49 protein-coding genes, 2 tRNA genes and 3 pseudogenes (1 of these 54 cut by a window edge) are annotated in these 56,233 nt (G+C 72.3%); 27 read left to right on the top strand and 27 right to left on the bottom strand.

Going from position 1 to position 56,233, the window contains the following annotated elements; all coding sequences use genetic code 11:
- From ABZ261_RS25020 to ABZ261_RS25010, 3 genes are all read right to left on the bottom strand, one after another.
- A protein-coding gene (locus ABZ261_RS25020; protein ID WP_356862775.1) for a MerR family transcriptional regulator crosses the window boundary here: on the bottom strand, window positions 1-64 show its start. The gene continues 803 nt to the left of window position 1, outside the view; only the first 64 of its 867 coding nucleotides appear in the window; the start codon lies at window positions 62-64; its stop codon lies off the left edge, out of view.
- Window positions 65-133: 69 nt separating this feature from the next.
- Window positions 134-640, bottom strand: coding sequence for a glutathione peroxidase (locus tag ABZ261_RS25015; protein WP_356862773.1), 507 nt, complete (start codon window positions 638-640; stop codon window positions 134-136).
- Window positions 637-1,638, bottom strand: coding sequence for an ArsR family transcriptional regulator (locus tag ABZ261_RS25010; RefSeq protein ID WP_356862771.1), 1,002 nt, complete (start codon window positions 1,636-1,638; stop codon window positions 637-639). The genes ABZ261_RS25015 and ABZ261_RS25010 overlap by 4 nt, the downstream gene beginning before the upstream one ends.
- A gap of 74 nt (window positions 1,639-1,712) precedes the next feature.
- On the opposite strand from ABZ261_RS25010, the gene ABZ261_RS25005 reads away from it, so the two are divergent.
- From ABZ261_RS25005 to ABZ261_RS24975, 7 genes are all read left to right on the top strand, one after another.
- Window positions 1,713-2,945, top strand: a complete 1,233-nt coding sequence (locus tag ABZ261_RS25005; RefSeq protein WP_356862769.1) for an MFS transporter — start codon at window positions 1,713-1,715, stop codon at window positions 2,943-2,945.
- 245 nt (window positions 2,946-3,190) lie between these two features.
- Window positions 3,191-3,586, top strand: a complete 396-nt coding sequence (locus tag ABZ261_RS25000) for a hypothetical protein (protein ID WP_356862767.1) — start codon at window positions 3,191-3,193, stop codon at window positions 3,584-3,586.
- 296 nt (window positions 3,587-3,882) lie between these two features.
- Complete coding sequence (locus tag ABZ261_RS24995) at window positions 3,883-4,401, top strand: hypothetical protein (RefSeq protein WP_356862765.1); 519 nt, start codon at window positions 3,883-3,885, stop codon at window positions 4,399-4,401.
- A 165-nt stretch (window positions 4,402-4,566) separates the two neighbouring features.
- Complete coding sequence (locus ABZ261_RS24990) at window positions 4,567-5,409, top strand: DUF4097 family beta strand repeat-containing protein (RefSeq protein WP_356862763.1); 843 nt, start codon at window positions 4,567-4,569, stop codon at window positions 5,407-5,409.
- A 69-nt stretch (window positions 5,410-5,478) separates the two neighbouring features.
- The gene (locus ABZ261_RS24985; protein WP_356862761.1) at window positions 5,479-6,471 is read left to right on the top strand and encodes an ATP-binding cassette domain-containing protein; all 993 of its coding nucleotides are present in this window, start codon (window positions 5,479-5,481) and stop codon (window positions 6,469-6,471) included.
- Window positions 6,468-7,259 (top strand): ABC transporter permease, encoded by a 792-nt coding sequence (locus ABZ261_RS24980; RefSeq protein ID WP_356862759.1) that lies wholly within the window; start codon window positions 6,468-6,470, stop codon window positions 7,257-7,259. The genes ABZ261_RS24985 and ABZ261_RS24980 overlap by 4 nt, the downstream gene beginning before the upstream one ends.
- A gap of 438 nt (window positions 7,260-7,697) precedes the next feature.
- Window positions 7,698-8,564, top strand: coding sequence for an AraC family transcriptional regulator (locus ABZ261_RS24975; protein ID WP_356862757.1), 867 nt, complete (start codon window positions 7,698-7,700; stop codon window positions 8,562-8,564).
- 198 nt (window positions 8,565-8,762) lie between these two features.
- Here the strand turns inward: ABZ261_RS24975 and ABZ261_RS24970 are convergent, their stop codons facing one another.
- The gene (locus ABZ261_RS24970) at window positions 8,763-9,086 is read right to left on the bottom strand and encodes a hypothetical protein (RefSeq protein WP_356862755.1); all 324 of its coding nucleotides are present in this window, start codon (window positions 9,084-9,086) and stop codon (window positions 8,763-8,765) included.
- A 63-nt stretch (window positions 9,087-9,149) separates the two neighbouring features.
- Here ABZ261_RS24970 and ABZ261_RS24965 point away from each other — a divergent pair, with 63 nt between their 5' ends.
- Both ABZ261_RS24965 and ABZ261_RS24960 read left to right on the top strand, forming a co-directional pair.
- Window positions 9,150-10,688, top strand: coding sequence for a restriction endonuclease fold toxin-2 domain-containing protein (locus tag ABZ261_RS24965; protein WP_356862753.1), 1,539 nt, complete (start codon window positions 9,150-9,152; stop codon window positions 10,686-10,688).
- A 35-nt stretch (window positions 10,689-10,723) separates the two neighbouring features.
- The gene (locus tag ABZ261_RS24960) at window positions 10,724-11,170 is read left to right on the top strand and encodes a hypothetical protein (protein WP_356862751.1); all 447 of its coding nucleotides are present in this window, start codon (window positions 10,724-10,726) and stop codon (window positions 11,168-11,170) included.
- Window positions 11,171-11,916: 746 nt separating this feature from the next.
- Here ABZ261_RS24960 and ABZ261_RS24955 read toward each other — a convergent pair.
- Entirely contained in the window at window positions 11,917-13,791 is a 1,875-nt protein-coding gene (locus ABZ261_RS24955) for a CPBP family intramembrane glutamic endopeptidase (RefSeq protein WP_356862749.1), read from the bottom strand.
- Between the two features lie 547 nt (window positions 13,792-14,338).
- Between ABZ261_RS24955 and ABZ261_RS24950 the strand changes: the two genes are divergently transcribed.
- Both ABZ261_RS24950 and ABZ261_RS24945 read left to right on the top strand, forming a co-directional pair.
- Window positions 14,339-14,812, top strand: a complete 474-nt coding sequence (locus tag ABZ261_RS24950; protein WP_356862747.1) for a hypothetical protein — start codon at window positions 14,339-14,341, stop codon at window positions 14,810-14,812.
- A 123-nt stretch (window positions 14,813-14,935) separates the two neighbouring features.
- On the top strand, window positions 14,936-15,244 hold the full coding sequence (locus ABZ261_RS24945) for a hypothetical protein (RefSeq protein ID WP_356862745.1): 309 nt from the start codon (window positions 14,936-14,938) through the stop codon (window positions 15,242-15,244).
- Between the two features lie 536 nt (window positions 15,245-15,780).
- Here ABZ261_RS24945 and ABZ261_RS24940 read toward each other — a convergent pair.
- Window positions 15,781-16,005: a cold shock domain-containing protein gene (locus tag ABZ261_RS24940; protein WP_356862743.1), complete on the bottom strand. Its 225-nt coding sequence runs from the start codon at window positions 16,003-16,005 to the stop codon at window positions 15,781-15,783.
- 382 nt (window positions 16,006-16,387) lie between these two features.
- On the opposite strand from ABZ261_RS24940, the pseudogene ABZ261_RS24935 reads away from it, so the two are divergent.
- A pseudogene (locus ABZ261_RS24935) lies at window positions 16,388-17,170 on the top strand (site-specific integrase); the annotation flags it as partial.
- A gap of 71 nt (window positions 17,171-17,241) precedes the next feature.
- On the opposite strand, the gene ABZ261_RS24930 reads toward ABZ261_RS24935, so the two are convergent.
- Together ABZ261_RS24930 and ABZ261_RS24925 are read right to left on the bottom strand one after the other, a co-directional pair.
- Complete coding sequence (locus ABZ261_RS24930; protein ID WP_356862815.1) at window positions 17,242-17,757, bottom strand: hypothetical protein; 516 nt, start codon at window positions 17,755-17,757, stop codon at window positions 17,242-17,244.
- A 72-nt stretch (window positions 17,758-17,829) separates the two neighbouring features.
- Window positions 17,830-17,908, bottom strand: a tRNA-Arg gene (locus ABZ261_RS24925).
- A 627-nt stretch (window positions 17,909-18,535) separates the two neighbouring features.
- Between ABZ261_RS24925 and ABZ261_RS24920 the strand changes: the two genes are divergently transcribed.
- The gene (locus ABZ261_RS24920) at window positions 18,536-20,218 is read left to right on the top strand and encodes an AIPR family protein (RefSeq protein WP_356862742.1); all 1,683 of its coding nucleotides are present in this window, start codon (window positions 18,536-18,538) and stop codon (window positions 20,216-20,218) included.
- A gap of 232 nt (window positions 20,219-20,450) precedes the next feature.
- On the opposite strand, the pseudogene ABZ261_RS24915 reads toward ABZ261_RS24920, so the two are convergent.
- Both ABZ261_RS24915 and ABZ261_RS24910 read right to left on the bottom strand, forming a co-directional pair.
- A pseudogene (locus ABZ261_RS24915) lies at window positions 20,451-20,570 on the bottom strand (IS110 family transposase); the annotation flags it as partial.
- 16 nt (window positions 20,571-20,586) lie between these two features.
- A pseudogene (locus tag ABZ261_RS24910) lies at window positions 20,587-20,790 on the bottom strand (hypothetical protein); the annotation flags it as partial.
- Here ABZ261_RS24910 and ABZ261_RS24905 point away from each other — a divergent pair.
- A complete protein-coding gene (locus ABZ261_RS24905) occupies window positions 20,726-21,244 on the top strand; it encodes a tyrosine-type recombinase/integrase (protein ID WP_356862741.1) in 519 nt (172 codons plus the stop codon). The pseudogene ABZ261_RS24910 and the gene ABZ261_RS24905 sit on opposite strands and share 65 nt — an antisense overlap.
- 106 nt (window positions 21,245-21,350) lie before the next feature.
- On the opposite strand, the gene ABZ261_RS24900 is transcribed toward ABZ261_RS24905, so the two are convergent.
- The 5 genes from ABZ261_RS24900 to ABZ261_RS24880 form a co-directional block, all read right to left on the bottom strand.
- A tRNA-Arg gene (locus ABZ261_RS24900) sits at window positions 21,351-21,423 on the bottom strand.
- 105 nt (window positions 21,424-21,528) lie between these two features.
- Entirely contained in the window at window positions 21,529-23,295 is a 1,767-nt protein-coding gene (cydC, locus tag ABZ261_RS24895) for a thiol reductant ABC exporter subunit CydC (protein ID WP_356862739.1), read from the bottom strand.
- Window positions 23,292-25,019, bottom strand: a complete 1,728-nt coding sequence (gene cydD / locus ABZ261_RS24890) for a thiol reductant ABC exporter subunit CydD (protein ID WP_356862737.1) — start codon at window positions 25,017-25,019, stop codon at window positions 23,292-23,294. Before cydD ends, cydC begins: the two co-directional genes overlap by 4 nt.
- 132 nt (window positions 25,020-25,151) lie before the next feature.
- A complete protein-coding gene (cydB, locus tag ABZ261_RS24885) occupies window positions 25,152-26,177 on the bottom strand; it encodes a cytochrome d ubiquinol oxidase subunit II (RefSeq protein ID WP_356862735.1) in 1,026 nt (341 codons plus the stop codon).
- Between the two features lie 208 nt (window positions 26,178-26,385).
- Window positions 26,386-27,678: a cytochrome ubiquinol oxidase subunit I gene (locus ABZ261_RS24880; RefSeq protein WP_356862733.1), complete on the bottom strand. Its 1,293-nt coding sequence runs from the start codon at window positions 27,676-27,678 to the stop codon at window positions 26,386-26,388.
- Window positions 27,679-27,880: 202 nt separating this feature from the next.
- On the opposite strand from ABZ261_RS24880, the gene ABZ261_RS24875 reads away from it, so the two are divergent.
- Window positions 27,881-28,795, top strand: a complete 915-nt coding sequence (locus ABZ261_RS24875; RefSeq protein ID WP_356862813.1) for a LysR substrate-binding domain-containing protein — start codon at window positions 27,881-27,883, stop codon at window positions 28,793-28,795.
- Window positions 28,796-29,024: 229 nt separating this feature from the next.
- On the opposite strand, the gene ABZ261_RS24870 is transcribed toward ABZ261_RS24875, so the two are convergent.
- Window positions 29,025-30,302, bottom strand: a complete 1,278-nt coding sequence (locus tag ABZ261_RS24870) for a M6 family metalloprotease domain-containing protein (RefSeq protein WP_356862731.1) — start codon at window positions 30,300-30,302, stop codon at window positions 29,025-29,027.
- Between the two features lie 275 nt (window positions 30,303-30,577).
- Between ABZ261_RS24870 and ABZ261_RS24865 the strand changes: the two genes are divergently transcribed.
- Complete coding sequence (locus ABZ261_RS24865) at window positions 30,578-31,225, top strand: helix-turn-helix domain-containing protein (RefSeq protein ID WP_356862729.1); 648 nt, start codon at window positions 30,578-30,580, stop codon at window positions 31,223-31,225.
- Between the two features lie 151 nt (window positions 31,226-31,376).
- Window positions 31,377-32,915: an MFS transporter gene (locus ABZ261_RS24860; RefSeq protein WP_356862727.1), complete on the top strand. Its 1,539-nt coding sequence runs from the start codon at window positions 31,377-31,379 to the stop codon at window positions 32,913-32,915.
- Between the two features lie 368 nt (window positions 32,916-33,283).
- Here the strand turns inward: ABZ261_RS24860 and ABZ261_RS24855 are convergent, their stop codons facing one another.
- The gene (locus tag ABZ261_RS24855; RefSeq protein WP_356862725.1) at window positions 33,284-33,793 is read right to left on the bottom strand and encodes a MarR family transcriptional regulator; all 510 of its coding nucleotides are present in this window, start codon (window positions 33,791-33,793) and stop codon (window positions 33,284-33,286) included.
- Window positions 33,794-33,917: 124 nt separating this feature from the next.
- Between ABZ261_RS24855 and ABZ261_RS24850 the strand changes: the two genes are divergently transcribed.
- Complete coding sequence (locus ABZ261_RS24850) at window positions 33,918-34,703, top strand: class III extradiol ring-cleavage dioxygenase (protein WP_356862723.1); 786 nt, start codon at window positions 33,918-33,920, stop codon at window positions 34,701-34,703.
- Window positions 34,704-34,716: 13 nt separating this feature from the next.
- Here ABZ261_RS24850 and ABZ261_RS24845 read toward each other — a convergent pair whose 3' ends face one another.
- Window positions 34,717-35,238, bottom strand: coding sequence for an N-acetyltransferase family protein (locus ABZ261_RS24845; RefSeq protein WP_356862721.1), 522 nt, complete (start codon window positions 35,236-35,238; stop codon window positions 34,717-34,719).
- A 199-nt stretch (window positions 35,239-35,437) separates the two neighbouring features.
- Here ABZ261_RS24845 and ABZ261_RS24840 point away from each other — a divergent pair, with 199 nt between their 5' ends.
- The 6 genes from ABZ261_RS24840 (at window position 35,438) to ABZ261_RS24815 (ending at window position 42,893) form a co-directional block, all read left to right on the top strand.
- Complete coding sequence (locus ABZ261_RS24840; RefSeq protein ID WP_356862719.1) at window positions 35,438-36,436, top strand: sigma-70 family RNA polymerase sigma factor; 999 nt, start codon at window positions 35,438-35,440, stop codon at window positions 36,434-36,436.
- Between the two features lie 579 nt (window positions 36,437-37,015).
- The gene (locus tag ABZ261_RS24835) at window positions 37,016-37,726 is read left to right on the top strand and encodes a TetR family transcriptional regulator (RefSeq protein ID WP_356862811.1); all 711 of its coding nucleotides are present in this window, start codon (window positions 37,016-37,018) and stop codon (window positions 37,724-37,726) included.
- Window positions 37,727-38,104: 378 nt separating this feature from the next.
- Window positions 38,105-38,866, top strand: coding sequence for a DeoR/GlpR family DNA-binding transcription regulator (locus ABZ261_RS24830; protein ID WP_356862717.1), 762 nt, complete (start codon window positions 38,105-38,107; stop codon window positions 38,864-38,866).
- Window positions 38,863-39,810: a 1-phosphofructokinase gene (gene pfkB, locus ABZ261_RS24825; protein ID WP_356862715.1), complete on the top strand. Its 948-nt coding sequence runs from the start codon at window positions 38,863-38,865 to the stop codon at window positions 39,808-39,810. The genes ABZ261_RS24830 and pfkB overlap by 4 nt, the downstream gene beginning before the upstream one ends.
- A gap of 514 nt (window positions 39,811-40,324) precedes the next feature.
- On the top strand, window positions 40,325-42,523 hold the full coding sequence (locus ABZ261_RS24820) for a fructose-specific PTS transporter subunit EIIC (protein WP_356862713.1): 2,199 nt from the start codon (window positions 40,325-40,327) through the stop codon (window positions 42,521-42,523).
- 118 nt (window positions 42,524-42,641) lie between these two features.
- A complete protein-coding gene (locus tag ABZ261_RS24815) occupies window positions 42,642-42,893 on the top strand; it encodes a hypothetical protein (RefSeq protein WP_356862711.1) in 252 nt (83 codons plus the stop codon).
- 293 nt (window positions 42,894-43,186) lie between these two features.
- On the opposite strand, the gene ABZ261_RS24810 is transcribed toward ABZ261_RS24815, so the two are convergent.
- The 3 genes from ABZ261_RS24810 to ABZ261_RS24800 form a co-directional block, all read right to left on the bottom strand.
- On the bottom strand, window positions 43,187-43,933 hold the full coding sequence (locus ABZ261_RS24810) for a DUF6227 family protein (protein WP_356862709.1): 747 nt from the start codon (window positions 43,931-43,933) through the stop codon (window positions 43,187-43,189).
- Window positions 43,934-44,089: 156 nt separating this feature from the next.
- Complete coding sequence (locus tag ABZ261_RS24805; protein ID WP_356862707.1) at window positions 44,090-45,307, bottom strand: Ig-like domain-containing protein; 1,218 nt, start codon at window positions 45,305-45,307, stop codon at window positions 44,090-44,092.
- Between the two features lie 268 nt (window positions 45,308-45,575).
- Window positions 45,576-46,601: a P1 family peptidase gene (locus tag ABZ261_RS24800; protein WP_356862705.1), complete on the bottom strand. Its 1,026-nt coding sequence runs from the start codon at window positions 46,599-46,601 to the stop codon at window positions 45,576-45,578.
- Window positions 46,602-46,687: 86 nt separating this feature from the next.
- Between ABZ261_RS24800 and ABZ261_RS24795 the strand changes: the two genes are divergently transcribed.
- On the top strand, window positions 46,688-46,864 hold the full coding sequence (locus ABZ261_RS24795; RefSeq protein WP_356862704.1) for a hypothetical protein: 177 nt from the start codon (window positions 46,688-46,690) through the stop codon (window positions 46,862-46,864).
- A gap of 42 nt (window positions 46,865-46,906) precedes the next feature.
- On the opposite strand, the gene ABZ261_RS24790 is transcribed toward ABZ261_RS24795, so the two are convergent.
- The 5 genes from ABZ261_RS24790 to ABZ261_RS24770 form a co-directional block, all read right to left on the bottom strand.
- Window positions 46,907-47,437: a hypothetical protein gene (locus ABZ261_RS24790; RefSeq protein WP_356862809.1), complete on the bottom strand. Its 531-nt coding sequence runs from the start codon at window positions 47,435-47,437 to the stop codon at window positions 46,907-46,909.
- Between the two features lie 369 nt (window positions 47,438-47,806).
- On the bottom strand, window positions 47,807-48,640 hold the full coding sequence (locus tag ABZ261_RS24785) for an S-methyl-5'-thioadenosine phosphorylase (RefSeq protein ID WP_356862702.1): 834 nt from the start codon (window positions 48,638-48,640) through the stop codon (window positions 47,807-47,809).
- Window positions 48,641-48,737: 97 nt separating this feature from the next.
- Window positions 48,738-49,034, bottom strand: coding sequence for an FmdB family zinc ribbon protein (locus ABZ261_RS24780; RefSeq protein WP_356862700.1), 297 nt, complete (start codon window positions 49,032-49,034; stop codon window positions 48,738-48,740).
- Window positions 49,035-49,101: 67 nt separating this feature from the next.
- Window positions 49,102-50,394, bottom strand: a complete 1,293-nt coding sequence (locus ABZ261_RS24775) for an MFS transporter (protein WP_356862698.1) — start codon at window positions 50,392-50,394, stop codon at window positions 49,102-49,104.
- Window positions 50,395-50,614: 220 nt separating this feature from the next.
- Window positions 50,615-52,114, bottom strand: coding sequence for a potassium/proton antiporter (locus tag ABZ261_RS24770; protein WP_356862807.1), 1,500 nt, complete (start codon window positions 52,112-52,114; stop codon window positions 50,615-50,617).
- Window positions 52,115-52,358: 244 nt separating this feature from the next.
- Between ABZ261_RS24770 and ABZ261_RS24765 the strand changes: the two genes are divergently transcribed.
- A complete protein-coding gene (locus ABZ261_RS24765) occupies window positions 52,359-55,256 on the top strand; it encodes a penicillin acylase family protein (RefSeq protein WP_356862696.1) in 2,898 nt (965 codons plus the stop codon).
- Window positions 55,257-55,373: 117 nt separating this feature from the next.
- Here the strand turns inward: ABZ261_RS24765 and ABZ261_RS24760 are convergent, their stop codons facing one another.
- Complete coding sequence (locus ABZ261_RS24760; RefSeq protein ID WP_356862694.1) at window positions 55,374-56,018, bottom strand: 5-formyltetrahydrofolate cyclo-ligase; 645 nt, start codon at window positions 56,016-56,018, stop codon at window positions 55,374-55,376.
- 72 nt (window positions 56,019-56,090) lie between these two features.
- Here ABZ261_RS24760 and ABZ261_RS24755 point away from each other — a divergent pair.
- Window positions 56,091-56,233: sugar phosphate nucleotidyltransferase (locus ABZ261_RS24755; RefSeq protein WP_356862805.1), on the top strand; the 143-nt coding region annotated here is incomplete at its 3' end.

The following is a 56,233-nucleotide window of genomic DNA, read 5'->3' as shown; positions in this document are numbered from 1 at the left end:
GGGCCCGCGCGGCGAACGCACCGATGCTGAGCAGTTCCTCGTCCACGACGCCATCCTCCGTCACCGGGCGGTTCCCTTCCCGCCCGGTACGGAGGACGCTCACGCCTGCCCCTGGGGCAAGGTCAAGCCGTGCTCAGCCGAGCTGCGCCTCGATCGCGGCGACGACCTCGGCCGACTCCGGCTCGGTCTGCGGCGAGAACCGCGCGACCACCTGCCCGTCCCGGCCCACCAGGAACTTCTCGAAGTTCCAGCGGATGTCCCCGCGGTGCCCCTCGGCGTCGGCGAAGCCCACCAGCCGCTCGTACAGCGGGTGCCGGCCCGGGCCGTTCACCTCGACCTTCTCGGTCAGCGGGAACGTCACGCCGTACGTCGCCGAGCAGAACTCCGCGATCTCCTCGGCGGTGCCGGGCTCCTGCCCGAGAAACTGGTTGCAGGGCACGCCCAGCACGGTGAAGCCCCGCTCGGCGTACCGCTCCTGGAGCTTCTCCAGGCCCGTGTACTGCGGGGTCAGACCGCACTTGGAGGCCACGTTCACGATGAGCACGGCCTTGCCCGCGAACCGCGCCAGGTCCGCGGAGCCGCCCCGGAGGGCGCCGATCTCGACGTCCAGCACGGAGCCGTTGTGGTCAGTAGTCGTCATGGGCGGATGCTAGCCCGCCCGGCCGCGTCCCCCCGCCCGGCCTCCACCAGCACGTCGCCGGCCGCCGTCCGCGCGTACAGCACCGACCGCCCGGCCCGGCCCAGGCGCGCCACCAGCCCGGCCTCCCGCAGCACCTTCAGATGCCGCCCGACCGAGCCGAGCCCCTGGCCGGTCACCGCGGTCAGCTGGGTGGTGCTCAGAGGGGAGTCGAGCAGCACCAGCACCCCGGCGCGGGCCGGCCCCAGCAGCGCGCCCAGACTCGACGGCACGGCCCCGTCGCCGTCCCCGGCGAGCACACCGGCGCAGGGGTAGACCACGGCGTACCGCTCGTCCTCCTCCCAGGCCACCCAGCCGTGCCGCTGCGGGGTGACCGGCACGAGGACCATGTCGGCCCCAAAGATCTCGCGGGGCGGGTACTCGTGCAGATTCACCTGCAGCCGGTTCCCGCCCAGCCAGCGGGTGCGGCCCGGCCGCAGGGAGTCCAGCGCGCTGACCCAGCCGCCCTGGCTGACCTGCGCGGTCCGCGCCGCCACATCCGCCTCCAGCACCCGCCGGCGCCGCTCCCAGTACGGCCGTACGGCCTCCTGCCACACCCACTCCAGCAGCACCGCCGCCCGCTCGGGCAGGTCGTCCCGGTGCAGATCGGCGGGGAGCGGCCCGGCCAGGGAGAGACGCAGATGGGCGCGGGCGGCGGCGGGCGGGGCAGCCCGCACCCGGGCCACCTCCACGGCGAAGTCCTCCCCGGCGCGCGGGGCGGGCGTCAGGAAGTCGGCGATCCAGTCCCGGCCCAATCCGGCCCGCACCAGCCGCGCCGTCACCGGGTCCGCGGCCAGCCGCGCCCGGTAGCCGGGCAGATGGGTCCGCAGCCAGCGCTGCTCCCCGGGGTGGGCGCCCGCGCCCGCGTGCAGCAGCTTCAGGCAGGCGAAGGTCTCCGCGAGCGGCGAGACGGCGAACCGGCTGCGGGCCAGGGTGTCCGCGTTGAGCTGCCACCACCCCACGAGCCCACCCCCGGCCTTTCGCGCGACGGCGAAACGATAACGGCTGCCGCGCGGCCCGTCCCAGACTCCGCACCATGTCCCGCTACCGATCCCTGTTCCGCACCCCCGAGTTCACCCCGCTCTTCCTCGGCTCCGCCGCCCAGACCGCCGCCCAGACCGTCGGCGGCCTCGCCCTGGGCACGCTCGTGTACCGGGCGACCGGCTCCCCGCTGCTGTCCGCGGTCGGCATGTCCGGCTCCTCGCTCGCCCAGGTGCTGGGCGCGACCTTCCTGCTGTCCGGAGCCGACCGGCTGCCGCCGCGCACGGCCCTGACGGCGATCGCGCTGACCTTCGCCGCCGGAACGGCGGTGCAGGCCGCGCCCGGGCTGCCGGTCGGCGTGCTCCTCGCCGCCGTCCTCCTGCTGGGCCTGGCCGCCTCGCTGGGCGGCGGGGTCCGCTGGGGCCTGCTCAACGAGGTCCTCGCCAAGGACGGCTACCTGACCGGGCGTTCGCTGTTCAACATGACGAACGGCCTGATGCAGATCACCGGCTTCGCCGCCGGCGGCGCCCTGCTGGCCGCCCTCTCCCCCCGGGCCTGCCTGCTGCTGTCCGCGGCCCTGTACCTGACGGCCGGACTCGTGCTGCGGCTGGGCCTGACCGCGCGCCCGCCGCGGACCGCGGGCCGGCCCTCCCCGGCGGCCACCTGGCGCACCAACGCCCAGCTGTGGTCCTCGCGGCCCCGCCGGCTCACCTACCTGGGCCTGTGGCTGCCCAACGGCCTGGTCGTCGGCTGCGAGTCGCTGTACGTGGCGTACGCCCCCGACGCCGCCGGCACGCTGTTCGCGTGCGCGGCGCTCGGCATGTTCGCCGGGGACGTGACGGTCGGCCGCCTGCTCCGGCCCGCGGTGCGCCGCCGCCTCGCCACACCGCTGCTGCTGTTGCTGGCGACGCCGTACCTGCTGTTCTGCGCGCACCCGCCGCTGCCGGTCGCGGTGGTCTGCGTGACCCTCGCCTCCGCCGGGTTCGGCGCGAGCCTCGTCCAGCAGGAGCGGCTGCTGGACCTCACCCCGGACGAACTCGCCGGCCAGGCGCTGGGACTGCACTCAGCGGGCATGCTCGCCCTGCAGGGCGTCAGCGCGGTGCTCGCCGGGACGCTGGCCCAGTTCACCTCGCCCGCCGCGGCGATGACCGCGACGGCGGCGGGCTCGGTGCTCGTGACCCTGACGCTGGCCGCCGCCGGGGGCCGCCCGCCCGGACGGCGGCGGGGACGGGGGCCGGAGCCGGACCGGGCAGACGCCGCCGCTCCGAGTCCGCGCGGGACACGGTGAGACACGCGCCGCCGCGGACGACGGCCGCCGTGGCGGGGGCCGCCTGATGTCCGCTGCTGCGGGCCGGGCCACCGCTGTCCGCTGCTGCGGGCCGGGCGAGGGCGGCGACGGGCGGGGCCGCCCGCACCCGGGCCGTCTAACGGCCACGCGCCCGCGACCCGCCGCCCGCGGTGACGCCCGGTCCCGGCCCCGGCAGGCGCACGGCCGCCGCGGATCGGCACGACCCGCTGTGCCACAGTGATCCCGTGTTGCTCGATCCCGAGAAGACGCTGTTCGTCCGCGGTGCCCCGCCCGTGCTCCTGCTGGCCGGCGCACCCGTCCACGACGCCCTGCCCCTCCTGGCGGCCCCCGACGGCGCGGTACCCGTGTGCGAAGGGTGGAGCATCCTGCCGCGGCTCACCCTGTGCGTGGTGGACGGCCCCGGTGACCACGGCCTCGTCGTCCCCGCTCTCACCGCACCGGTGCACGGAGCAGCCGGCGGCAGCGCGGCGCCGGGCGGCATGCCGGACTGGTGCGAGGACGCCGAGCGGGCCGGCGGAGCCGTCGTCCTCTCCCTGGACCATCTGCCGGACCCGTGCGCCTGGCCCGCCCTCCTGACCTCGGGCACCACCCGCGGCGGCTTCCTCCGCACGCCGGACTGAACCGGGTCCCACCGCCTTCCGGCACCGTCCCACCACCTTCCGGCACCGCATGGCGCCGCACGGCACCGCCTGGCACCGCCTGGCACCGCATGGCACCGCATGGCACCGCATGGCACTACATGGTGCCAAGTGGTGCCACTCCATGTCCGCCGGTGGCCTGGACAACGTCGGGAGTCACCGCCATCCGGACCCTCTGTGCCGTGTTTGCGCAGGTCAGGGTGCTGGCATCGACGACCGTGCCGTTTCGGCGTCGTCCACCCTTGCGTGTGGCACCACTGTGGTGCCATGATGGCGCTATGGACCTCACCCCGTATGTCGACACCCTCCGCCGCGAACTCGCGGTGGCCGCCGAGGCCGGCGGCGAGGAAGCCCGCGAGCTGGCCGAGCGGCTCACCGCCCCGCTGGAGTCGGCGACCCGGCTGACGCTGCTCAACGTGCTGTCCGCCGCGATGGACGAGATCACCCGCGAACTCGCCCCCGGCTCCGTCGACGTACGGCTGCGCGGACTCGACCCCGACTTCGTGGTGACACTGCCGCCCGCCGACGGCGGCGCCCTCGCGGAGCCGGCCGCACCCGCCGAACCGCTCAGGACCCCCGCTCCGGCCGAGGGCGACGAGGGCGGCGTCGCCCGCGTCAACCTGCGCCTGCCGGCGCACCTGAAGGCGCGCGCCGAGGAGGCCGCGAGCCGCGAGGGCCTGTCGGTCAACGCGTGGCTGGTGCGCGCCGTGTCGGCCGCGGTCGACGGCGGCGCCCGGCCGCGTACGACGGAGAAGTCCCGGACCGTCGGGCAGAGCTTCACGGGCTGGGTGCGCTAGCCCACCCCCGGCCCGCCTGCGCACCACCTCACCCCGCACCACCCCACCCGCACCACCGCACCCGCATCCCCCCGCAGCCCCCGCATCACTCCACCGCACCACTCCAGCCAGACACCACGTCCCACCAGCGGGGACGACCCGACGACCCAAGAGGACGGCACAGCCATGCCTTCTTACGCCACTCCCGGACCGATCGCGGCCACCGCCCACGTCCACGCCGGCTCCATCCAGTTCACCGCGGGCGACCGCGCCGACACGGTCGTCGAGGTGCGGCCCCGCGACCCCAAGAAGGACCTGGACGTGCGGGCGGCCGACCAGACGGAGGTCTCGTACGCGAACGGCGTCCTGACCGTCCGGACGCCCAAGGCCAACCTCCTCGGGCGCTCCGGCACCGTCGACGTGACGGTCGAGCTGCCCACGGGCTCGCGCATCGACATGACCGGCTCCTGGGTCCAGGTGCTCGGCGAGGGCCGGCTCGGCGAGGTCCGCGTCAAGACCTCCTCCGGCGACGTCCGGTTCGACACGACCGGCCCGCTGCAGCTCACCGCCTCCCACGGCTCGATCTCCGTCGACCGGATCGAGGGCATGGCGGAGATCACCACGAGCTCCGGCAGCCTGCGCGTCGGCACCGTCGAGGGCCCCGCCGTCCTGAAGAACTCCCACGGCGGCACCACCGTCGGCCTCGCCCTCGGCGAACTGCGGGTGAGCGGCGCCAACGGCGACATCGACATCGCGCGCGCCGAGAGCTCGGTCGTCGCCACCACCGCCCACGGCACCCTGCGCGCCGCGGAAGTCGCAGCGGGAAACGTCCAGTTGGAGACGTCCTACGGCGCCATCGACATCGGCATCCGCGAGGGCACCGCCGCCCTGCTCGACGTCAGCTCCGACCGCGGGCAGGTGCGCAACGCCCTCACCGCCTCCGACGCCCCGGCGGAGACCGAGGACACCGTCACGGTCCGCGCCCGCACCCGCTGGGGCAACATCGACATCCGCCGCGCCCGGCCCTGAGCACCGGCCGCCCGACCCCCCGTACCGGCCGCCCATCCCCCGCTCCACCCTTCGAAACGGGAGGACCCCATGCCCTCGACTGTCATGCCCACGTCCATGCAAGGTGACGGTCCGCGGCCGCCCGCAGCCGTCTCCGCCACAGGTCTGCGCAAGTCCTACGGCGACAAGACCGTCCTCGACGGCATCGATCTGCACATCCCGGCCGGCTCCGTGTTCGCGCTGCTCGGCCCGAACGGCGCCGGCAAGACCACGACCGTGAAGATCCTCTCCACCCTCGTCACCGCAGACGGCGGGCAGGCCCGGGTCGCGGGCCACGACCTCGCCGGCGACCCGCAGGCGGTGCGGGCGGCGATCGGCGTCACGGGGCAGTTCTCCGCGGTGGACGGTCTGATCACCGGCGAGGAGAACATGCTCCTCATGGCGGACCTGCACCACCTGCCCAAGCGCCAGGGGCGGCAGGTCGCCGCCGAGCTGCTGCGGCGCTTCGGCCTGGCCGAGGCCGCGAAGAGGCCCGCCTCCACCTACTCCGGCGGGATGAAGCGCCGTCTCGACATCGCCATGACGCTGGTCGGCGATCCGCGGATCATCTTCCTGGACGAGCCCACCACCGGCCTCGACCCCCGCTCCCGCCACACCATGTGGGGCATCGTCCGCGAGCTGGTCTCCGACGGGGTCACGGTCTTCCTCACCACCCAGTACCTGGAGGAGGCCGACGAACTCGCCGACCGCATCGCGGTGCTGCACGACGGCAGGATCGCCGCGCAGGGCACCGCCGACGAGCTGAAGCGGCTCGTCCCCGGCGGGCACGTACGCCTCCGCTTCCTGGACCCGGCCGCCTACCGGTCCGCCGCCTCCAGCCTGCCCGACGCGACCCGGGACGACGAGGCGCTGGCCCTGCGCCTCCCCAGCGACGGCAGCCAGCGCGAACTGCGCTCACTCCTCGACGGGCTGGACGCCGCCGGCGTCGAGGCCGACGAGCTGACCGTGCACACCCCCGACCTCGACGACGTGTTCTTCGCCCTCACCGGAGGCACCGACCAGCCCAAGGAGGCCGTCCGATGAGCTCCCTCGCCCTGGCCGTACGCGACTCGTCCACGATGCTGCGCCGCAACCTCCTGCACGCCCGGCGCTACCCCTCCCTCACCCTGAACCTGCTGCTCACGCCGATCATGCTGCTGCTGCTCTTCGTGTACATCTTCGGCGACACCATGAGCGCGAGCATCACCGGCGGCGGCGCGGACCGCTCCGCCTACATCGCCTACCTCGTCCCCGGCCTGCTGCTCATGACGATCGGCAGCACCACGATCGGCACCGCGGTGTCCGTCTCCAACGACATGACCGAGGGCATCATCGCCCGCTTCCGCACCATGGCGATCCACCGCGGCTCGGTGCTGGTCGGACACGTCGTCGGCAGCGTCCTGCAGTCGGTGCTGAGCGTGGTCCTGGTCGGCGCCGTCGGCGTGGCCATCGGCTTCCGCTCCACCGATGCCACGGTCTGGGAGTGGCTCGCGGCGTTCGGGCTGCTCGTGCTGTTCGCCACGGCGCTCACCTGGATCGCGGTCGGCATGGGCCTGGTCAGCCCCAACGCCGAGGCGGCCAGCAACAACGCGATGCCGTTGATCTTCCTGCCGCTCATCTCCAGCACCTTCGTCCCGGTCGACGCGATGCCGGGCTGGTTCCAGCCGGTCGCCGAGTACCAGCCGTTCACGCCCGCCATCGAGACGCTGCGCGGGCTGCTGCTCGGCACCGGGATCGGCCACAACGGCTGGCTCGCCGCCGCCTGGTGCCTGGGTCTCTCCGCGCTCGGCTACTTCTGGTCGAAGTCGGTCTACAACCGCGACCCAAAGTAGCGCGGACGCCCACGGCCCGTCCCCCCGCGGGGCGGCGTGCACCGACCCCCTCGTCGGCGCACGCCGCCCCGCCCGCGTCCGCCCCCGGTCGCCGCAAGACGCCGCCGGCCTGCGGGGGTCGCCGTACCCCGCCGCCGTACCGGAAGACCGCCCGGCGTCCCGCCCGACAGACCCGCACACCGCCGCCCCGTGCCCACAGCGCCTGCTCCGACGAAGCGTTCCGCCCACCCGGGCACACCGCCCCGCGCCGCCGAGCCGGACCCCGCCGGCCACGCGCGCCCCGCCGGCCACGCGCGCCCCGCCGCACCCGCCGGGGTCCCGACCACGCCGCGCGCCCCGTTCACCCGACTCCATCGGGCACGAGAAGTCGGGTCCGGCACGGCAGGCGCTGCCTAACGTCGTGGACGTCACAAGGCGTCACAAGGAAGGAGGCCGGGCATGCTGGAGCGGCTGAACCAGGCCATGGAGCACATCGAGCGCCGTCTCGGCCAGGACATCGAGGCCGGCGAGCTGGCCCGCATCGCGGCCACCTCGGAGTACCACCTGCGCCGGATGTTCTCCGCGCTCGCCGGCATGCCGCTGTCGGAGTACATCCGGCGCCGCCGGCTCACCCTGGCGGGCGCGGAAGTGCTCGCGGGCCGCGAGACCTTGCTGGACATCGCGGTGCGCTACGGCTACGGCTCCGGCGAGGCGTTCGCGCGGGCGTTCCGTGCCATGCACGGCATCGGACCGGGCGAGGCCCGGCGCACCCGGGCCGAACTCAGCTCCCAGCCCCGGATGGCCTTCCGCCTCACCGTCGAAGGAAGCAGCAGTATGCGATACCGAGTAGTGGACAAGGCGGAGTTCACCGTCGTCGGGCTCAAGACCCGGGTGCCGCTGGTGCATTCGGGACCCAACCAGGCGATCGTCGACTTCGTCCGCGGGATCGACCCGCAGACGCTGGAGCGCCTGGAGAAGCTGTCGGACCAGGAGCCGCACGGCATCGTCGCGGTCTGCGACGACCTGGACCCCAGCCGCGCCGAGGGCACCGAACTCGACTACCACCACGGCGTGATCACCTCCGCGCCCGCCCCCGAGGGCACCACCGCGCTGACCGTCCCGGCCGGCGCCTGGGCGGTCTTCACCACCTCCGGCCCGGTGCCGCAGGCCATCCAGAACCTGTGGCGGGACGCCTTCACCGAGTGGTTCCCGTCCAACCCGTACCGCGGCCGGCCGGGTCCGGAGATCCTGCGCACCCGACTGTCGCCGGACAGGACCGAGGCCGACGCCGAACTCTGGCTCCCGGTGGAACCCGAACACGGCTGAGCCCCTCGGGGAGGCGTACGCGAACGCCCCGGCCGGCCTTCCGGGCCGACCGGAGCGCTGCACGTCTCCCCGGCTGGGCGGAGGCGGCGTTGCGCACAGCCGGCAGACGACTCACCGACGGACACACGGACCCCACGACCACCGAACCCAGCACGGCCCCGCCCTGCGCCGCCCAGGAGGCGCAAACGGTTCATTAGCTCACCGGTTCCAGCGGCCGCCGCTTTCCTTCTCCCGGCTCGCCCCGATCAGCGAGAGCACCCGAGCACCAGCCGAGCCCCCAGCCCCAGCAGGGCGCAGTGCAGCGGGAGACAGGCGGACCATCCCGCGGCGTTGCGCGGCCCGTACCGGACCACCCGGAGACGCGAAGCCACTGATCTTGCTCAGCGCGGCCTTGATCCTGCCCCAGGACACCTGGGCGCCTTCACGGCGGTCGCGGGCCTGCTGAGCTATGGCGTTTGCCGCCCGCTCGAACTCGACGCTGCTGAAACTCGCCAGGTCGGGCCACGCCGCACTGCCGTCCACTCGGGTGCCCTTCGCAACCGTGTACGGTGCCAAGGGCATCTGGCACGGCTCTGCGGGGGAACGTTGGATCTTCGGCATCAGACGGCGAACTTCGTCAACGCGTCCTGGTCGATGGTGGGGCTGCGTGACCTGATCTACGAGATGCTCAGCCTGCTCTTCAAGGAGCTCGGCGAGAACGGTGGCATGGCCGGCGACGATGAGGCGGGCCGGGCTTTCGCCAAGGTCTACAAGGAAGCCGTCACCACGGTGTTCGACAAGGCCGGTTTTGCTCACCAGGTCATGGCCAACGGCGCGGGCGCCCTGCTCAAGTCGGCGGAGGTGTTCCTGAAGCAGGACAGCAAGCTCGCAGCGCAGCTCCTCGGGAAGAGCCCGCACGGGCGGGGGATCGCCCCGCAGCCGTCCGGACCGGACTGCAATTCGCGTGCCAGCCACAATGCGGAGGACCTGCCTGAGGTCGTCGGTGAAACCAGCGGGCTCGACCAGTACCTGTTCAACGAGCGTTTCCTGGGTCAGCCGCAGAAGCTCCGTGCCGTGGCCAAGGCGTGGCGTGAGGCGTCCAAGATCCTCGAGGACGCGTACTGGGACTCCGAGAGAGCCTGGAAGACCGCGAACTTCGACCAGGTGGGTGACACCGCCGAGGCGGTCGATCGCTTCTTCAAGAAGTTCGTCGGCAAGAATCCGCCGCCCGGTGAGGTCAGCGAGGAAGAGACCCTCATGGCCAACCTTCCGGTGGCCTGCAAGATGATCGCCAACGCCTGCGACGCCTACGCCGATCACATAGAGACCGCCAAGCGGCGGCTGCCGTACGAGCAAACCTCCCCCACCGGCGAGTTTCTCTGGCCGTGGGAAGAGCCGCGGTTCGGAGGAGACGGCCACGACGGCGGTCTGCATGAACTCATCGCCGGCGACATGCGGATATCAGCCCTGGGCAAGATCCCTGGCGCCCTGGACAGCTCCAAGTCACGCGTGCCCATGCCGCAGCCGGACAACGGAGGTTTCGTCCCCGGCGTGCCCCCGTTCCTGGGCCCGCTGATCCGTGTCCCGACCCTCGTCCCGGTCGCCTACCGTCCGGCCAGCGGTCCCCGCGTCCAGCCGATCCCTCCGGCCACGCCACCAGACCCACGCTTTCCGCCGCTGACGGCCGGAGGACAGCACAACTTCCAGACCTGGCTGAACTCGCTGCGCCAAGGCGACGTATCGGGTGGCAGACCGGCCGAGGTCGCCTACCAGCGGCGCGTGGCCGGCTACCCCGAGTACGAGGTCCCCATCCCGCCAGGGATCAGCAAGAGCAACACCCTGATGGTGGATGGCTTCCGAGACCTCGACGGCATGGCGATCGAGGCCAAGTACGTCAACAGGCCGAACCAGCGCTGCTACCGGTCTCTTGAGGAACTCCGCGCGAACCACGAGACGGGGAAGAAGGACTTCCTCTACCGGTCGGACCGCGAGGAGCTCAAGAAGTACGCGGCCGCCCTCAACGACCCCCGGAACACAGAGATGCGGGGAGTCGAGACCGTCACCAACAATCAGGAGTCGGTCCAGTACTGGCGCATCATGATGGCCGCCTACGGCGTCAAGGGCAACGCCCGCTACGTCCCCTGATCCCACCACCCGCCGCAGAGGAATCACCGCACACCATGGAACCGGACGAGATCGCCGAACTCCGCACGATGTACATCTTCACGCCGCCGGCGGGCCACACCTGGGGTCTTACCTACGACAGTCTGGAAGCCGTACTGCGCGAGCGAGACCCCGACGAGTTCATCCGCGTCGATGACGGGACCGACGGCCCCGTCCACGGCTCGTCCATGCACTTCGGCATCACCCTGGACGACGAGCAGCTGGAAGGCATGGCCCTGCTGTCTCCCGAGGGCGTGTCCGTCAAGGACTGCACCGCCCACACCGCGGCCAGGTTCGTCCTGTGGCTCAGGGACAACGTGGTGCCGGCAGGCATGGCCGTCCTGTTCAACACGGAGTGGGGCACCGAGGCCGGCCTCCCGGACGCTCCCGTCCCGGACGCCCCCCGTCCGCGCATCGCCGCCGCTTTCGTGGAGCACCTCGCGGAAACCGGAGACCTCGACTGAACCGGCGACTCACCTGGTGTGAAGCTGCGTGCCTCCGGAAGCGGCGAGAGTGGCCTCCGTCCCGTCCGACACGGACATGGGGGCCGTGGCACGACCCCTGAAACACGCCGAAGGACCAGCCCGGCAGGAGATCCACTTGAGCTGTCCCATTTTTCTGTGCCCCGCACTATTCGCTCGGTCCCTCGACGGGTGCTGCCTGGTTCCCGCTGTTCCCCGCGCTATCTAGTGCGGTTGTGAGTGCGGTGCGTCGGCGTTCGGGCCCAGGGGCCTGCGCTGAGCCGACGAGTCGGCTGATGATGTCGCGGGTCCGTGCTCTCAGCTCGTCCAGCTCAGCTCTGGCGTCCGCCTTCGGTAGCTCCGTGATGTCCGCAAGCACGTCTTCCGCGGCCCGACTCAGCCATCCCATCATCCGTCAACATCTGAACCCGGAGGAGCCTCCTGGGCGCTGGAGCGCAAGTCGTAGGCGCGGATGCGCACCGCGTCGGAGCCATCCGGTGGCGGCTGCTCATGTTCACAGAACCACAGATGGATCAGACAGCGGCGATAGTTGACCAACGCGCCTGCGTAGGCGGAGTACCCTCCGCCCATCGCTGAGACAGAAGGAACGACCTGCCGATCCGCCTCTCTACAGGGATCGGTCACCGGGAGTTATAGGCCGCCGTTCGGTTGCTGTGGCTGCTGTACTTGGTTGCTGCACACGTCGGGCACCCCAGCAGCGATGCGGGTGGGGGCGCCGTGCACTCAGCTCACAGGGCGTCGATCTGCCAAGCAATGACGCCGGTTGCTCCCTTGGCGCCGTCGACGTTGATGCGGACCAGCTTGTCGGCAGGGATGCGCCCCTGAACCACGGACTCATCGCATGGCACCGTGGCCTCCGAGCCCGCGTGCGCAGGCACGAACTCCAACCGCGCGCTGCCGCTGCCGGCGCACACCAGGCTGAGCCGGTAGGTCTTTCCTCTGCCGAGTCCGGGCTCGGTGTGGACACCGTCGGCCACGCGTTCCACGCCGGCCTCGACCAGCGTCCCACCGCGGACGGCAGCAAGGGCCGCCTGGGCGTGCTCGGTAAGCTTCCTTTCCGACGGCTCAGCGACTTTGCGAGGCGAGCTCGACGCAGGCGACGGGGAAGACTCCACTGCGTCGTTCCCACCGCTCCCGGACATCGTGCACGAGGTGAGCAGCAAGGCCGACAGCACCACAGCGCATCCGGCGAGCCGTGCGGCCCGATGGCTCGAACAGGTCATGACTTGGTCACCAGTACTTGCAGCCGGTTTCCTTGGTCGGCAGGACCGCCGTACCCGTGACCGATCTCCCGAGGGGCCCCGCAGCCGCTGCCGACGGATCGGTACCTCTTCCAGTTCACCGTGTAGCCCCAGGATCCGTACGGCAAGTGACCATATTCGTTGCGACTGATTTCGTGCGTACAGGCATGACCTGTGGTGACGGATACGCTGCCGGCCACCTTGACGGAGGTGATCAGCGGGGCGGAGGGCCGGGCCGCTGATCCGCCTCCGAGAACACCGGTGATGCCGGAACAGAGACACGCCCTTCAGCGGTCGCCTCCTCGCACCGGCTGCCCTCCGAGACTCGGCCTGCCGGTGTCGGGTGTGGTGTCGTATGAGTGCGGCATGCCGACTGGCGGCGGCGCGACGAAGGGCTGGTAAGAGGCATTCGGCGCCGGTGGTGCGGGTGGTGTGGCTGCCGGGAGTGCGAGGCGCTGCGGGCGGTGACGGCGGGCAATGCGCAGGACGATCGCGGCGTAGACCAGGACGGTCACCATGTCCGCGAGGGCGAGCAGCCAGGGCGCGTCGGCGGCGGTGTCGTCGGAGGACAGTCCGTCGACGACTGGCGGAGACACCGAACGCGAGCAGGTTGTTCAGGACGTGCAGGGCGATGGCGGCTTCCAGGCCGCCTGTGCGGATGGTCAGCCATCCCGCTACGAGGCCGAAGAGCAGCAGGTCGGTGAAGCCCCACGTGGTGCCCCAGCCATGGGCGGCGGCGAACAGCACGGCTTGTGGGAGCACAGCGAGCCACGGGGAGCGCAGGAAGGCGCCGACCGCCTGCGTCAGCCAACCCCGGAAGACGTACTCCTCGGCTGCGGCCTGCACCGGAACCAAGACGGCGAGAACCGCCAGGGAGGTGAGGAACGACCGCCAGCCGACCCATACGGCGGGCTCTGCGGAGGCGGAACCGTCGTCGGGCAGGAGAACCGTGGCCAGTGCCAACAGGGTCATCGGGAGGAGGGCGGCCAGCAGGCACCGGGCCAGCCAGCGGATGCGCAGTCGTCCGCTGACCGACGACAGGGTGCCGGCGGGGCGTCGCTCGGTCCACCGTACGACGAGCAGGATGAAGGGCAGGGCGATCGCGATGTACGTCAGGTCCAGGGCCGTATTGCGCAGCGGTCCCAAGTCCACCCCGCCGTCAGGTAATTCCGGGTATCCGGCTGCCGTTCCGAGGGCGTAGGCGAAGAGGTACAGCAGGAGGACGAGCACGAGCCAGCTTGGGAGGAACAGCATGGTGCCGAGCAGCGGCCGCCACCAGCGTTGCCGGCCGGTGCGGCATCCCATGCGGTGATACGCGAAGCCGGCGAGGTCCGGAGGTGCAACTGTCATGATCGCCAGCATTCCAACCACGGAGCAGGCCGGGCGTCCACCCGGAGCACGAATACCGCTCCGTCCAGGGGCGGATGTTCCGGTTCCTTTCCAGACATCGGTAGGCCGGGCCGCTCCTGTCGGCCTTCTGGGAGCCGCTTCCGTCACCGGTGTGACGCTTTCGTGCGCCCGCGCGCTGTTGCCTACAGGAGTGACTCAGGGCGGCAATGCAGGAGTTGAGCGGAATCTGAGGTTTCGGGGTGGCGGTAGCAGCCAGTCCGGTTTGTTCCCCCTGCTGGGCGTTTTGCTGTAGATCGCCTCTATCTGCCCGCCCTTTTCGCGAAGATTTTCCCTTTTCTCCGTTCGGAGCAAAGGAAAGCTTCCGGGTATATGTGTTTCAAGATCTGGCAATGATGATCGAAAGAGGACTAGGTTCTTCGGCGCCCCCGGCACAAAGAATCCGGGGGTGCGGGCACCGCCCTTCCCGACGCACACGGTTTCCAGGCCATCAGTGCACCGGAGGCAGCGCCCGCACCGTCTTACCCGAAGGACCACGATAGTGAATCGTCGGCATATCCGCATGAGTGCGGTCGCTGCTCTGGCCGCCCTCACTCTGGGTGTCGCTGGCACCACCGCGGCGCAGGCCACCGAGCGCCGCGAGACGGCCGCTGCCGCCCCCGCCACCGATGACTGGGGACCGGAGTTCGAGTTCTCCTCGCACGAGGCCTTCGTCAGCTACCTCGACTCCGCCGAGGGCCAGCAGCTCCTGCGAGAGGAAGGCCTCACCCAGGCGGAGATCACCGCCGTGTACGCCGGCGACGACGTCGCGGCCAACGGCTTGCTGGACAAGCTGAAGAAGAAGGCCCTGAAGAAGGCCTTCAAGGCGCTGCCCGACTCATGGCAGAAGAAGCTGACCGACTGGGCGAAGAAGGGCAAGGGCTACTTCAAGGAGAAGTGGAACTCCCTTCCCGGCTGGGTGAGAAAGGCTCTGACCCTGGGCGGCGCGATCTCCGTCAAGACGGCCATCGAATGGCTTATCGACATCATCCTGTGAGGTAGCAGGTCACCTGATGCGGCCCCTCCCCCGGGGGCTTCACCACCCATGTGCGCCCCACGGTTGTTCCCTGCCGTGGGGCGCACTTCCATGCCGACACCTACCACGCTTCGGAGGCACCTCATGACCCATTCCGGTAGCCCTGAGAGGGACCGGGAGTTCAACCCGGCTCAGTACATCGCCCCCTACCTGCTGCTCGTCATCGGCAACGCAGGAGTGCGGAACGCGCCGATGAACGACCGGCCCGTGCTGTTCTGGGTGTTCACGGCGATCGCCGCACTCGGCACCGTTTCCGCTGTGGTGCGACTCCGGCGCATGTGGAACACCCATCAGCGACGAACCCTGCCCGCATGGACACGATTCCTCGGCCTGCTCCTCGCCCTGTACGGGCTGTACGTCGTCTACTGCGTCGTCAACGGCATGACCGAATAGACCGAAGACGTCGACGAGAGCGCACTGACCGCGAACAGCCTGGGGTAAGCAGTCACCGGCAAGCCAGGCGGAGGTTGGACCCAGACCGCGCACGTCACGCGCCTCACCGGGAGCCAGAACCACACCCGAGGAGCCGCCGGCGGAGACCAGGCCTACCGCCGCCGAGACCGCCGCCTCCGCCACCGTCACGACGAGCCGGACCAGCGGACCGTCGGCAGAGGCCCGCACCACGGTCGAGGGGGCATCCCCGCCGCGGCTGCGCCAACGGCTGGCCCGATCCAAGCTTGGTACACGAGCGCCGGCCGCCGGGCCCTGCCCGCCACCGGCGGCACCCTCACCGAGTAGCTGACCCATCTGTAGGGCGAGGACAAGAGCCCGGTCACCATGGACCAGGCGCTGGCCTCCATCGCTGTCGCTCACGTCGACGGCAAGGCGTTCGGTCAACGCGGCTGTACGAGCTGCGGATGTCCGGGAGGCAAGGTCGTAACGGACCGCTAGCTGCTGCTGTCTGCCGTCATTGATGTCAGGTGTGGATGTCAGCCTGACCGAGGCACGATGTTCACCGCCCGGTAGTCGTACCCGTCTTGCTTGAAGCCAGGGGCTTCCCACTGGAGGTCTACTCGCTGTCCCGGCGACAGCGTGTGAAACCCTTCCATATGGATGTGGGAGTAGTGGCCCCAGCAACCTCCGGGTGTTTCCGGGGAGTCGAGCACGCCCCACCCTTCCTCGTCGCGCCACTCACGGACAATCGCAGTCACCATGCGGGGAACCTTACGGGTCCCGTCTGCGCTGGTGTATCGGGACCTCGGCGCGGGAAGCTGCGATCATGGGGGCCGGTATGTGCGCTGACCTGGTTGAACGGCCTGAGCGTAGCGTCGTCGGGCGCGGCGGCTTACACGGTGATTTCCGGCTGCTCCCCGCTGCTCTGGTGCGGTACTGGTGCAGGCAGTGGGGTCCGGAGGCGATCAGCTGATCACACTCCCTTCCCGGCCCCACTCCCTCGTCCGGGATGCCCGCCTGCCGACGCTCGGCACACTGTGGGCGCAAGGGATCGTGGCCGGGCGACGGCTTGCGGCTCACCCCTTCCAGCGTGGTCCTCCGGGCTGTTCCCGGTGGGACGTTCTTCATGGGCCTGTCCGGCGCGGCGTCGCCGACGTGCGTCGCTTCCTTGTCCGCCTGGCGGAGAAGACCACTGCGGCGACGGCGAAGCACCGCGTGCTGCGGTCGGCGCTGTCCTCCGCCTGTCGTGAAGAGCTGACCGCGCGCAACGTCGCCGAGTTCGCACCCGCACCGATAACCGGGACCTGAAGCCGTGGAGCCTGGACGAGACGCTGGACTTCCTCGCCGGTCTCGCAAGAACCCGCTCTATGAGGTTCGCGTGCTCGCCATCGCCATGGGCCTGCGTCGGGGTGAGATCGTCGGTCTGTGCTGGTCGGACCACGACTCGACAACCGCGTCTCGTACGTCCGCCAGCAGACGCAGCGCCGGGGCGATCAGTACGACGACGATCCCAAGAGCCGTCGTCGTCGGGTCGTCCCGCTGCCCGCGCTCTGCATCGCGCCACTGCGCTGGCACCGGATGCGGCAGGCGGCGGCTCAGGCGAAGGCGGGGGAGACCTGGCATGAGTTGGAGTACGTCTTCACCACCCGTACCGGGCGCCCGGTCGAGCCGCGGAACCTCTACCGCTCCTTCACCCGCGTCGCCCGGTCCGCCGGCCTCCGGGTGATCCGGCTGCACGACGCCCGGCACGGCACGGCGACGCTCCTCACGGCAGCCGGGGTCGCGCCTCGTGTCGTGATGGAGATCCTGGGCCACTCGCAGATCAGCATCACCATGGACGTGTACACGCACGTCGTGCAGGACACGCAGCGGGAGGCCATGAGCCACATGGACCGGCTGCTCAGGAGCCGTCCGGGCCTCGGCTGACCGGCTGCCGTCGCTGCCGGTGCAAAAGGTGGGAGCCCCGACCGTGATCGGTTCCGGGGCTCCGTGGTGTGTCAGGCGATGGTCTCGGGGCCTCGGCGCTCGACCAGTTCGCGTGCCGCGCGAAGGGCTTCTTCCTTGAGCTGCTCTAGCGGGACGCCCCAGCTCTCGTCCCAGTCCGCCAACTGGATGGCACACGTGACGACCGACCGCAGTTCCTCGGGATAATCGAGGTCCAACGCCACTTCGGCCCAGATCAGGTCAGCGCCCGTAGCCGGATCCAGGGAACCGTCCACGACCTGATCGGCCAGCCAGTAGGCCAGGGCCCACTTGGCGGCGGTCGGGTCCGCGGGCGCCTCGAAGCCGATCCCCAGTTCTTCCGCGACCTGGTCGAACAGTTCTCGGGCCTCATGCTCCTCCCGGCGTCCGAGGCCGGCCAGAAGCGGGAGCGATGGTGAGTCGACGTCGGCCAAGAGCGCGTCCAGAGCCGCTTGGATGAGGCGGTCGGAGCCGACGTGCCGACCGAACGCACGTGCCTGCGCGAGTGCCCTCAACTGCTTGAGCGCCTGGTCCTTGGTGACACCTGACACGTCCCGTCCCCCGTTGATGTCAGACCTGGATGTCAAGGGCCCCGGACCATGATCGGTCCGGGGCCTTTCGCCTGGTGCCCCCGGCAGGATTCGAACCTGCGACACCCGCTTTAGGAGAGAGGCTGGGTATTTCTCGGGCCTGAGCTGTGGCTTTGCTGGCCGAGGCAGCGGGCGGCTACCTGACCGCGGGACGCCGGTGTTGACCGCTGTTGCCCCCTTCATCTGGCACAGTTGTGGCACGAACCTCAGCCGACGACAGCCAGCCGCGACGGCGGGTGCGCCGGGCGACCAGGCGCGCGTGTGACTGGCTGCGCCCCCACCGGCGTCCACCACGCTGCCAGTGCTATCGGCCAGAGCAAGCCGCGACGACCACGCGATGACTGGGCCTGAGCCCTCAGCTTGGGAGGCTCGGGGAGACCTCACGGGCGGTTGCATCGTCGAGCAGCGGTGGGGCGGCCCCAGTGCCTCCTGAACGGGTGCCACGAAGGACGCGCCGAACATCGCGACCACGTGCTGTGCGCCCAGACCCACGGTACGGGGCCAGGAGAGCCGTTCGTCGGGGCGTACCACCGCCCGCCTGCCCCCGTGTTCCTCGCCAGTGCCCACCTGATTCGGCACGGAGCTGACACACCTGTCCCGGCTGTCACCTAAGGCCGGAAACTTCGCTTCCGGACACGTAACTGCGGAAACGTAGGTACGGTAGGCATTCATCGCCAGGCTCGGCGTGGGGCGAGTGTAGTGACACGGAGGGGCAATGGACAGGGTTACTCGCGGGTTGATGGAGAGTTGGGCAAAGGATGCGGGAGTCGGGCATCTGAAAGAATACGTCGCCTTCGAGCGCTTCGTTAACTTTATCGTCCTCTCGCGCCACCACGACCAGCAGTTCAGCGTTGAAGATTTCTCCTGCGGTGACGACGGAACGCTCGGAATCGATGGCTTTGCGCTCTCCATTAACGGTGAACTCGTTTCCGATATGGCGGAATTGGAAGACGCGCTTTCGGGTGGCGGGGCAATCGAAGCCTCGATCACGTTGACGCAGGTGAAGACGTCGGCGAGTTTTGACTTGGGCGATCTGAGCATCTTCTCGGACGCCTCGATTACTCTGCTCACAGAGGATGAGCCTCCTCACCCCAACCTAAAACTGCAGCAGAAGATGCTCCACAGGGTCTTTGATGAATCGAGTCGTTTTCGCGAGAACCCTGTATGTCGCCTCTACTATGTGACCCTTGGTGCATGGAACAACCGTGGTCCCATCGTAAAAAAGACGAAAGACACCGAAAAGCGGCTCCTTGGGTCGAACTTGTTCTCGCGCGTCGATTTTCACGTGTGGGGCGCCAGTGAAGTTCAGAGGAATTGGCGCGCTATCGACTCTGCCCTTGAAGTGACAGTTCAGTTCGAGAATCGAACCACGCTGCCTGAGGTGGAAGGGGTGCGTGAGGCGTACCTTGGGGTTCTTCCGGGAAGCGAGTTCATTAAACTCGTAACCGACGACGAAGGGGAAATCCGCAAGACGCTCTTCTTCGATAACGTCCGCGACTTCCAAGGTGAGACCGATGTAAACGCGGATATCAGGCAGACGCTGGCATCAGGTGACCGTAGCCGGTTCTGCGTCCTCAACAACGGGGTCACAGTAGTTGCGCACGACCTTAAGTCCACGGGCAATCGCCTGACCCTGATTGACTTCCAGGTCGTGAACGGGTGTCAGACCAGTCATATCCTTCATTCCGAGCGAGACAATTTGGAGGGCGTATACGTCCCATTTCGCTTGATCGTCACTTTGGACGATGACGTAGCTAAGAGCATCACGAAAGCGACCAATAAGCAGGGTCAGGTAACTAAAGAAAACCTCTTCGCTCTATCAGAGCTGCAAAAGAGGATCGAAGCCTACTTCAACTCGTTCGAGGCGGAGCCCGGTAAGCGGATCTACTATGAACGACGTTCGCGGCAATGGTCAGGTTCTGCTCAGGTTCGTGGCACGTGGAGGGTGATCTCCCTCCGTAACCTAATGCAGGCTTTCGCTTCGCTTTACCTCAGGATTCCTCACACGGCTGCACGTTATTACGGCGACCTTCGCAACCGTGTGGGCAACGACGTCTTCTCCGACTCCCACAATGAGGCCTACTACTATTCCGCAGCCTACGCGTTCTGTAAGCTCGATCACTTCTTCAGGAGTGGAGCGATCGCACGGGAATTGAAGCCTGCCCGATATCACCTTCTGGCCGGGGTGCGAACCATTTATTCTGGGTCGAGCGCTCCAGAAAGAGTCGAGAGTATCGACAAGAAGGCAGAAAAGGACTGTAAGCCTTTCAATGCTTTCTTGTGGGATGACGATCGCTATCTCGCAGCCGTCCAGAATTGCGCCGAAGCGCTGGTGAAACTTGCTGGCGGTCAAGAGATCAACCGCGACTTTGGGCGCACGCGGGACTTCACCGAGCAGTACCTTTCTGAGCTACTCAAATAGCGCTCGCGCGCTAGATAAGGGGGCGGTGAAGCGGCTTTGGGCTGGAGTTTCAATGACCGAGTCAAGGCTGCGGTCGCCCTCCACCCGTGAGGACGCACCTCGTCCCGGAGATCGTCTGTGCCTCAGCCGACGAAAGTCAGCCACGACGGCGGGCACGCCGACCGATCAGGTGCGCGTGTGTCTCGCTGCAGCCCCACCGGCCTCAGCCACGCCGCCGGCTTTGTGGCCATGCTCAAGCCGTCTGCGTGATGGGCGGGGCGGGGGTGAAGGCCCGGTCGTCGTGCAGGAGGGCCCACAACACACTGGTGCGGCGTCGTGCGAGGGCGATGACGGCTTGGACGTGTTTGCGCCCTCGCCGCGTTGCCTCTGGTCAGGTAGGCGAGGGCCCGTTCGTGTTCGGCCTCGTCCGTCAGCCAGTGCTGGCCCGGCTGTGCGTATGCAGCGTCGAGCTGGTCGGTGATGTGCTGCGTGCGCTCGCGTAACCAGCGCAGTGCCAGGCGTGGGCTCGTGGCGTCGTGTGATCCCAAGGGGATGCGGCGCCGGGACATCGACCTGGAGGGGCTGACCGTCATCGTTCGTCGGACTCAGGCCGAGTTGCAGGACGGCCGGCTCTTCGACAAGGCACCGAAATCCGCGGCTGGGGTGCGCTCCGTCTCCTTCCCGGCCGAACTGCTCGACGCGGTCACGCACCACCTGGAGCACTTCGCCGCTCCCGGCCGCGACGGGCACGTCTTCGTCGGGCCGCAGGGTGGGCAGCTGCGGCGGAGCAACTTCCGGGACGACTGGGTCAAGGCCCGGGAGGCCGCGGGCGTCACGGCCGAGCTGCACTTCCACGATCTTCGGCACACGGGCAACACGCTGGCCTCGACGGCCGGGGCCAGCACGCGGGAGCTGATGACGAGGATGGGACACAGCAGCTCCCGGGCCGCGTTGATCTACCAGCACATGACCAGCGACCGGGACCGGGCCATCGCCGACCGGCTTGGGGCCATGATCCGCGACGGTGGGGGAGGGGCTTCCGGCTAGGGGAAGTGGCTTCCGCGTGGCATTAGTGGCACGCGTGTGGCACGACCCCGGACACGACGAAGGGCCAGCCTGGGAGGTAACCCTCCTGAGCTGGCCCTTCTCTCTGTGCCCCCGGCAGGATTCGAACCTGCGACACCCGCTTTAGGAGAGCGGTGCTCTATCCCCTGAGCTACGAAGGCGGGGCTTGCGTGGCGCGGCGGTGGGTCGCGCTGCGGCAAGGTGGACCGCCGGTGAGGGCGATCCCTGACAGGGTAGCGGATCGGCGTCCGGTGGTGGGGACGGTGTCAGGGGGTGGGGCCGAGGGGGCGGTGCGGGGCGGGGTGGATCCGGCCACGGTCGAGGGTGAGGATCTCGTCGGCGGCGGTGAGGCCGGACCGCTCGTGGGTGACCAGGAGCGTGGTGCGGCCCCGGGTGGCGTCGAGGATGTCGGCGAGGACGGCGGCGGCGGTGTCCGGGTCGAGTCCCTCGGTGGGCTCGTCCAGGACGAGGACGGGCGGGTCGGCGAGCAGGGCGCGGGCCAGCAGCAGGCGCCTGCGCTGGCCGCCCGAGAGGGTGGCGCCGTCCCCGCCGACCAGGGTGTCCCAGCGGTCGGGCAGCGACTCGATCCAGTCCAGGAGCCGGGCCCGGCGGGCCGCGTCGGCCAGGTCGGCGTCGGTGGCGTCGGGGCGGGCCAGGAGCAGGTTGGCGCGGATGGTGGTGTGGAAGACGTGCGCGTCCTGGGTCATGCCGGTGATCACGCGGCGGACGTCGGCGCCGGCGCAGTCGCGCAGTTCCCGGCCGCCGACGCGGATGCTCCCCCCTTCGTACGGGACGAATCGCATCAGCGCCGCGATCAGCGTCGACTTGCCGGATCCGCTCGCCCCGCGCAGGACGACCCGGCGGCCGGGCGGCAGCCGCAGGCTCACCCCGTCCAGTGCCGGCGGGCCGTCGGGACGATGGCGTACCCGCAGGTCGGTGATGGTCACGCCGAGCGGCTCGGTGGCGGTGAGCGGGGCCGCGCCGGGCGGGTCGGTGACGGGGGGCGGTGTGTCCAGGAGGTCGGCGAGCCGGTGTGCGGAGGCCCGCACCGCGGCGAGGCGGCGGGCGGCGCCGGGCAGCGGAGCGAGCGCCTCGAAGGAGACCAGGGCCAGGACGGCGAGGACGGTGAGGTGCACGGCGGGCAGCGTGCCCGCCGCGTGCGCGCGCAGCGCGAGCCAGGTGACGCCGACGGTCGCGCCGCCCTGCAGCAGCAGTACCGCGGCCGAGGCCAGCGACGCGGTGAGGGATCCCCGGCGCTCCAGTGCGGCGATCCGGGCCGACGCGCCGGCGGCCCGCTCGTGGGCGCGGTCGCGGGCGCCGTACGCCGCCAGGTCGGCCGCTCCTTGAGTCAAGTCCAGTGTGGCGACAGCGAGTTCGGCGCGCGCCGTCTTCTCGGCGCGGCCCGTGCGGCGGGACAGGGCGAGCACCAGCGCGGGCACGAGGACGCCCCCCACGGCCAGGAGCAGCCCGAGCAGCGCGCCCGCCTGCGGCAGCAGCAGCGCGGCCGTCGCGGTGGCGGTGGCGGTGACCGCGCAGGCGGCCGCGGCGGGGATCATGACCCGCAGCAGCAGGTCCTGGGCGGCGTCGACGTCGTCGACGAGGCGGGTCAGCAGGTCGCCGCTGCGGAAGACGGGAGCGCCCGACGGGGCGAGCGGCACCAGTGCCTGGTAGATCCGGGTGCGGAAACCGGCGACGGCGCGCAGCACGCCGTCGTGGCCGAGGAGCCGGTCGGTGTAGCGGAGGGCTCCGCGACCCAGGGCGAGGGCCCGTACGGCGACGACCGCCACGCTCACCGAGGTGATGGGGGGCTGCTGCGCGGCGCGGGTGATCAGCCAGGCGGCGGTGGCCATCAGCGCGGCGGCGGCCAGTTCGCTGCCGGCCGCGGCGAGCGCGGCGGGCAGCAGCCTGCGCCAGTACGGCAGCAGGTGGCGCAGGAGGCGGACGGTGGGGCGGGGCCCGCCCGCCCGGACCGGGGCGTCGGCGTCGGCGTCGGCGGAGGCTTCGGAGGCTTCGGCCTCGGTGAGCGGGGTCATGAGGCCAGGTGCCTTTCCGCGTGGGCCGGTTCGGGTGTGGACAGAGTCCCCGCGCGCACGGTCACGATGCGGTCGGCGTGCGGCAGCAGGCTCGTGCGGTGGGCGACCACGAGGGTGGTCCGGCCGCGCATGAGGTCGACCGCGGCGCGGGTGACGGCGGCCTCGCTCTCCGGGTCGAGGTGGGCGGTGGGTTCGTCGAGGAGCAGCACGGGAGCGTCCTTGAGGAACGCGCGGGCCAGCGCGATCCGCTGGCGCTGGCCGGCGGAGAGCCCGGCGCCCTGTTCGCCGAGCACGGTGTCGTACCCGCGCGGCAGTTCCGCGATGAAGCGGTCGGCCGCGGCGGCGCGGGCCGCGGCCCTGACCTCGGCGTCGGCGGCGTCGGGGCGGCCGAGCCGGATGTTGTCCGCGACGGACGCCGCGAACAGGTGCGGGCGCTGCGGCACCCAGGCCACCTGGGCGCGCCAGGCGTCCTGGTCGAGGTCCGCGAGGTCCGCGCCGCCGACCGTGACCCGGCCGGACGCCGGGGCCGTGAAGCCGAGGAGCAGCGACAGCAGCGTGGACTTGCCCGCGCCGCTCGGGCCGACCAGGGCCACGTGTTCGCCGGGGCGGACGGTGAGCGAGACGCCGCGCAGGGCCGGTGCGGGGCGGTCCGGGTAGGAGACGGTGACGTCGTGGAGGCGAAGGTGGGCCGTACGGGCGTCGGGGGCCGGGGCCCGGCCGCCGGCCCCGGCCGCGGGGCGGTCCTCGGCGGTGGGGTGGTCCTCGGTGGTGGGGCGGTCCTCGTCGTCGAGGACGGCGAAGACCCGCTCGGCCACGGCCATGCCCTCGGCGCTGTCGTGGAAGGCGGCGCCCGCGGCGCGCAGCGGCAGGTACGCCTCGGGGGCCAGGAACAGCACGGTCAGGGCCGTACGCAGGTCCAGCTCGCCGCCGAGCAGCCGCAGCCCGACGGGTACGGCCACCAGGGCCACGGAGAGGGTGGCGATCGTCTCCAGGACGAAGGAGGACAGGAACGCCACCCGCAGCGTCCGCATGGTGGCCCGCCGGTGGGCGTCGGCCATCTCGCCCACCACCCGGGTCTGGTGCACCTCGCGGCCGAACGCGCGCAGCGTCGGCAGTCCGGACACCACGTCCAGGAAGTGGCCGCCGAGCCGGGACAGCAGCCGCCACTGCCGGGCGGTGCGCTGGGCGGTGTGCATGCCGATCAGCGCGCCGAACACGGGGATCAGCGGCAGCGTCACCAGGACGATCAGCGCCGAGGTCCAGTCGGTCCACCCCAGATGGGCGACGACGGTGAGGGGGACCACCGCGGTGGCCGTCATCGTGGGCAGGTAGCCGACGACGTACGGGTCCAGGGCGTCCAGGCCGCGGGTGAGCAGCGTGGCCGTCTCGCCGTGGCGGCCGGCCGCCAGGCGCAGCGGTCCGGTGTGCCGCAGCCGGCCGGTGATCCGGTCCCGCAGCGTGCGTTTGGCGTCGGCCGCGGCGCGCTGGGCGAGGGCGCCGCGGGACCAGGTCAGCAGCGCGCGCAGGGCCATGACGGCGGCCAGCGCGGCCGGCGGGCCGACCCGTACGGGGTGTCCGGCGAAGCCGTCCGCGAGGATCCGCGCCAGCAGGGCCGCCTGGGCGACCACGAGCCCGGCGCCCAGCAGGGCCGACACCGTGCAGCGGGTCATGTGCCGTCGCAGCGCCGGGACTTCCCGCATCAGGCGGCGTTCGACCGGTTTCATCCTGGGGTCCTTCTCGTCGCTACGGTACGGCGGGTCGCGGGTCGCGGGTCGCGGGTCGCGGGTCGCGGGTCGCGGATCGCCGGGTGGCGGTCCGGGTGCGGCACGTCGGGGCAGGGCGCCCCCGGCCGCCGGTCAGAAGTAGCTCGGGTGGCGGTGGCCGGTGCGGCCGCGGAAGGCCCACCAGCTCCACGCCTGGTAGGCGAGGACCGTCGGTATCACCACGATGCCGAACCCGGACAGAATCTTCAGCGTGGCCCTGTCGGTGACGGCCTCGCCGATCGTCAGTCCCGCCCCGGCGGAGCTGATCAGCACGTACGGGTAGTGGCCCGCCCCGAGGAGCAGCACGGGCAGCAGCGTCGCGCAGCAGGTGGCCGCGAAGGCCAGGACGCGGTGCCCCTGGGACAGGTACCACCAGGCGCCGGCGAGCGCCGCGGCGAGCAGCACGGCGATGATCACCGAGGTCGTCCGGTTGGTCATGGAGGCGCCCGCGCCGAACAGGGTGAGCAGCAGCGCGAGTAGTCCCGCGGCGGCGGCCGCGCGCACGAGCCCCGCACCCAGCCGCCGTGCCGTGGCGGCGAGTCCGGGTTCCGAGCGCAGTGCCACGAAGGCCGCGCCGTGGGCGGCGAAGAGCAGCACGGCGGTCACCCCGCAGCTCAGCACGAACGGCGAGAACACGTCACCGGCCCCGATGTGGAAGCTCCCGTCGGCGCGGCGGGGCACGCCGTGCAGCAGCAGGCCCACGACGAGCCCCCAGCACAGCGCGGGCAGCGCGCCGCCGAACACGATGAGCGCGTCCCACCGGCGGCGGCCGCGGGCGCTGTCCGCGCGACCGCGCAGCTGGACCGCGGCGTTGCCGAGGACGAGGCCGGCGAGGAGCGCGACGATCAGCGGGTGGAGGCCGGACAGCAGGCTGCCCTCCAGGTGCGGGAAGGCGCCGAACAGGACGCCGGCGAAGGCGACCAGCCAGACCTCGTTGCCCAGGAAGAACGGGGCCATCGCGTCGAGGGCGGCGTTCCGGCCGGCCGGTTCCTCCTTGCGGCCGTCGGGGGCGGCGAGGAAGGGGTGCAGCATCTGTACGCCGTAGTCGTAGCCGCCGAGCACGAAGTACCCGGCGAGCAGCAGGCCGAGCAGGCCCAGCCAGAGAGTCTCCAGACTCATGTCGTCCAACTTTCCGTCTCAGCAGCGGGGTTGAGCCGGCGCGCCGAGGCCGGCCGCGGCCTGCGCCGGTTGCAGCCTGCGCCGGTCGCGGCGGGCGGCGGCGCACCGGACCGTCGCGGCGGGCGGCGGCGCACCGGACCGTGGCGGCGGGCGGCGGCGCACCGGACCGTCGCGGTGGGCGGCGGCGCACCGGACCGTGGCGGCCGGCTCAGAACGCCGGGACCGCCCGTTCGCCGTCGACGCCGCTGTCGGGTACGTCGTCGGCGAGCGGCTCGGTGTCGCCGAGCCGGGTCGCGTCCGGGCCGCGGCGGGCGAAGCGGGTGATCAGGCTCCAGTTCGTCACCGCGAGCGCCGCGAAGACGGCGACGAACACGGTGCAGGACACGGCGAGGGAGGTCCTGCCGACGTGGGAGAGCGCGTCCTCGACCGTCAGCCGGCCGTAGACGATCCACGGCTGGCGTCCGACCTCGCGGAAGACCCAGCCGCCCACGGCGGCGACGAAGGGGAACGGGATCATGGCGGTCATCAGGTACGCCAGCGGGCGCCAGCGCACCAGCCAGTCCTTCCACAGCAGGAAGACGGCGATGAACGTGATGGTGGACACCGTGTTGCCGATGACCGTCATCGAGTCCATCGCGATCCGCAGCCAGTCGTGCGGCGGGACGTAGTCGCCGGGCCCGTGCTCGCGGACGAGCTGCGCCTGCAGTCCGGCGACGCCTTCGCCGTTCAGGGCGGCCATCTTCATGGGCTGGGTCCGGTCCAGCACCGGGACCTGCATCTGGCCGACGACGATGACGAAGAAGGAGGCGAGCATGCCGGCCCAGACGCCGAGGCGCAGGGAGCCGCGGAACAGCTCGGTCTCCGTGGTGCCGCGGGCCAAGTGCCAGGCGCTGACGCCGGCGACGAAGACACCGCCGGTGGTGAAGGCGGCCAGGGTGAGGTGGGCGAGGGCGACCAGGGCGTTGGGGTTGGTGAGCAGCGCGCCGAAGTCGGTCAGGTAGGCGACGCCGTCGCGGACCTCGTAGCCGACGGGGTGCTGCATGAAGCCGTTGGCTACGAGGATCCAGAAACCGGAGGCGTAGGCGGTCAGCGCGACCAGCCAGATGAGCGTCACGTGCACACCTGCGCGCAGCCGCCCCCAGCCGAAGATCCACATGCCGAGGAAGGTGGACTCGGCGAAGAAGGCGATGAGGGTCTCCAGAGCCAGCGGGGCGCCGAAGACGTTTCCCGCGAACGCGCTCAGGCCGCTCCAGCTGAGCCCGAACTGGAACTCCATGACGAGGCCGGTGACGATGCCGACCGCGTAGTTGATGACGTAGAGCTGGCCCCAGAAGCGGGTCATCCGCTCCCGTACCGCTCTGCTTGCGGGATCACGGGTGAACGCGGCCCGGGTGTGCATGATCGCCACCAGGGGGACGAGCCCCATGGTGAGGATCACGAACAGCCAGTGGACGCTGGTCGTGGCCGCGAACTGGAATCGGGCCAGATCCGCAGCGCTCATGATGCGACCTTCCTGGAGGGACGGCGGCCGGCGGGACGTCGGACGGGTGGGGGGCCTCGCGTCGCGTGTGCGGCTGCCGGACGCCGTTCGCCGCCGGCCGCGCGAAGACCCTGCGCACGACCGTAGGGACGATTGCTCATGCATTCCAAGACCGGTTCTGCTATGTGGAGATAACCCCGAAGGCATGAACAGAGGTAGGCCCGTGGATCTCCTGCAGTTGCGCTACTTCCAGACCGTCGCCCGCTACGAGCACATCAGCCGCGCCGCGGAGGAGCTGCGCATCGCCCAGCCCTCGCTCAGCCGCGCCATCGCGCGCCTGGAGACCGAGCTGGGCTCGCCGCTGTTCGACCGTCAGGGCCGCCGCATCCGGCTCAACCAGGTCGGCGCGGTGTTCCTGCGGCACGTCGACCGCGCCCTGAGCGAGCTGGACGACGGCCGCAGGGCCGTCCACGAGGCCCGCGACACGGGGCTCGGCCGGGTCAGCGTCGCCTCCGAGACGCTGCTGACGATCAGCGGGCTGCTCGGCAGCTTCCGGGCCGCCTACCCCCGTGCGGACGTCCGGCTCTTCCAGTCGGACGTGGACGACATGGAGCGCCGGCTGCGCGCCCGGGAGGTCGACTTCTGCGTGGCCTCCCAGCCGCTGACCGGCGCGCACCTGGAGTCGATCGAGCTGGTCCGCGAGGAGGTGCTGCTCGGGGTGCCGCACGGGCACCGGCTCGACGGGCGCGACCGCGTGACGGTCCGCGAGCTCGCCGACGAGCCGTTCGTCACCACCCGGCGCGGCTGGCAGCGGGTCCTGCTGGACCGGCTGTTCGCGTCCGAGGGCCTGACGCCGCTGCTGTCCTGCGAGAGCGACGAACCGGGCGCCAGCGGGGACCTGATCGGCGCCGGCCTCGGCATCGGCCTCATCCCCGCGATGTCCCGCCAGGTCGGCACGCGCGTCCCGCTGGCCTGGGTGCACGTGGACGCGCCCGACTGCCACCGGGTGCTCACCCTGGTGTGGAACCGGGACACCCATCTGTCCGAAGCGGCCGTGAAGTTCCGGGAGTTCGTCACCAGCAGGCCCTTCATGACGCACCGCCTGCCCGACCTGCGGCGCGCCCGCCCGTCCTCCTAGCGCGGCGGGAACCCCTTCGCTGCGCTCCGGCGCGCTGGACTTGCCCGGCCCAGGACGTCGTGTGCCCGACCGGCCGGCGGGCGACGACGTTTCTGTTCCGCCTCGGGCGGGTCGGGGCGCCGTGTGACGGACGCGTGTGCATCGGGAGACCACCGCGCACCAGCGGGCGCTCGAAGGACCTGGGTCCCGTCATGCGGGGGCCGGGCCGGGCCGGTCCGCCCCGCCGCCCTCACCCCCGGGTGATCCGCACCCGGTGGTTCCCGTCCTCGTCGGCGCTCACCACCTGCACGGTGATCCCGTGCCGCGGGTCCCGGAAGCTCTCGCCGGGGGCGAAGGGGGCGTCCGAGAGCTCCGTGTGGACGTTGGGGCTGCGGGTGCAGCCGCCGCTGCCGCGGTGGCTGTCGTACACGGTGATGGGGCCGCGGCCGGTGTCCACCAGGGCGTCGACCTTGTAGACGAGGAGGCCCGGGCGGCACACCGCCTCGTCGTTGCCGCCCTGGGTCCGCACTTCCAGCGCGTAGGTGCTGCGCGCGGTGAACGGCACCAGGACCAGCTTGCCGCCGCCCCGCTCGTGCAGCGGCGACAGCGTGTACTCGACGCTGCCGGGCGCCGCCGCGCAGCCGACCTGGCTGCCGTCCAGCCAGCCCAGCTTCCACTTGTGCCAGCCGAGGAGGTCGTTGTTGGCCCCCCAGTCCTCGCTCATGATGTCCCAGTGCCCGACCGCGCCCCCGCCGTCCTGCGTGTACAGGTCGGGCAGGCCGAAGGTGTGGCCGTTCTCGTGCGGCAGCACCCGGTAGCCGGTGCGGGCGTAGCTGCCGGAGCCGTCGTCCTGGCGGGAGTAGACGAAGGAGGCGTTGGCTATGCGGACGCCGTCGGCGACGGGGGCGTCGCTGTTGCCGGCGAAGGTCACGGACAGCACGGTGTCCAGGGCGGAGGGGCCGGCGTTGGGGGTGACGAGCACGTTCATCAGGTCGTAGCTGCGGAAGTCGACCTCCGGGTCGGCGGCGGCCACGATGTCCTGCACCAGGCGGCGGTAGCCGGGGTCGAAGGGGGCGCCGCGCTCTATGCCGTAGTTGCGGAAACGTTTCGGCATGCGCAGCCAGCCGGTGACCGGGGTCTCGGTGCGGTAGTCGAGGCGGCCGTACGACGCGGTCCGGAACCACTCCTGGGTCTGCGGGAAGAACTCGTGGAAGCGGTCCATCGCGCTGCCCTCCCCGGGGGCGTCGGGGAAGTCGACCATCAGGGTCAGGGCGCGGACCGTGCCCGTGGAGCGGGAGTAGCCGGGAGAGGTGGGCAGGCCCTCGGTCATCTGGACGTTCAGGCCGCCGCGGAGCATGCACGGCAGGAGTGCGGAGGAGCGGGCCGGGCCGACCGGCCCGGCGGTGGTGGGCGCCGTCAGCTGTCCGGTCCCGGCCGAGGTGGTGACCGCGAGGGTCAGCGCGGTCACCACGGCCAGGGCGGCCGCACGGCGCGGGCGTATGCGGCGGCGGGGCGGCTGCGGCTGCATGCATGGACCTTTCGCTCCACGGCAGCCGCCGGTCTCGGGCTGCACCCTGGGATCACCCTGTGCCGGTGGGAAGCCGGGCGCGCGCTGGAGAAGGCCGGCCGTGGGAATGCCGGTCGGCGAAGGGGTGAAACGCGGCGCCGAGTGAATGTGTCTCAGGTCACAGCGATCGATCCCGGATCCGGGAAATAACCGGGGAGGCTCTCCCCGTTTAGCCCTGTGTCCGAGCGAAACGGGGACCACTTCCCCGGATCGCCCCTTCGTCCCGAGGAGTCATCGTGTCGGCCACGACCGCCCCCGTCGCGCGCAAGGTGTCCCGGCCTCGCGCCGACGCCCTGCGCAACCGGGAGCGCATCGTCACCGCCGCCCGGGAGATGTTCGTCGAACACGGCCCGCACGTGCCGCTGGACGAGATCGCCCGCCGCGCCGGCGTCGGCAACGCCACGGTGTACCGCAACTTCCCCGACCGCGACGCCCTCGTCCGCGAGGTCCTCTGCTCCGTGATGGACCGCACGGCCGAGGCGGCCGAACAGGCCCTCGCGGAGACCGGGGACGCCTTCGCCGCCCTGGAGCGCTTCGTGCACGCCGCCGCCGACGAGCGGATCAGCGCGCTGTGCCCCATGGTGTCCAGCACCTTCGACCAGCACCACCCCGACCTGGAGGCGGCCCGCGAGCGCGTCGAGCGGCTCGTCGAGGAGGTCATGGGCCGGGCCAGGGCGGCCGGACAGCTCCGGTCCGACGTGGGCGTCGGCGATCTGCTGATCGTCGCGGCCCAGCTGAGCCGGCCCCCGGCCGGCACGGACTGCGTCCGCGGCGACCGCTTCGTCCACCGCCACCTGCAACTCTTCCTCGACGGCCTGCGGGCCCCGGCCCGCTCCGCCCTGCCGGGCACGGCCGTGAGCATCGAGGAGCTGCGCGCCTGCTGACCGCCGAGGCCGATGAGTTCGGCTCCTGATCCCAGTCCACCCACCACCCGGCCGTCCCAGCGGTCCCGCTTTCCCTCCTGACAGCGTTTTCTCGTCATTTTTTCCGTTCCTCCTGATTTTTCCGTCACAAAGTCCCGAAGTGGGTACCTCCATGTCAGAAACAGCCCTCAAGGCTCCCGGTGCCGGCGCACCGCGCGCTGACGCCAACCGCTGGAAAGCGCTCGTCTTCATCGCGCTCGCCCAGCTGATGGTCGTCCTGGACGCCACCATCGTGAACATCGCCCTGCCCTCCGCCCAGCAGGACCTGGGCATATCCGATGGCAACCGGCAGTGGGTCGTCACGGCCTACGCCCTCGCCTTCGGCGGCCTGCTGCTCTTCGGCGGCCGGATCGCCGACCTGTGGGGCCGCAAGCGCGCCTTCGTCCTGGGCCTGGCCGGCTTCGCCGCCGCCTCCGCGCTGGGCGGCGCCGCCACCACCGGCGCGATGATGTTCGGCGCCCGCGCCCTGCAGGGCGTGTTCGGCGCGCTGCTCGCCCCGGCCGCGCTGTCGCTGCTCGCGGTGATGTTCACCGACGCCAAGGAGCGCGCCAAGGCGTTCGGCATCTACGGCGCGATCGCCGGCGGCGGCGGCGCCGTCGGCCTGATCCTCGGCGGCTTCCTCACCGAGTACCTGGACTGGCGCTGGACCTTCTTCGTCAACGTCCCGTTCGCCGTGGTCGCCGCGGCCGGCGCCTACTTCGTCGTCCGGGAGCCCGAGGGCGGCCGCAACCGCTCCCCGCTCGACATCCCCGGCGTGATCCTCTCCACTCTCGGCCTGGTCGCGCTGGTCTACGGCTTCACCCGCGCCGAGTCCGACGGCTGGGGCGACGCGGTCACCGTCTCGATGTTCGTCGCCTCCGTGGCGCTGCTGCTCGCGTTCGTGATCGTCGAGGCCAGGGTCAAGGCGCCGCTGCTGCCGCTGCGCGTGGTGACCGACCGCAACCGCGGCGGCATCTACCTCTCCCTCGGCCTCGCGATCATCGGCATGTTCGGCCTGTTCCTCTTCCTGACCTACTACCTGCAGGTCGTGAAGGGCTACTCGCCGGTCAAGACCGGCTTCGCGTTCCTGCCGATGGTGGCGGGCATGATCACCGGTTCCACCCAGATCGGCACCCGGCTGATGACCCGCGTCCCGGCCCGCCTGCTGATGGGCCCCGGCTTCCTGGTCGCCGGCCTCGGCATGCTGCTGCTGACCCAGCTGGAGATCGACTCCTCGTACCCCGCCCTGCTGCTGCCCGCGATGGTGCTGCTCGGCCTCGGCATGGGCACGGCGTTCATGCCGGCGATGTCCCTGGCCACGCAGGGCGTCGAGCCGCGCGACGCGGGCGTCGCCTCCGCGATGGTGAACACCTCGCAGCAGGTGGGCGGCGCGATCGGCACCGCCCTGCTGAACACCATCGCCGCCTCGGCGACCACGTCGTACGTCAAGGACCACATCGCCGGCGCCGCCACCCGGCCCCAGCAGCAGCTGGTGCAGCTCCAGGCGATGGTGCACGGGTACAGCGCCGCGATCTGGTTCGCCGTCGGCATCCTGGGCCTGGCCGCCCTGATCGCGTTCACCTTCGTCAACGCGGGCCGTCCGCGCACCCTCACGGTGGCCTCCGGCGACGGCGCCGAGGACGAGGTGCCGGTGCCGGTGGTGGCCCACTGACCGACCGCAGGTGACCGGGCGGGCCCGCACCGGCCGCGTGTGAACGGGGCGCGCGCACCGGCCGCACGGATCGGCGCGTGCACCGGCCGCACGGATCGGGGCGCGTTCACCGGCCGCACGGATCGGGGCGCGTGCCCCGGCCCGCAGGTGAACCGGCGCACGCGAACGGCGCGCAGTCGTCCGGATCGGCCCGGCCCGGCGGCGCGGGGACCGGCGGGGATGGGCGCCGCGCACCCCGCAGCCGGCCCGGCAGGACGCGGGCGCCGCGCCCCGCAGCCGGCCCGGCCCGGCCAGGACCCGGCGCCGTCTGCCGCAGTCGACCGGCCCGGACGCGAGCGCAGCAGCCGGCCCGGCCCCGACGCGGCGCCTCAGCGGAGCCAGGGCAGGTCCGCGCCCGCTTCGTCCGGCTGGAGGCCCTCGGCGACGATCTCCATGATCTCGCCGAGGGCCTTCTGCTGCTCCGGGGTCAGCCGCTCGAACAGGGCCTGCCGGACGGCGGCCACATGGCCCGGCGCGGTGCGCCGCAGCACCTCCATGCCCTCCTCGGTGAGCACCGCGAACTGGCCGCGCTTGTCGGAGGGGCAGTCCTCGCGGCGCACCCAGCCGTTCTTCTCCAGCCGCGCGACGGCGTGCGACAGCCGGGAGCGGGTGATCTTCGCCTGCATGGCCAGCTCGGTCATCCGCAGCCGCCGCCGCGGCGCCTCGGCGAGGCCGACGAGAAGGCCGTAGTAGATGTGCGGCATGCCCGCGTCGCGCTGCAGCTGCCGGTCGAGGTGGTCCTCCAGCAGGGTGGTGGCGTGCAGGTAGGCGCGCCAGACGCGCTGTTCCTCGTCGGTGAGCCAGCGGTGCCGTGCGGCGGAGTCCGGTGCCGTGTTCATACGACCAACTGTACGAGGCGGCTCTTTGAAATTTGAACAAATCCGGCGTAGTGTTCCCGTAGGAGCTTGAGAGTTGAAGTATCTCGCCCGCGCGTCACGCAGGCCTGACCACAGGGAGCCCGCGATGTCCGTCACCGTCCAGGAGCGCATGCCCGCCCTGTATCTCAGCCACGGCGCCCCGCCGCTCGCCGACGACCCCGTCTGGCCCGGTCAGCTCGCCGCCTGGTCCGCCGCCCTGCCCCGGCCCACCGCGATCCTCGTGGTCTCCGCCCACTGGGAGGAGGCCCCGCTCGCCCTCGGCGCGGTGGAGACCGTCCCGCTGGTGTACGACTTCTGGGGCTTCCCCGAGCACTACTACCGGGTCCGGTACGCCGCCCCCGGCGCCCCGGCGCTCGCCGACTCCGTCCGCGCCCTGCTGCGCGCCCCCGGCCTGCCCGTCCAGGACGTCCCCGACCGGGGCCTCGACCACGGCGCCTACGTCCCCCTCGTCGAGATGTTCCCGGCCGCCGACATCCCCGTGCTGCAGATCTCCCTGCCCACCCTCGATCCGGTGCGCCTGATGGGCATCGGCCGCAGGCTCGCCCCGCTGCGCGACGAGGGCGTGCTGATCATCGGCTCGGGCTTCTTCACCCACAACCTCGCCGCCCTGCGCCACACCGGCGTGCCGAGCTGGTCCGCCGAGTTCGACGACTGGGGCCGGCGGGCGCTGGAGGCCCGCGACTGGGACGCCCTGCTCGACTTCCTGGACAAGGCCCCGGCCGGCCGCTACGCCCACCCCCGCACCGAGCACTTCGCTCCGCTGTTCGTCGCCATGGGTGCCGCGGACGCCGGCGGCGGGCTCGACGCCCCGCGGTCGGTCATCGACGGATTCTGGATGGGGATGGCCAAACGGTCCGTGCAGTTCGGCTGAGCCGGAGGGGCCGTCAGTCCAGCTCCTTCTCGTACCAGGCCACGTCCCAGTAGCGGCCGAACGTGCGCCCGACCTCCCGGAAGGTCCCGGCGCACCGGAAACCGAAGCGTTCGTGCAGCCGGACGGACGCCTCGTCGGGCAGGGCGACGCCCGCGTAGGCGCGGTGCACGTCCTGCCCGGCCAGGGCCCGGAAGAGGGCCGCGTAGAGCAGGGCGCCGATGCCGCGTCCGCGGGCGTCCGGGGCGAGGTACACCGACGTCTCCACGGACGTCCCGTAGGCCGGCTTCGGGCGGAGGGGACCGGACGTGGCGTACCCGAGGATGCCGCCGGAGTCCGCGCCCGTGGCAACCATCAGCCGGTGCGGGCCGTCTTCCGGGTGGGAGAGCAGCCAGGGGCGCCGCTCCTCCGGAGTGAAGATCGCGGTGTCGAATGTGACGGCCGTCTCACTCACATAGTGGTTGTAGATCGCCGTGAGGGCGTCGAGGTCCCCTTCGAATCCCGGCCTGACCTGCACTTCAGTGGGTTCCGGCGGCATCTCGCCTCCTCGCGTGGCGGCACAGGGTACTGCATGATCAGAAAAATCGGGGGGCGGGTTGGGAATTCTGTCCGGATTGCAGTCGTTGTTTCCCACGGATGCCGGGCACTCGGAGAGAGTCCCAGTCCCGAAGACCGTTTCCGGAGTGCCGAGCGTCCACCAGGACCACCCGCCAGCCCACCATCGCAAGGGAGCACGCATGGCAACCCGTGCCGTCGCCCGTCGTCAGTCCGCCACCGGCGAGACGGCCGACTCGGCAAGCAGTGTTCGCGCTCATGGCGGCGAGATCGCAGACCGCGACCTGGTCGGCATGTACCTCGACGAGATCGCGCGGACGCCGCTGCTGGACGCAGCCAAGGAAGTCGAGCTGTCCCAGACCATCGAAGCGGGTGTGTTCGCGAGGCAGGTCCTCGACGGTTACGAAGAGACCAGGACCGACGCCACCCGGGAGGAGCTGGAGGCGCTGGCCGCCGAGGGGGAGCGGGCCAAGGACGTCTTCATCCGCTCCAACCTGCGTCTGGTCGTCGCCGTCGCCCGGCGCTACCCGCGCAGCGGCCTCCCCCTGCTCGACCTGATCCAGGAGGGCAACGCCGGCCTGGTGCGCGCCGTCGAGAAGTTCGACTACCGCAAGGGCTTCAAGTTCTCGACGTACGCCACCTGGTGGATCCGCCAGGCCATCACCCGCTCCATAGCCGACCAGTCCCGCACGATCCGGCTCCCCGTCCACCTGGTGGAGGAGCTGGGCCGGATCCGCCGGGTCCAGCGCGAGTTCAACCGCGAGAACGGCCGCGACCCGGAGCCGGCCGAGATCGCCGCGGAGCTGGGCTCGACGCCCGAGCGCGTCTCCGACGTCCTCGACTGGGCCCGCGACCCGGTCTCGCTGAACATGTCGGTGGACGACGAGGGCGAGACCCAGTTCGGCGACCTGCTGGAGGACACCTCGGCGGTCTCCCCCGAGCAGTCCGTCCTGACCCTGCTGCGCAGCGAGGAACTGGACGACCTGATCGGCCGGCTGGACCAGCGCACCGCCTCCATCATCAAGATGCGGTACGGCATCGAGGACGGCCGCGAGCGCACCCTGACCGAGGTCGGCAAGGAGCACGGCCTGACCCGCGAGCGCATCCGCCAGATCGAGAAGCACGCGCTGCTCGAACTGAAGAAGCTGGCCCGCAGCACCGGTTTCGACGCGGCGGCGTAGCGGGGTCCCAGGCCCGGGCGCCCGGCGGGGCGCGGGAGCGGCCGGGTGGCGAAAGACGGCGCAAACATGGCGTGGTCCCGTCGCTTCAAGTCCCGGGCCCGAGGGAACAACCCTTCCGGGCCCGGCAGCGGGCCCCGGCAACCGCACTCCCCACCCCCACCGCACCCCCGGCTGACCTGGCCGGCCCACGCGAGCCACGTCCCGACGCGATCCCCCCTGGCGCCGGGACCTTCCGAGCCGGACTCCGGCGCCCATCCCCCCCCCGGGCGCCGGAGTCCGGCTTTTGCGGGGCGGCCGCGAAGTGGCGCGACCGGCGGGGGCGGGGGGAGGTGGAGGCTCCGGGGCCGCCGCTCCCAGGGGCGCGCCCCGGGAGCGGGGGAACACCGGTGCTCGGGGCGGTGCGGGGAACTGGAACGGCGGCCCACCCCGTACCTGAACCCCGGGGTGGACCGCCGGATGGCAGATTCTGCCACACCGGCATAGCCTGCCGGGATGAGCACCACCCCCAGCCTCGCCCACCAGCCGTTTTCCGCCTCCGCGCCGGTGTCTCTGACCGAACGCCGGAAGGCCGAGACCCGGATGGAGATCGCCCGGGCGGCGGCGGCCCTCTTCGCGCACCAGGGCCTGCGGGCCACCCGCGCCGAGGACATCGCCCAGGCTGCCGGGGTCGCACCGCGCACCTTCTACCGCTACTTCGCCACCAAGGAGGAGGCGGTGGCGCCCCTGTACGCGGCCGGCGCGCAGCGCTGGACCGACGCCGTCCGTACGGCCCCGGCCCACCTCCCCCTCCGCGAGGCCCTGGAACACGCCGTCCGGCACGCCCTGACCCCCGGCCTCGGCGTTTCGGCCACGTCCTGGGAATGGGTCCGCACCCTGATCCGCCTCGCCCGGACCAGCCCGGCCCTGGGCAAGGTCTGGGCCGAGGTGTGCCGGACCTCGGAGAGCGCGCTGGCGGAGATCCTCGCGGCGCGGTCGCCGGGCGCCGCAGCCGACGGCGGGGCGGCCGCAACGCCCGGCGGGCGGACGCCGGGCGCCGCAGCCGGCTCGGCGGCCGCGCCGCCCGGCACTCCGGCCCCGGACGCTCCGGCCCCGGACGCGTCCTCCCCGGGGCGCCCGGCGGTCACCCCGGACCTCCGGTTCGCCGCGGCCGTGGCCGGCGCCGCCGTCCGCGCGGCCGTGGAGTCCTGGGCCGCCACGGCGTCGGCGCCCGCCGGCCCGGACGGCCCGGCGGCGCTGGCCCTGCGCAACCTGCGGGCCCTGCGGGACTTCGACTGGGGCGGACAGGCCTAACGCGACCGGGGTTCCGGGCCGGCGCCGGCCGGCCGGACGACGCGACCGGCCCGGTCCCTCCGGCCTGTATCGACCCTCCGGGCCGGTCGGAGGCACGGGCGCGCTCCACCGCCCCCTCGCCCGGTGACCGTGGGCTCCCTTTCGCTGCCCGCGCCACGTCCCGATCGCTGCCCGGATGTCACGCCGGTGCCGCCCGGATGCGCGTCGGCATCTGCACGGATTTCCGTTCATGCCCGAGCGAAGTCTGAACCTGTTTACTTTCCCGATTTCCGGGCGTAGCCTCGCATCAGAACCACACGTTCGGGCATGACAGCGGAAACATCCGGACTTCGGGCGTGGAAGACGCCCGACCGGACAGCGAGGCGGAGGCGAGCGGACATGTACGCACCGGAACGGCAGCAGGAGATCCTCCGGCTCGCCCGTGACGGCGGCCGGGTGGACGTGCTGTCGCTGGCCGAGGAGTTCCAGGTCACCGCCGAGACCATCCGCCGCGACCTGAAGGCCCTCGACCGCGCCGGGCTCGTCCGCCGGGTGCACGGCGGCGCCATCCCGGTCGGCCGCCTCGACTTCGAACCGGACCTCGCCGAACGCGAGTCCACCGCCGCCGGCGAGAAGGACCGCATCGCCAAGGCGGCCCTCGCCGAACTGCCCACCGACGGCACGGCCATCCTCGACGCGGGCACGACCGTCGCCCGCCTGGCCGCCGCCCTCCCGCTGGAGGCCGACCTCACCGTCGTCACCCACTCCCTGCCCATCGCGGCACGCCTCGCCGACCATCCGGGGCTGCAGCTCCACCTCGTCGGGGGACGCGTGCGGCACCGCACCCGCGCCGCCGTGGACGCCTGGGCGCTGCGCGCGTACGGCGAGATCCGCGCCGACGTGCTGTTCGTCGCCGCCAACGGCTTCTCCGCCGAGCACGGGCTGACCACCCCCGACCTCGCCGAGGCCGCGGTCAAGCGCGCGGCGATCGCCGCCGCCCGGCGCGTGGTGCTGCTGGCCGACTCCTCCAAGCACGGCCAGGAGCACTTCGCCCGCTTCGGCGGCCTGAACGACGTCGACCTGCTGATCACCGACAGCGGTCTGAGCCCCGAAGACACCGCCGCGATCGAGCGCGGCGGCACGGAAGTGGTACGCGCATGATCCTCACCGTCACCCCCAACCCCTCCCTCGACCGCACCTACGAGGTCCCCGCCCTGGAACGCGGCGAGGTCGTCCGCGCCACCGGCGAGCGCATGGACCCCGGCGGCAAGGGCGTCAACGTCTCGCGCGCCGTCGCCGCCGCCGGCCGGCGCACGGTCGCCGTCCTGCCCCTGGGCGGCGCGCCGGGAGCGCTCGTCGCCGACCTGCTGGACGCGCAGGGCATCGAGGTCGCGCCGGTCCCGGTCGCGGGCGCCACCCGCTCCAACATCGCGCTCGCCGAGGCGGACGGCGTGCTGACGAAGATCAACGCACCGGGCCCGGAGCTGTCGCCCGAGGAACAGGACCTCCTCCTGGACACGGTCCGCGCCCAGTCGCGCGACGCCGACTGGATCGCCTGCTGCGGCAGTCTGCCGCAGGGACTCGCGCCCACCTGGTACGCCGACGTCGTCACGCGGGCGCACGCCGGGGGCGCGCGCATCGCCCTGGACACCTCCGGCCGTGCGCTGCTGGAGGCGCTGCGGGCGCGGCCCGACGTGGTGAAGCCGAACGCCGAGGAGCTCGCCGAAGCCGTCGCACGCCCCCTCGCGACCGTGGGCGACGCCCTGAAGGCGGCCGAGGAACTGCGCGCCATGGGCGCGGGAGCCGTCCTCGCCAGCCTGGGCGCGGACGGCCAGCTCCTGGTGTCGGACACCGGAGCCTGGTTCGGCAGCGCCCGCGTGTCCGACGTACGCAGCAACGTCGGCGCCGGAGACGCCTCACTCGCCGGCTTCCTCATCGCCGGCGGCACCGGCCCCGAGGCACTCGCCTCCGCCGTCGCCCACGGGGCCGCCGCCGTACGCCTCCCCGGCAGCCTCATGCCAGCCCCCGCCGACCTGGACCCCGCGGCGGTGACGGTCACGGCCGACATCCCCCTCGACCGCGAACTGACGGAGCCGGCACCATGACGCCCCCGGCAGCCCCCGTCGCCTTGCCGGTCGCCCACGTTCCGGCCGCCGGCGTCTTGCCGGTCGCCCACGTTCCGGCCGCCCGCGTCCCCGCGTCGGTGGCCCACGCCGGTCCGCCGCACGCCGATGCGAGGCCGGCGAACGCCGGTGCGGGTCTGCCGGTCGCACGACGGACGGTCGTGCCCGTCGCCCGCGCCGCCCTTCCGGCCGCCGCCCCGGCCGTTCCGGGCGCGTCCCCGGCCCGCACCCCCCGCTTCGGAGCGGGGGCGGAGGGGGACCGCGCCTTCGCTCCCCGGCCGGCGCCGACCGCTCCGGCCCGCGCCACCGCCGTCCGCCGTACGACGGGGCCGGTCCACGCCCCCGCCGTCCGCCGCAGGACCGGCCCGGACCGCCGCCCCAGGCGCGCCGTCCCGCCGGGCCTCGCCCTCCCCCCATCCCGCCACTCCGCCCCCGTCCCCGTCCCCGCCTCCGCCCATTCCTCCCCCCGGGCGATACGCGTGCAGAGGAGCCCGCGATGAGCAACATGATCACCGCGGACCTGGTCGTCCTCGACCTGTCCGCCGACACCAAGGAAGCGGCGGCCCGCGCCCTCGCCCAACGCATGGCGGCCCAGGGCCGGGTGACCGACCTGGAAGGCTTCCTCGCCGACGTGGCCGCCCGTGAGGCCCAGATGCCCACCGGCCTCGACGGCGGCATCGGCATCCCGCACTGCCGCAGCGCCCACGTCACCGAGCCGTCCCTCGCCTTCGGCCGCAGCGCCGCCGGCATCGACTTCGGCGCCGCGGACGGCCCGGCGGACCTGATCTTCCTGATCGCGGCGCCCGCCGGCGCCGACGACGCCCACCTGACGATCCTGTCCTCCCTGGCCCGCCAGCTCATGAACCCCGAGTTCACCTCCGCGCTGCGGGCGGTGAGCACCCCGGAGACGGCCGCGGCGCTGATCCGCGGGGACGAGGAACCGCCGGGCGAGGGGGAGGACGTGCACAGCGCCGCGGACGCCGCCCAGGACGCCCCCGGCGTCTGTCAGGACACCGCTGCGGCCCCGGCGGCGGCCTCCGCCGGGGCCGCAGCGGGCACCACGGCCCCCCGCGCACCGGAGTCGGGTGCCGCGCCCGCGGACGCAGGCGCGGACGCCGGGAGCGCGCAGGCCGAGGACGCCGACGCTCCGGCGCACGCCGCCCCCGTCGGCGCGGGCTCGGGCGAACGCCCCTTCCGTGTCGTCGCCGTCACCTCCTGCCCGACCGGCATCGCCCACACCTACATGGCGGCCGAGTCCCTGGAGAAGGCGGGCCGCGAGGCGGGCGTCGAACTGGTCGTCGAGACACAGGGATCGGCCGGCTTCACCCGGCTGGACCCGGCCGTCATCGCCGCGGCGGACGGCGTGATCTTCGCGCACGACGTCCCCGTACGCGACAAGGACCGCTTCGCGGGCAAGCCCACCGTCGACGTCGGCGTGAAGGCCGGCATCAACCGTCCCGCCGACCTCATCGCGGAGGTCCGGGAGAAGGCGGCGCGCGGCGAGGCGAGCGCCCCGGCGCACGCGGGTGCCGGCACCCCGGTCGAGCGCTCCGGCGACGCCGGCGAGGGATACGGCACCAAGCTCCGCAAGTGGCTGATGTCCGGCGTCAGCTACATGGTCCCGTTCGTCGCCGCGGGCGGCCTCCTCATCGCCCTGGGCTTCGCGATCGGCGGCTACAAGATCAACAAGGCGCCGTCGGTGACGGACCACTTCCTGTGGACCCAGGCCGACAGCTGGGGCGCCCTGCTCTTCCAGATCGGCGCAGTCGCCTTCGGCTTCCTCGTCCCGGTCCTCGCCGGCTACATCGCCTACGGCATGGCGGACCGGCCCGGACTCGTCCCCGGCTTCGTCGGCGGCGCCATCTCCCTGACCATCAACGCGGGCTTCCTCGGCGGCCTCGCGGCCGGCCTGATCGCCGGCGGCGTGGTGATGGCGATCCAGAAGGTCGGCATACCGGCGGCCCTGCGCGGCATCATGCCGGTGGTGGTGATCCCGCTGATCTCCTCGGCGATCGTCGGCTTCCTGATGTTCGTCGTGATCGGCAAGCCCATCGCCAGGGCGCAGAAGGGCCTCACCGACTGGCTGAGCGGCCTCACCGGCGCCAACGCCATCCTGCTCGGCGCCCTGCTCGGCCTGATGATGTGCTTCGACCTGGGCGGGCCGGTGAACAAGGTCGCCTACACCTTCGCCACCGCCGGCATCGCCGTCGCCGACCCCAGCGACTCCGCCATGAAGATCATGGCCGCGGTGATGGCGGCCGGCATGGTCCCGCCGCTGGCGATGGCCCTGGCCACCACCGTGCGCGGCAGGCTGTTCACACCGGCCGAACGCGAGAACGGCAAGGCCGCCTGGGTGCTGGGCGCCTCCTTCATCTCCGAGGGCGCCATCCCGTTCGCGGCGGCGGACCCGCTGCGGGTCATCCCGTCCGCCATGGCGGGCGGTGCCCTCACCGGCGCCCTGTCGATGGCCTTCGGCGCCACTCTGCGCGCCCCGCACGGCGGCGTCTTCGTGGTCCCGCTGATCGGCAACCCGTTGCTGTACCTGGTGGCCGTGGCGGCCGGGGTCTGCGTCACCGCGGCCCTGGTGGTCCTCCTCAAGGGAACGCGCAAGCAGGCCCCCGAGGCCACGGCCGCCGACGCGGCCGCGAACCCGGCCACCGCCCGGAAGGGGGCCGAGCAGCCCGTCGCGGCCTGACCGCCGCACCGCGCCCACCGCTGCTCGTCCCTTTGGTGCGCTGTGAGCCGTTCACGGCACCTGCGAGATATGTCACGGTCCGGGGCCACGGCCCCGGACCGTGGTGTGTACTGGGCGCATGCCTGAGCACGCCCACACCCTCCAGCTGCTCGGCGTGGCCGCTCTCGGCGCGGCGGCCGTCGCCTGGGCCGTCGTCCTGCGGCGCCTGCTGCGCCGCGCCGGCCGCCGGGCCGCCGCCCGGCGCCCTGCCGCACCGCTCCCGGCCCTGCCGCGCCAGACCCGGCTCGGACCGGCGCGGGAGTGCGTGGAACTGACCCCCGCGGAACAGGACGCGTTCGCGGGCCTGGTGCGGCAACTCGCCAACGGCTGACCCGGGAAGTCCCCCGGCGCCCCGCAGGCCCGCACGCCCTCACGCCCTCACGCCCAGGGGCGGGATCGCCCGGCGGACCGGACCGCACACCTCCGTGACCCGCGCTCAGGCGGAGGAGGCGCCTCCCCGCCCGCGCCCCCGGCGCAGACGCACCCGCGCGCCCGGCGCGGACCCAATCCCGCCCCGGCGCAGACGCACCCGCGCTACCGGCGCAGACGTACGCGCGCTACAGCCGCAGACCCACTCGCGCCCCGGCGCAGACCCACCCGCACCCCGGCGCAGGCGTACCCGCGCTACCCCTGCCGTGCCGCGCGCCGCTCCATGGCGTCCCGGGCCGCGTCCTCCGACATGTACACCTCGCACATGTGCCGCCCGTCCGGCGTCGCCGTGTGCTCGACCTCCCACAGCGACACCTCGGCGCCGTCCGGCAGCAGGAAGGCGTGCTCGTACAAGGCGTAGCTCAGCCGCGCCCGTCCGGCCCGCCCGGGCCGTCCGAACGCCTGCGTGATCTGGTGCGCGGTCGCCGTCGCCAGCAGCGCCGCCGTCTCCGCGCCGGGCCGGTCGGGGTTCTCCGCACGGCGCAGCAGCCGGCGAGCGTGGTCCGCCGAGTCGTCGGAGGCGAACACGTGCCGCGGCTCGGGCACCGCCCACAGCCGCATCAGCACCGGCACCTCCAGCTCCTGCGTCTCCGGCGGCAGCCCGAGCCGTGCCGTGGCCGCCTGCACCTCCTCCTCGTCCGCGTACACCTCGTGCTCCGGGGCGCTTCCGGGCAGGGGGTTGTGCACGAGCTCCCACAGCGTGACCGCCGAACCGTCGGCGAGCAGCCAGGTGTGCCGGTACGTCTCCCGGTGCAGCCCGGCGCTGTGGTACGCGGAGTGCAGCGAACTGTCGTGCGCCAGCGCGCAGTCGAGCCGCCGTATCACCTCGTCGGGCAGCTCGAAGGAGTTCAGGGCACGGCCGAGGAGCCGCTCGAGATGCTCCTCAGGAGACTCGGGCGACTCGGCTGGTTCGTACGCTGCCGTCTCGTACGGAACGCTCAAGGCATCTCCCGGCGTTGCTGCATGTCACCTTGTGGGTGCATACCGTAGCCCCTCGGTCGGACATCATGTCCGGGAACCGAGAAAACGTGCGCCGGGAAAACGCGCGGGCCGCGCGAAGAATTCCCGCGCGGCCCACGCCCCGTCACCGCCCCCCGCTCAGGTGGCACTTCCCGCGGTCCAGGCGCTCCACGGCATGTTCCAGCCGTTGAGCCCGTTGTCGGGGGCGACCGTCCTGTCCGGGGAGTTCTTCACGATCACGACGTCCCCGATGAGCGAGTTGTCGTAGAACCACTTGGCCGAGGTGGCGCCCCCCGCCCCCTGGACGTCCGCGAGTCCGACGCAGCCGTGGCTGGTGCCCTGCCGGCCGAAGGGCGGGTTGCCCCGGTCGTACCAGTAGTTGCCGTGGAGGAACGTCCCCGACGACGTCAGCCGCATCGCGTGCGGCACGTCCGGGATGTCGTACTCCCCGCCGAAGCCGACCGTCGAGCCGTTCATGCGGGTCTGCACGGACTTCTCGGAGATCACCATCTGCCCGTTGTACGTCGTGTGCTGCGGGCTGCCCGCCGAGATCGGCACCGACTTGACCGTCTCGCCGTCCCGCACCACCGTCATCGTCTGCGTGTTCACGTCGACCGTGGAGACCTGCGACCGCCCGACGGTGAACGAGACGGTCTTCTCCTGCACCCCGTGGACGCCCTTCGCGCCCTCCACCCCGTCCAGGTCGATCTTCATGGTGACCCTGGACCCGGCCTTCCAGTACTCCCGCGGCCGGAAGTCCAGCCGCCGGTCCCCGAACCAGTGCCCGGCCACCTGCTGCCCGCTGCTGGAGTCCACCGTGATGTGCGACTGCACGGCCTTCTTGTCGGTGATCGGCTTGTCGAAGGTGAACGACACCGGCATGCCCACCCCGACCGTCGCACCGCTGTCCGGCACGTAGGTGCCGATGAAGCTGTTCGCCGGGGTGACGGTGGTGAAGGAGGAGTCGGCCGCCGCCGTGCGCCCCTCGGCGTCCTTCGCGGTCACGGTTATCCGGTACTTCGTGCCGCGCTCCAGCTGCTGCTTCGGCTTCCAGCTCCTGCCGTCCGCCGACAGCGAACCGGGGACCTCCCGGCCCGACCCCGCCACCGTCATCCTCACGCCGGCCAGCCTGCCGTCGCTGACCCTGACCCCGGTGGCGTTGATGGACGCGCCGGTCGAGCCGTCCTTCGCCGAGATCACTATCCTCGCCGCCGACGTCTTCGGGGAGTGCGCGCCGCCCTTGCCGTCGTCGTCCGCGTTGGCGCTGCCGCCGCAACCGGTCAGGGTGAGGGCGCCGACCATCAGGGCGGCACAGGCCCCGAGTGCGCGCCGCGCGGCAATGTCCGGCGTTGTCACAGGATGCTCCCCGTTCGTGTGATGTGCGCGATCCGTTGCGATGCGTGAAGAAGGAGGGCGCCGGAGCCGGGCGGGGTTCCCTCCGGCCCCCGCAGAACGCCATGACGTGACAGAACCGCGACAATCACCCTTCGCCCGCGACAATCACCCTTCGCCCGCGACAATCACCCTTCGCCGGGCCGCGCGCCCACCCTGCTGCCGCTGCCGCCCGGCTCACGGGGGAGGGGGCCTCCCCCCCACCCCCACCCCCACCCCTCCCCGCCCCGCCCTACCCGTTCCCGTACAGCTCCGTGTACGACGGCCACGCCCCGCCCGGTCCCTCGACCGGCTCGGCGGCGCGCACCGCCCGTACGATCGCGCGCGTCACCACGTCCGCGCCGGCGGCCAGGACGTCGTTCAGCGCCAGGGGATGGTCGCCCAGCGCGCGGGAACCGGTCGCCAGCGCGAACACCGTGTCCCCGTCGTGCAGCAGATGCACCGGCCGGACCGCGCGGGCGATCCCGTCGTGCGCGGTGCCCGCCAGCTTCTGCGCCTGGGCCTTCGACAGGTCCGCGTCGGTCGCGACCACCGCCAGCGTCGTGTTCAGCGGCGGCGGCGCGTTCCCGCCGGCGGCCTCGCCGAGACGCCGGACCGCGGCCGTGTGCACGCTCTCCTCCGGGTACGCCACCCGCCCCTGGAACAACTCCCCGTACAGCACCCCCGTCTCCGGATCGAGCACCGATCCCGCGGCGTTCACGACCACCAGCGCCGCCACCGTGATCCCCGAGCCGAGCAGTGTGCTCGCCGTGCCGACCCCGCCCTTCAAGCGGCCCGCGACGGCGCCCGTGCCGGCGCCCACGCACCCTTCCGGCACTCTGGCACCCGGAGCACGCGCCGCCGCGTCCTCCACCGCGGCCCGTCCCGTCGCCGCGTCCGGACGCGCACGGAAGTCACCGCCCCGGCCCAGATCGAAGACGCACGCGGCGGGCACCACCGGCACCACGTGCGCCGGATCGGGCCCCACCGGCACCCCGCGCCGCTGCTCCTCCAGCCAGGCCATCACCCCGGAGGCCGCGTCCAGCCCGTACGCGCTGCCTCCGGTCAGCACGACGGCGTCGACCTTCTGCACCACGTTGCGCGGGTCGAGCGCGTCGGTCTCCTTGGTGCCGGGACCGCCCCCGCGTACGTCCACGGCGGCGACGGCGCCGCCTTCCGGTGCGAGGACGACCGTGGTGCCGGTGAGCCGGCCGCCGCCGCTGAGCGTGGCGTGGCCCACCCGCAGTCCGGCGACGTCGGTCAGTGCGTCAGCTGTCATGGCCGCCAGTCTGGCCCAGACCGGCAGGCTCCCAGGAGGATCCAGCGCCCCCGCCGGGGCCTGCGGGGGAGCCTTACCCTTGAGGGATGAGCACCGCCCCGGAACCCGAGCCGCGCGCCCCGAAGCCGGCGCTGGTCTTCGACGACCCGCTGGACCAGCAGTCCTCGGACGACACCGATCGCGGGTGGGGCGATCGCCCGGCCGGGGACGGCGCCGCCGACCTGAAGCGCTTCCTCGACGAGAAGCCGCCCCACCATCTCTGAGCCGCCGGACCACCGCCGGGCCGCCCGCGGACACCGTGCGGTTCAGCACAGCGTCACCGCCAGGCGTGCGGTGGCGCTCGCGCCGACCAGCCGCGCCGCCGCGGCACGCGGCGCCGAGAGCACGACCAGCGCCCCGCTCTCGGCCGCGCCGTCCAGGGGCTCCGGCACCTTCGTCACCCGCACCCCGCGGGCGAGCACCCGGACGCCGCCCCCGGCCGAGGGGTCCTCGGCGGCGATGACGTCGACCCGGTCGCCGGGCCGCAGCAGCCGCACCGTGGCCGCGTCGGCGATCCGCACCGGCGCCGTCACCATGTCCACGGCCGCGTGCCGTCGTACGGGTTCCGCGGTCCGCTGCCCGCGGGACGCCTCCGCGCGGTGCGGTTCCGGCCCGGTGCGGGGCCCGGCGGCCACCAGCGCGGCCGCGGTCACCGCCAGGCCGGCCGCGACGGCCCGCCTGCGGTTGCGCACGAGCCGTTGCAGTCGGTACCGCCCGCCGCGCACGCGCACCGGGTCGAAGGAGGGCACCGCGCAGGTCGCCGGGGCGTCCGTGCCCAGCGGACGCGGGGGCCGCAGGGGAGACGGGAAGGAGCCGGCGGAGGGCCGAGGAGGGGGAGGGAGCGGGGGCCAGGACGGGGAGTGAGGGGAAGGGGAAGAGGAATGGGACGGGGACGGGGTCGACGGGGAGGGAGGCACGGGAGTCACCGCCTGCGACGAGGAGTTCGGCTTGTGGTGCCACGATGCCGCCTCGCGCCGTATCCCGCCGGAGCCGGTGGACCACGGGCCGATTGTGGACAACTCGCTCACCCGAACGAAGGCGTCCGCCCGCAGCCGGGCGCCCCCGAACGCCCCGCCCCCGAACGCCCCGCCCCCGAACGTACCGCCCCCGAACGCCCCGCCCCTGAACGCCCCGCCCCCGAACGCCCCCCCCGAACGCGGGTCCCGCTACGGCAGCGCGAAACCCGGGTCCATCCCGCCGAGCGCGTTGGCGCACAGGCAGTCCCGCGCCCCGGTGTCCGGCAGCGCCGCCACCGCGTCGAAGAGCACCCCGCGCAGCCGGTCGACGTTGGCCGAGAACACCCGCAGCACCTCGTCGTGCGAGACGCCCTCGCCGGTTTCGGCGCCCGCGTCGAGGTCGGTGACCAGGGCCAGCGACGTGTAGCAGAGCTCCAGCTCCCGGGCGAGCGCCGCCTCGGGATGACCGGTCATGCCCACCACCGACCAGCCCTGCGCCCGGTGCCACAACGATTCGGCACGCGTCGAGAAGCGCGGGCCCTCGACCACGACCAGCGTGCCGCCGTCCACCGGCTCCCAGTCCCGGCCGCGGGCGGCCTTCAGCGCCGCGGCCCGCCCGGTGGGGCAGTAGGGGTCGGCCAGGGACACGTGCACGACGTTCGGCACGGTCCCGTCGGGCAGCGGCAGCCCGTCGAAGTACGTCTGCGTCCGGGCCTTCGTGCGGTCCACCAGCTGGTCCGGCACGAGCAGGGTGCCGGGACCGTACTCGGGGCGCAGCCCGCCCACCGCGCACGGTCCGAGGACCTGCCGGACGCCGACCGAGCGCAGGGCCCACAGGTTGGCGCGGTAGTTGATGCGGTGCGGCGGCAGGTGGTGGCCCCGGCCGTGGCGGGGCAGGAAGGCGACCCGCCGGCCGGCGATCTCGCCGAGGAAGAGGGAGTCGCTGGGCGACCCGTAGGGGGTGTCGACCTGGACCTCGGTCACGTCGTCCAGGAACGAGTAGAACCCCGAGCCGCCGATTACGCCGATCTCTGCGTTCGCCATGTCCGCACCCTAGCGGGCACGGCGGCCGCCGGGGAGCCGGTGCCCGGGAACGCCGGCGGCCCTGCCGTCGCGGGACGGCAGGGCGGCGGGAGAGGTCTCAGGCGGCGGAGCTGCTGGCGGAGCCCGACGAGGAGGAGGCCGTCGACGACGACGAGGACGCCGTGGAGTCGGACGACGAGCCGGACGACTTCGACGCCGGGGAGCTGCTCGACGAGGAGCCGCGGGAGTCGTTGCGGTAGAAGCCGGAGCCCTTGAAGACGATGCCGACCGCGGAGAAGACCTTCTTCAGGCGCCCCTTGCAGCTGGGGCACTCGGTCAGGGCGTCGTCGGTGAACTTCTGCACCGCCTCGAGGCCCTCGCCGCACTCGGTGCACTGGTACTGGTAGGTCGGCACTGTCTTCCTCCTGGCACTCTCACTCAATGAGTGCTAACGACGGTCCATAGTGACGCATTCCCGGGGATCAGTCCACCGCGACCTGCTCGCGGTGACCCACGCCACGCCCCGCCTTGCGGTCGCGGCGCTGCGGGACCAGCAGCGCCCGCAGTGTCACCAGGGTCGCCAGCGCCAGCACGGTGCCGCCCATCGGCACCAGGAAACCCGCGCCGTCCCACAGCCGGTCCTCCAGCTGTCCGGCGACGGTGACGGCGGCGGCCTGGCCCAGCGCGACCGCGCCGGTCAGCCAGGTGAAGGCCTCGGTGCGGGCGCCGGCCGGGACCAGGCTCTCGACCAGCGTGTAGCCGGTGATCAGCGCCGGGGCGATGCACATGCCGGCCAGCAGGCCGAGCGCGGCCAGCAGCGGCACCGAGTGCGCCGTCCACAGGGCGGACGCGGCCAGCGCGAGCGCCGTGTAACCGGTCACCAGGCGCCTGTGGGGCGCGGCCTTCCAGGCGATCGCGCCGCAGGCGATGCCGGAGAGCATGTTCCCGGCGGCGAAGACGCCGTACAGGACCCCGTTCAGGCCGGGCTCGCCGATCGACTCCGTGAACGCCGCGAGCGACACCTGCATGCCGCCGAAGACCGAGCCGATGCCCAGGAAGGCCGTGACCAGCACGCGCACGCCCGGGACGCCGAGGGCGGAGGCGTGCCGCACGCGCGCGTGCCCGCCGTCGCCGGTCACCGGCGGCTGGGTGCTCTTCTGCGCGGCGAACAGCAGGCCGCCGACCAGGGTCAGCGCCGCCTCCGCGACCAGGCCCGCCGCCGGGGTCACGGCGGTGCACAGCGCCGTCGCCAGCAGCGGCCCGACGACGAAGGTCAGCTCGTCGGTGACCGACTCGAAGGCCGCCGCGGTGGTCATCAGGGGCGAGTTCCGCAGCTTCACCCCCCAGCGGGCCCGCACCATCGGACCGACCTGCGGCACCGAGGCTCCGGTCGGGACGGCCGCCAGGAACAGCGCCCACAGGGGGGCGTGCGCCAGGGCGAGCGCCGTCAGGGTCAGCCCGGAGACCGCGTGCAGCAGGACGCCGGGGACCAGCACCGCGCGCTGGCCGTGGCGGTCGGCGAGGCGGCCGCTGTAGGGGGCGAACAGCGCCATGGAGACACCGGTGGCGGCCGCCACGGCGCCCGCGGCGCCGTAGGAGCCGGTGGTGTGCTGGACCAGCAGCACGATGGAGAGGGTGAGCATCGCGAACGGCTGGCGCGCCGCGAATCCGGGGAGCAGGAACGTCCAGGCGCCTCGGGTGCGCAGGAGCTGACCGTATCCGGGGCGGGGCGGCGGGGTGCCCCCCGCCGGCTCGTGGGTGACCGTGGACGCCACGGCCCGTGCCTTTCTTCCGCCTGGTAGCGGCCCGTGCCGGGGCGCCGAGAGCTGTCCTCTTGCGCGGAACTGCGGTAGATACCGGTGCCACTGCGGTGGGCGTTCCGGCCGCCATACGGTCGCGCCAGCTCTGCGTCAGGCAGAGTTGGTTCGATCTGGTGCCTTCATACTACAGAAATCGAGGCGGGGCGCCCCTGTGAGAACGCGCACCGCCGGCCCCTCAGCCGGGGGTGTCGTCGGTGCCCAGCCAGCCCGCCAGCTTGCCGCCGTGGGCGACGGCGCGCAGCCGCCGCTCCGCCGCGTCGCGGACCGGGTCGGTGGCGACGACCAGCAGTTCGTCGCCCCGCCGCAGCACGGTCGTGGGCAGCGGCACGAACGACGTCCCCTCGCGCACCACGAGGGTGACGGCCGCGCCGGGCGGCAGCCGCAGCTCGCTGACCTCCACGCCGTGCATCCGGGAGCCCTCGGGCACCGAGACGGACAGCAGGTGTCCGCGCAGCCGCTCCAGCGGTGCGGACTCGATGCCGAGGTCGGAGGCCTCGCCCTCCTCGCCCAGCCGCAGGGTGCGGGCCAGCCAGGGCAGGGTCGGCCCCTGGACGAGGGTGTAGACGACGACCAGGACGAAGACGATGTTGAAGATGCGGCGGCTGCCGTCGACCCCGTTCACCATGGGGATGGTCGCCAGGATGATGGGCACGGCGCCGCGCAGCCCGGCCCACGACATCAGGGTCTGCTCCTGCCAGGGCGTCCGGAACGGCGCCAGGCTGCACACCACGCTCAGCGGCCGGGCCACCGCGGTCAGGACCAGCCCGATGACCAGGGCGGGCCAGACGTCGTCGCCCAGCTCGTGCGGGGTGACCAGCAGGCCGAGGACGACGAACATGCCGATCTGGGCGATCCAGCCGAGCCCCTCGGCGAAGCCGCGGGTGGCGGGCCAGTGCGGCAGCCTGGCGTTGCCGAGGACCATCGAGGCCAGGTAGACGGCCAGGAAGCCGCTGCCGTGCGCCAGGGCGCCGGCGGCGTACGCCGTGACGGCGATCGCCAGCACGGCGATCGGGTAGAGGCCGGAGGCGGGCAGCGCCACGTGCTTGAGGCCCCAGGAGCCGATCCAGCCGACCGCGAGGCCCAGGGCGGCGCCGATGGCCAGCTCCAGGGCTATCTCGCCCAGCAGCAGGTACCAGTGCTCGACGGGGCCGGCCGTGGAGAAGGCGACGACCAGGATGACCACCGGGGCGTCGTTGAAGCCGGACTCCGCCTCCAGCGTGCCCGTCACGCGCGCGGGCAGGGGGATGCGCCGCAGCACCGAGAAGACCGCCGCCGCGTCCGTCGACGACACCACCGCCCCGATGATGAGCGCCTGCCGCCACTCCAGCCCGACCAGGTGGTGCGCGCCCGCGGCGGTGACGCCCACGCTGACCGCCACTCCCGCCGTCGCCAGGACGGAGGCGGACGGCAGGACCGGCCGGATCTCCTTCCACTTCGTGCCCAGGCCGCCCTCGGCGAGGATCACGACCAGGGCGGCGTATCCCATGACCTGGGTCACTTCCGCGCTGTCGAAATGGATGCCGCCGATGCCGTCCTGGCCCATGAGGACGCCGATGCCGAGGTAGACGAGCAGGCTGGGGAGCCCGCTGCGGGAGGAGATCCGGACGGCCGCGACGGCGACGAGCAGGACGACGGAGCAGACGAGCAGGAGCTGGTTGAGGTGGTGGACAGTCAGCGTGCGTTCCTCCTCCGCGGTCTCCGGCGAGGTCCGGCGAGGTCCGGCGAGATTCCGGTTACTTCGTTACCTTACCTAAATCTTGACGCTTTCTTGACGTTCGGCAGGGCAAGATCGAACGCTCGTACGCGCTGGTTCCCGACTCCGCGTCAAGCGGGACAGGGCCCTGCGCCTATGGTTGCTCCAGCGCTCATTCAAAGTCACAGCCCGACCTGCCGCTCGCGTTAGGACAGCAAGGACAGCGATGCCCCCCAACACCACCGCCACAACGGGTGACACCGCCACAACGGGTGCCACGTCCGTCAAGTCCGGCAGGAAGAAGGGGCGCAGAGCCCGACTGCTCGTGCTGGTGCTGGTCCTGGCCGTCATCGGAGGCATCGCCTTCGGGGCGTACTGGTCGATCAGCACCGTCCGCGCCTCCTTCCCGCAGACCACGGGTTCGCTCCGGCTCGAAGGCCTGTCCGGGCCGGTCGACGTGAAGCGGGACGGCAACGGCATCCCGCAGATCTACGCCTCCTCCGACGAGGACCTGTTCATGGCGCAGGGATACGTCCAGGCGCAGGACCGGTTCTACGAGATGGACGTGCGCCGGCACATGACCTCCGGGCGCCTGTCGGAGATGTTCGGCAAGAGCCAGGTGAAGAACGACGAGTTCCTGCGCACCCTCGGCTGGGACCGGATCGCCCGGCAGGAGTACGACACCAAGCTGTCGGCCGCCACGAAGAAGTACCTCCGGGCCTACGCCGCGGGCGTCAACGCCTACCTGCGGGGCAAGGACGGCGAGGACATCTCGCTGGAGTACGCGGCCCTGGGCTTCGCCAACGGCTACCGGCCGCAGAAGTGGACCCCGGTCGACTCCGTCTCCTGGCTGAAGGCGATGGCCTGGGACCTGCGCGGCAACATGCAGGACGAGATCGACCGCGCGCTCATGGCCAGCCGCCTCGGCCCGCAGCAGATCCAGGACCTGTACCCGCAGTACCCCTACGGCCGGAACAAGCCGATCGTGCAGGAGGGCCAGTACGACGAGCTGACCCGGACCTTCCGGCAGGGCGGCTCGGCCGGCACCTCGACCGGCACGGGCACGGGCACGTCCGGCACGACGGGCACCCCCGGCGGCACGGGCACCGGCACGGGCGGCACGGGCACCGGCACGGGCAGCACCGGCGCCGGCGGCACCGCGGGCGCCTCCCAGGGCACGGGCGGCGCGACCGGCTCCGCCACCTCGGGCACGAGCGGATCGGGCCTGACGAGCCAGCTGGCGGGCCTGTACCGCGTGCTGGACGACGTCCCCGCGGCCGTCGGCGTGAACGGCCAGGGCATCGGCTCCAACTCCTGGGTCGTGTCCGGGAAGTACACCGTCTCCAAGAAGCCGCTGCTCGCCAACGACCCGCACCTGTCGGCGTCGCTGCCGTCCGTCTGGTACCAGATGGGCCTGCACTGCCGGACCGTCTCCGGCAAGTGCCGGTACGACGTCGCGGGCTACACGTTCGCCGGCATGCCCGGTGTGATCATCGGCCACAACGCCAGGATCGCCTGGGGCCTGACCAACTCCGGGGTCGACGTCACCGACCTCTACCTGGAGAAGGTGACCGCGAACGGCTACCTGTACGACGGCAAGGTCCGGCCCTTCAGGACCCGCGAGGAGACCATCGAGGTCGCCGGCGGCGCCGCCAAGAAGATCGTCGTCCGCCAGACCCGGGACGGCATGCCGCTGCTGTCCGACCGCGACGGCGAACTCGTCAAGGTCGGCAGGAAGGCCGCCGTCGACGCCGCCGCCCCCGACCGCGGCGACGGCTACGGCATCGCCCTGAGGTGGACCGCGCTCGACCCGGGCACCACCATGGACGCCGTGTTCGCCCTCGACAGGGCGGCGGACTGGCGCGACTTCCGGGCGGCGGCGGCCCTGTTCGACGTGCCCTCGCAGAACCTGGTCTACGCGGACACCGCCGGCCACATCGGCTACACCCTGCCCGGCAGGATCCCCACGCGCACCTCCGCGGACAGCGGCGCCCTCCCCGTGCCGGGCTGGGACCCGAAGTACCGCTGGACCGGCTTCCTCGACGAGGACGAGCTGCCCTTCGAGTTCGACCCCGAGCGCGGCTACATCGTCACCGCCAACCAGGCCGTCGTCGGCAAGGACGACTACCCCTACACGCTCACCCGGGACTGGGGCTACGGCACCCGCAGCCAGCGCATCACCGACCTGATCGAGTCCAAGATCAAGGACGGCGGCCGGATCTCCACCGACGACATGCGCCAGATGCAGATGGACAACAGCAGCGAGATCGCCAAGCTGCTGGTGCCCAGGCTGCTGAAGATCAACCTCGACGACCCCGACGTCCGCGAGGCGCAGAAGCTGCTGGAGGGCTGGGACTACACCCAGGACGCCGACTCGGCCGCGGCCGCGTACTTCAACGCCGTCTGGCGCAACATCCTCAAGCTCGCCTTCGGCAACAAGCTCCCCAAGGAGCTGCGCGTCAAGGGACAGTGCCTGTGGGTCGACAAGATCGACAGCACCGGCCCGGTGGACGACGACACCAAGGTGCGCGAGTGCGGTCAGCGGGACGCCGACCAGGCGCAGCCGGACGGCGGCGACCGCTGGTTCGAGGTCGTGCGCACCCTGATGGACAAGCCGGACAGCGACTGGTGGAGGACGCCCAAGTCGGGCACCCGCCCCGCCGCGCACAACCGCGACCAGCTCTTCGCCCGCGCCATGATCGACGCCCGCTGGGAGCTGACCGCCAAGCTCGGCAAGGACATCGACAGCTGGAACTGGGGCCGGCTGCACCGCCTGTTCCTGAAGAACCAGACGCTCGGCACCGAGGGCCCCGAGGTGGTGCGGTACATCCTCAACCGCGGCCCCTGGAAGATCAGCGGCGGCGAGGCCACGGTGAACGCCTCCGGCTGGAACGCGGCCGGCGGCTACAACGTCGTCTGGGTGCCGTCCATGCGGATGGTCGTCAACCTCGCCGACCTGGACAAGTCCAAGTGGATCAACCTGACCGGCGCCTCCGGGCACGCGTTCAGCGCGCACTACACGGACCAGACGGGCAAGTGGGCCAAGGGCGAGCTGCTGCCCTGGTCGTTCTCGGACGACGCGGTCGGCAGGAGCACGCGCGACACCCTCGTCCTCAAGCCCTGACCCGCTGACGCACCACGGGAGAAGGCCCTCCACGCCCGCGTGGAGGGCCTTTCCGCCGCCCGGGGGCGTGGCCGCGCGTCGGCGCGGTCCGCCCGCGCGCCCGACGACATGGGCGGGTCAGGCGCCCGTGAAGCGGCGCACACCCGACGGGGTCACCACCGCGTGCACGGGCCTGTCGTGCGGCTCTGCCGGGACCCGGGTGACGACCTCGGCGTCGTACAGCAGCACCACGAGCCGGGGGCGGGCGCCCGCCCGCTCCAGACGGGCCAGCACGCGGTCGTACGAGCCGCCGCCGCGGCCCAGGCGCATCCCGTGCGCGTCCACCGCGAGACCGGGCAGCAGGACGGCGTCCGCGCCCGTCACGGCGTCCGGGCCGAGCCGGGGGCCGGACGGCTCCAGCAGGGCCATCCTCCCGCCGTGCCGGACCCGCGTGAGGGAGTCCGGCCCGGTGTACTCGCCCCAGTCCAGGTCGTTGTCGGGCAGCAGCGCGGGCAGCAGCACGCGCACGCCCCGCGCGCGCAGCGCGTCCAGCAGCGCCGGCGTGCCGGGCTCGCCGCCCACGGAGACGTACGCGGCCACCGTGCGGGCGTGCGCCAGCTCGGGCAGTTCCAGGGCGCGCTCCGCCAGGGCGCGGCCCGCCTCGCGGACGTCATCCGCCGTCAACCTTCTCCTCGCCGCGAGGACCTCCCGCCGCAATGCGCGCTTGCCAGTCTCGCCCGTAGGTCCGGCGTTCTCCACGGTCGTTCTCGCACCCTTCTGCATGCTGGTCGTACAAGAGGGGCAACCAACCGGAGCCACAGATTCCGCGCAAAGGCACCGGATAAGGTTGCGGGCATGACTCAGTCCCACCCCAGGATCAGCAAGGCTGTCATTCCCGCGGCAGGTCTCGGCACCCGGTTCCTGCCGGCGACCAAGGCCACTCCCAAGGAGATGCTGCCGGTCGTCGACAAGCCGGCGATCCAGTACGTGGTCGAGGA

It is taken from the genome of Streptomyces sp. NPDC006193, assembly GCF_040613915.1.
GTDB lineage: Bacteria > Actinomycetota > Actinomycetes > Streptomycetales > Streptomycetaceae > Streptomyces.
The sequence above is the reverse complement of the archived record's forward strand: the minus strand, read 5'-3'. Positions and strand labels throughout refer to the sequence as shown.

What these genes read in the sequence shown, in the direction of transcription:
- cydD (WP_356862737.1), bottom strand. Translation starts at nt 25,019, where the DNA reads ATGAAACCGGTCGAACGCCGCCTGATGCGGGAAGTCCCGGCGCTGCGA.
- ABZ261_RS24880 (WP_356862733.1), bottom strand. Translation starts at nt 27,678, where the DNA reads ATGAGCGCTGCGGATCTGGCCCGATTCCAGTTCGCGGCCACGACCAGC.
- ABZ261_RS24955 (WP_356862749.1), bottom strand. Translation starts at nt 13,791, where the DNA reads ATGCTGGCGATCATGACAGTTGCACCTCCGGACCTCGCCGGCTTCGCG.
- ABZ261_RS24945 (WP_356862745.1), top strand. Translation starts at nt 14,936, where the DNA reads ATGACCCATTCCGGTAGCCCTGAGAGGGACCGGGAGTTCAACCCGGCT.
- ABZ261_RS24940 (WP_356862743.1), bottom strand. Translation starts at nt 16,005, where the DNA reads ATGGTGACTGCGATTGTCCGTGAGTGGCGCGACGAGGAAGGGTGGGGC.
- ABZ261_RS24795 (WP_356862704.1), top strand. Translation starts at nt 46,688, where the DNA reads ATGAGCACCGCCCCGGAACCCGAGCCGCGCGCCCCGAAGCCGGCGCTG.
- ABZ261_RS24840 (WP_356862719.1), top strand. Translation starts at nt 35,438, where the DNA reads ATGGCAACCCGTGCCGTCGCCCGTCGTCAGTCCGCCACCGGCGAGACG.
- ABZ261_RS24845 (WP_356862721.1), bottom strand. Translation starts at nt 35,238, where the DNA reads ATGCCGCCGGAACCCACTGAAGTGCAGGTCAGGCCGGGATTCGAAGGG.
- ABZ261_RS24950 (WP_356862747.1), top strand. Translation starts at nt 14,339, where the DNA reads ATGAGTGCGGTCGCTGCTCTGGCCGCCCTCACTCTGGGTGTCGCTGGC.
- ABZ261_RS24860 (WP_356862727.1), top strand. Translation starts at nt 31,377, where the DNA reads ATGTCAGAAACAGCCCTCAAGGCTCCCGGTGCCGGCGCACCGCGCGCT.
- ABZ261_RS24765 (WP_356862696.1), top strand. Translation starts at nt 52,359, where the DNA reads ATGCCCCCCAACACCACCGCCACAACGGGTGACACCGCCACAACGGGT.
- ABZ261_RS25015 (WP_356862773.1), bottom strand. Translation starts at nt 640, where the DNA reads ATGACGACTACTGACCACAACGGCTCCGTGCTGGACGTCGAGATCGGC.
- ABZ261_RS24850 (WP_356862723.1), top strand. Translation starts at nt 33,918, where the DNA reads ATGTCCGTCACCGTCCAGGAGCGCATGCCCGCCCTGTATCTCAGCCAC.
- ABZ261_RS24995 (WP_356862765.1), top strand. Translation starts at nt 3,883, where the DNA reads ATGGACCTCACCCCGTATGTCGACACCCTCCGCCGCGAACTCGCGGTG.
- ABZ261_RS24985 (WP_356862761.1), top strand. Translation starts at nt 5,479, where the DNA reads ATGCCCTCGACTGTCATGCCCACGTCCATGCAAGGTGACGGTCCGCGG.
- ABZ261_RS24920 (WP_356862742.1), top strand. Translation starts at nt 18,536, where the DNA reads ATGGAGAGTTGGGCAAAGGATGCGGGAGTCGGGCATCTGAAAGAATAC.
- ABZ261_RS24960 (WP_356862751.1), top strand. Translation starts at nt 10,724, where the DNA reads ATGGAACCGGACGAGATCGCCGAACTCCGCACGATGTACATCTTCACG.
- ABZ261_RS24980 (WP_356862759.1), top strand. Translation starts at nt 6,468, where the DNA reads ATGAGCTCCCTCGCCCTGGCCGTACGCGACTCGTCCACGATGCTGCGC.
- ABZ261_RS24870 (WP_356862731.1), bottom strand. Translation starts at nt 30,302, where the DNA reads ATGCAGCCGCAGCCGCCCCGCCGCCGCATACGCCCGCGCCGTGCGGCC.
- ABZ261_RS24835 (WP_356862811.1), top strand. Translation starts at nt 37,016, where the DNA reads ATGGAGATCGCCCGGGCGGCGGCGGCCCTCTTCGCGCACCAGGGCCTG.
- ABZ261_RS24990 (WP_356862763.1), top strand. Translation starts at nt 4,567, where the DNA reads ATGCCTTCTTACGCCACTCCCGGACCGATCGCGGCCACCGCCCACGTC.
- pfkB (WP_356862715.1), top strand. Translation starts at nt 38,863, where the DNA reads ATGATCCTCACCGTCACCCCCAACCCCTCCCTCGACCGCACCTACGAG.
- cydC (WP_356862739.1), bottom strand. Translation starts at nt 23,295, where the DNA reads ATGACCCCGCTCACCGAGGCCGAAGCCTCCGAAGCCTCCGCCGACGCC.
- ABZ261_RS24785 (WP_356862702.1), bottom strand. Translation starts at nt 48,640, where the DNA reads ATGGCGAACGCAGAGATCGGCGTAATCGGCGGCTCGGGGTTCTACTCG.
- ABZ261_RS24820 (WP_356862713.1), top strand. Translation starts at nt 40,325, where the DNA reads ATGAGCAACATGATCACCGCGGACCTGGTCGTCCTCGACCTGTCCGCC.
- ABZ261_RS24800 (WP_356862705.1), bottom strand. Translation starts at nt 46,601, where the DNA reads ATGACAGCTGACGCACTGACCGACGTCGCCGGACTGCGGGTGGGCCAC.
- ABZ261_RS25005 (WP_356862769.1), top strand. Translation starts at nt 1,713, where the DNA reads ATGTCCCGCTACCGATCCCTGTTCCGCACCCCCGAGTTCACCCCGCTC.
- ABZ261_RS24815 (WP_356862711.1), top strand. Translation starts at nt 42,642, where the DNA reads ATGCCTGAGCACGCCCACACCCTCCAGCTGCTCGGCGTGGCCGCTCTC.
- ABZ261_RS24760 (WP_356862694.1), bottom strand. Translation starts at nt 56,018, where the DNA reads ATGCAGAAGGGTGCGAGAACGACCGTGGAGAACGCCGGACCTACGGGC.
- ABZ261_RS24830 (WP_356862717.1), top strand. Translation starts at nt 38,105, where the DNA reads ATGTACGCACCGGAACGGCAGCAGGAGATCCTCCGGCTCGCCCGTGAC.
- ABZ261_RS24855 (WP_356862725.1), bottom strand. Translation starts at nt 33,793, where the DNA reads ATGAACACGGCACCGGACTCCGCCGCACGGCACCGCTGGCTCACCGAC.
- cydB (WP_356862735.1), bottom strand. Translation starts at nt 26,177, where the DNA reads ATGAGTCTGGAGACTCTCTGGCTGGGCCTGCTCGGCCTGCTGCTCGCC.
- ABZ261_RS24975 (WP_356862757.1), top strand. Translation starts at nt 7,698, where the DNA reads ATGCTGGAGCGGCTGAACCAGGCCATGGAGCACATCGAGCGCCGTCTC.